53 protein-coding genes, 1 pseudogene and 1 riboswitch (1 of these 55 cut by a window edge) are annotated in these 54,304 nt (G+C 70.9%); of the genes and pseudogenes, 28 read left to right on the top strand and 26 right to left on the bottom strand.

From position 1 onward, the window contains the following. Positions 1 to 1,156: low temperature requirement protein A (locus tag ABT367_RS01740; protein WP_352248463.1), on the bottom strand; the 1,156-nt coding region annotated here is incomplete at its 3' end. A 76-nt stretch (positions 1,157 to 1,232) separates the two neighbouring features. After that, positions 1,233 to 1,604, bottom strand: coding sequence for an STAS domain-containing protein (locus ABT367_RS01745; protein WP_352248465.1), 372 nt, complete (start codon positions 1,602 to 1,604; stop codon positions 1,233 to 1,235). A 254-nt stretch (positions 1,605 to 1,858) separates the two neighbouring features. On the opposite strand from ABT367_RS01745, the gene ABT367_RS01750 reads away from it, so the two are divergent. From ABT367_RS01750 to ABT367_RS01765, 4 genes are all read left to right on the top strand, one after another. After that, positions 1,859 to 2,299 carry a FluC/FEX family fluoride channel gene (locus ABT367_RS01750; RefSeq protein ID WP_352248466.1) on the top strand — a complete coding sequence of 147 codons (441 nt, stop codon included), beginning with the start codon at positions 1,859 to 1,861 and terminating at the stop codon, positions 2,297 to 2,299. After that, the gene (crcB, locus tag ABT367_RS01755; protein WP_352248468.1) at positions 2,296 to 2,658 is read left to right on the top strand and encodes a fluoride efflux transporter CrcB; all 363 of its coding nucleotides are present in this window, start codon (positions 2,296 to 2,298) and stop codon (positions 2,656 to 2,658) included. The genes ABT367_RS01750 and crcB overlap by 4 nt, the downstream gene beginning before the upstream one ends. 789 nt (positions 2,659 to 3,447) lie before the next feature. After that, entirely contained in the window at positions 3,448 to 7,335 is a 3,888-nt protein-coding gene (locus ABT367_RS01760) for a Pls/PosA family non-ribosomal peptide synthetase (RefSeq protein WP_352248470.1), read from the top strand. Between the two features lie 68 nt (positions 7,336 to 7,403). After that, on the top strand, positions 7,404 to 8,726 hold the full coding sequence (locus tag ABT367_RS01765; RefSeq protein ID WP_352248472.1) for a M1 family metallopeptidase: 1,323 nt from the start codon (positions 7,404 to 7,406) through the stop codon (positions 8,724 to 8,726). Here ABT367_RS01765 and ABT367_RS01770 read toward each other — a convergent pair. Continuing rightward, positions 8,693 to 9,592, bottom strand: a complete 900-nt coding sequence (locus ABT367_RS01770) for a hypothetical protein (protein WP_352248474.1) — start codon at positions 9,590 to 9,592, stop codon at positions 8,693 to 8,695. The two genes, ABT367_RS01765 and ABT367_RS01770, sit on opposite strands and share 34 nt — an antisense overlap. Before the next feature lie 213 nt (positions 9,593 to 9,805). On the opposite strand from ABT367_RS01770, the gene ABT367_RS01775 reads away from it, so the two are divergent. Both ABT367_RS01775 and ABT367_RS01780 read left to right on the top strand, forming a co-directional pair. Further along, on the top strand, positions 9,806 to 10,693 hold the full coding sequence (locus tag ABT367_RS01775) for a hypothetical protein (RefSeq protein WP_352248476.1): 888 nt from the start codon (positions 9,806 to 9,808) through the stop codon (positions 10,691 to 10,693). Positions 10,694 to 10,852: 159 nt separating this feature from the next. Beyond that, positions 10,853 to 11,362: a DUF6328 family protein gene (locus tag ABT367_RS01780; RefSeq protein WP_352248478.1), complete on the top strand. Its 510-nt coding sequence runs from the start codon at positions 10,853 to 10,855 to the stop codon at positions 11,360 to 11,362. 39 nt (positions 11,363 to 11,401) lie between these two features. Here the strand turns inward: ABT367_RS01780 and ABT367_RS01785 are convergent, their stop codons facing one another. After that, positions 11,402 to 12,670 carry an RNA polymerase sigma factor gene (locus tag ABT367_RS01785; RefSeq protein WP_352248480.1) on the bottom strand — a complete coding sequence of 423 codons (1,269 nt, stop codon included), beginning with the start codon at positions 12,668 to 12,670 and terminating at the stop codon, positions 11,402 to 11,404. A 1-nt stretch (position 12,671) separates the two neighbouring features. Then, entirely contained in the window at positions 12,672 to 13,016 is a 345-nt protein-coding gene (locus tag ABT367_RS01790) for a YciI family protein (RefSeq protein ID WP_352248482.1), read from the bottom strand. Positions 13,017 to 13,248: 232 nt separating this feature from the next. Here ABT367_RS01790 and ABT367_RS01795 point away from each other — a divergent pair, with 232 nt between their 5' ends. The 3 genes from ABT367_RS01795 to ABT367_RS01805 all read left to right on the top strand — a co-directional run bounded on the left by ABT367_RS01795 (position 13,249) and on the right by ABT367_RS01805 (position 16,558). Next, positions 13,249 to 13,644, top strand: a complete 396-nt coding sequence (locus ABT367_RS01795) for a TOBE domain-containing protein (protein WP_352248484.1) — start codon at positions 13,249 to 13,251, stop codon at positions 13,642 to 13,644. Between the two features lie 94 nt (positions 13,645 to 13,738). Beyond that, positions 13,739 to 14,518 (top strand): molybdate ABC transporter substrate-binding protein, encoded by a 780-nt coding sequence (gene modA, locus ABT367_RS01800; protein ID WP_352248486.1) that lies wholly within the window; start codon positions 13,739 to 13,741, stop codon positions 14,516 to 14,518. Between the two features lie 111 nt (positions 14,519 to 14,629). Continuing rightward, on the top strand, positions 14,630 to 16,558 hold the full coding sequence (locus ABT367_RS01805; protein WP_352248488.1) for an ABC transporter permease: 1,929 nt from the start codon (positions 14,630 to 14,632) through the stop codon (positions 16,556 to 16,558). 84 nt (positions 16,559 to 16,642) lie between these two features. Here the strand turns inward: ABT367_RS01805 and ABT367_RS01810 are convergent, their stop codons facing one another. Further along, positions 16,643 to 17,674, bottom strand: a complete 1,032-nt coding sequence (locus tag ABT367_RS01810) for a hypothetical protein (protein ID WP_352248490.1) — start codon at positions 17,672 to 17,674, stop codon at positions 16,643 to 16,645. A gap of 117 nt (positions 17,675 to 17,791) precedes the next feature. Then, positions 17,792 to 18,745 (bottom strand): esterase/lipase family protein, encoded by a 954-nt coding sequence (locus ABT367_RS01815; protein ID WP_352248492.1) that lies wholly within the window; start codon positions 18,743 to 18,745, stop codon positions 17,792 to 17,794. Between the two features lie 147 nt (positions 18,746 to 18,892). On the opposite strand from ABT367_RS01815, the gene ABT367_RS01820 reads away from it, so the two are divergent. Beyond that, on the top strand, positions 18,893 to 19,453 hold the full coding sequence (locus ABT367_RS01820; protein ID WP_352248494.1) for a CchlQ: 561 nt from the start codon (positions 18,893 to 18,895) through the stop codon (positions 19,451 to 19,453). A 216-nt stretch (positions 19,454 to 19,669) separates the two neighbouring features. Next, positions 19,670 to 19,903, top strand: coding sequence for a hypothetical protein (locus tag ABT367_RS01825; protein ID WP_352248496.1), 234 nt, complete (start codon positions 19,670 to 19,672; stop codon positions 19,901 to 19,903). A 12-nt stretch (positions 19,904 to 19,915) separates the two neighbouring features. Here ABT367_RS01825 and ABT367_RS01830 read toward each other — a convergent pair whose 3' ends face one another. Then, complete coding sequence (locus tag ABT367_RS01830) at positions 19,916 to 20,350, bottom strand: DUF2000 domain-containing protein (RefSeq protein WP_352248498.1); 435 nt, start codon at positions 20,348 to 20,350, stop codon at positions 19,916 to 19,918. 49 nt (positions 20,351 to 20,399) lie between these two features. Here ABT367_RS01830 and ABT367_RS01835 point away from each other — a divergent pair, with 49 nt between their 5' ends. After that, complete coding sequence (locus ABT367_RS01835) at positions 20,400 to 21,257, top strand: AraC family transcriptional regulator (protein WP_352248500.1); 858 nt, start codon at positions 20,400 to 20,402, stop codon at positions 21,255 to 21,257. A gap of 16 nt (positions 21,258 to 21,273) precedes the next feature. On the opposite strand, the gene ABT367_RS01840 is transcribed toward ABT367_RS01835, so the two are convergent. Together ABT367_RS01840 and ABT367_RS01845 are read right to left on the bottom strand one after the other, a co-directional pair. Then, positions 21,274 to 22,113, bottom strand: coding sequence for an SRPBCC family protein (locus tag ABT367_RS01840; RefSeq protein ID WP_352248502.1), 840 nt, complete (start codon positions 22,111 to 22,113; stop codon positions 21,274 to 21,276). Continuing rightward, a complete protein-coding gene (locus ABT367_RS01845; protein ID WP_199547166.1) occupies positions 22,110 to 22,427 on the bottom strand; it encodes an ArsR/SmtB family transcription factor in 318 nt (105 codons plus the stop codon). The genes ABT367_RS01840 and ABT367_RS01845 overlap by 4 nt, the downstream gene beginning before the upstream one ends. 179 nt (positions 22,428 to 22,606) lie before the next feature. On the opposite strand from ABT367_RS01845, the gene ABT367_RS01850 reads away from it, so the two are divergent. Beyond that, entirely contained in the window at positions 22,607 to 23,821 is a 1,215-nt protein-coding gene (locus tag ABT367_RS01850; RefSeq protein WP_352248504.1) for a cytochrome P450, read from the top strand. Positions 23,822 to 23,833: 12 nt separating this feature from the next. Further along, entirely contained in the window at positions 23,834 to 24,322 is a 489-nt protein-coding gene (locus tag ABT367_RS01855) for a nitroreductase family deazaflavin-dependent oxidoreductase (protein ID WP_352248506.1), read from the top strand. A 10-nt stretch (positions 24,323 to 24,332) separates the two neighbouring features. On the opposite strand, the gene ABT367_RS01860 is transcribed toward ABT367_RS01855, so the two are convergent. After that, on the bottom strand, positions 24,333 to 25,196 hold the full coding sequence (locus ABT367_RS01860; protein WP_352248508.1) for a hypothetical protein: 864 nt from the start codon (positions 25,194 to 25,196) through the stop codon (positions 24,333 to 24,335). Positions 25,197 to 25,291: 95 nt separating this feature from the next. Between ABT367_RS01860 and ABT367_RS01865 the strand changes: the two genes are divergently transcribed. Then, the gene (locus ABT367_RS01865) at positions 25,292 to 26,179 is read left to right on the top strand and encodes a helix-turn-helix domain-containing GNAT family N-acetyltransferase (RefSeq protein ID WP_352248510.1); all 888 of its coding nucleotides are present in this window, start codon (positions 25,292 to 25,294) and stop codon (positions 26,177 to 26,179) included. Between the two features lie 94 nt (positions 26,180 to 26,273). Beyond that, the gene (locus ABT367_RS01870) at positions 26,274 to 27,329 is read left to right on the top strand and encodes a hypothetical protein (RefSeq protein ID WP_352248512.1); all 1,056 of its coding nucleotides are present in this window, start codon (positions 26,274 to 26,276) and stop codon (positions 27,327 to 27,329) included. A 67-nt stretch (positions 27,330 to 27,396) separates the two neighbouring features. Here the strand turns inward: ABT367_RS01870 and ABT367_RS01875 are convergent, their stop codons facing one another. From ABT367_RS01875 to ABT367_RS01885, 3 genes are all read right to left on the bottom strand, one after another. Next, entirely contained in the window at positions 27,397 to 29,460 is a 2,064-nt protein-coding gene (locus ABT367_RS01875) for an MDR family MFS transporter (protein ID WP_352248514.1), read from the bottom strand. Positions 29,461 to 29,533: 73 nt separating this feature from the next. Further along, complete coding sequence (locus tag ABT367_RS01880) at positions 29,534 to 30,688, bottom strand: hypothetical protein (protein WP_352248516.1); 1,155 nt, start codon at positions 30,686 to 30,688, stop codon at positions 29,534 to 29,536. Positions 30,689 to 30,884: 196 nt separating this feature from the next. Beyond that, the gene (locus ABT367_RS01885; RefSeq protein WP_352248517.1) at positions 30,885 to 33,128 is read right to left on the bottom strand and encodes an arylsulfatase; all 2,244 of its coding nucleotides are present in this window, start codon (positions 33,126 to 33,128) and stop codon (positions 30,885 to 30,887) included. Positions 33,129 to 33,234: 106 nt separating this feature from the next. Between ABT367_RS01885 and ABT367_RS01890 the strand changes: the two genes are divergently transcribed. Genes ABT367_RS01890 through ABT367_RS01900 form a run of 3 tightly spaced genes read left to right on the top strand, consistent with a single transcriptional unit; the run spans position 33,235 to position 36,082 of the window. Continuing rightward, on the top strand, positions 33,235 to 34,332 hold the full coding sequence (locus ABT367_RS01890; protein ID WP_352248519.1) for a type III polyketide synthase: 1,098 nt from the start codon (positions 33,235 to 33,237) through the stop codon (positions 34,330 to 34,332). Beyond that, entirely contained in the window at positions 34,329 to 35,555 is a 1,227-nt protein-coding gene (locus ABT367_RS01895) for a cytochrome P450 (protein WP_352248521.1), read from the top strand. The genes ABT367_RS01890 and ABT367_RS01895 overlap by 4 nt, the downstream gene beginning before the upstream one ends. Next, complete coding sequence (locus ABT367_RS01900; protein WP_233415096.1) at positions 35,549 to 36,082, top strand: cupin domain-containing protein; 534 nt, start codon at positions 35,549 to 35,551, stop codon at positions 36,080 to 36,082. Before ABT367_RS01895 ends, ABT367_RS01900 begins: the two co-directional genes overlap by 7 nt. A 54-nt stretch (positions 36,083 to 36,136) precedes the next feature. Here the strand turns inward: ABT367_RS01900 and ABT367_RS01905 are convergent, their stop codons facing one another. Next, on the bottom strand, positions 36,137 to 37,105 hold the full coding sequence (locus ABT367_RS01905; RefSeq protein ID WP_352248522.1) for an endonuclease/exonuclease/phosphatase family protein: 969 nt from the start codon (positions 37,103 to 37,105) through the stop codon (positions 36,137 to 36,139). A gap of 63 nt (positions 37,106 to 37,168) precedes the next feature. Continuing rightward, the gene (locus ABT367_RS01910; RefSeq protein WP_352248524.1) at positions 37,169 to 37,600 is read right to left on the bottom strand and encodes a nuclear transport factor 2 family protein; all 432 of its coding nucleotides are present in this window, start codon (positions 37,598 to 37,600) and stop codon (positions 37,169 to 37,171) included. A 100-nt stretch (positions 37,601 to 37,700) separates the two neighbouring features. On the opposite strand from ABT367_RS01910, the gene ABT367_RS01915 reads away from it, so the two are divergent. Then, complete coding sequence (locus ABT367_RS01915; RefSeq protein ID WP_352248526.1) at positions 37,701 to 38,267, top strand: PadR family transcriptional regulator; 567 nt, start codon at positions 37,701 to 37,703, stop codon at positions 38,265 to 38,267. After that, entirely contained in the window at positions 38,264 to 39,031 is a 768-nt protein-coding gene (locus ABT367_RS01920) for an SGNH/GDSL hydrolase family protein (protein WP_352248528.1), read from the top strand. The genes ABT367_RS01915 and ABT367_RS01920 overlap by 4 nt, the downstream gene beginning before the upstream one ends. 72 nt (positions 39,032 to 39,103) lie before the next feature. Here the strand turns inward: ABT367_RS01920 and ABT367_RS01925 are convergent, their stop codons facing one another. Continuing rightward, the gene (locus ABT367_RS01925; RefSeq protein ID WP_352248530.1) at positions 39,104 to 39,532 is read right to left on the bottom strand and encodes an STAS domain-containing protein; all 429 of its coding nucleotides are present in this window, start codon (positions 39,530 to 39,532) and stop codon (positions 39,104 to 39,106) included. 142 nt (positions 39,533 to 39,674) lie between these two features. Here ABT367_RS01925 and ABT367_RS01930 point away from each other — a divergent pair, with 142 nt between their 5' ends. Genes ABT367_RS01930 through ABT367_RS01940 form a run of 3 tightly spaced genes read left to right on the top strand, consistent with a single transcriptional unit; the run spans position 39,675 to position 42,113 of the window. Further along, positions 39,675 to 40,514 carry an alpha/beta fold hydrolase gene (locus ABT367_RS01930; RefSeq protein ID WP_352248532.1) on the top strand — a complete coding sequence of 280 codons (840 nt, stop codon included), beginning with the start codon at positions 39,675 to 39,677 and terminating at the stop codon, positions 40,512 to 40,514. 14 nt (positions 40,515 to 40,528) lie between these two features. Further along, positions 40,529 to 41,350: a nucleotidyltransferase domain-containing protein gene (locus tag ABT367_RS01935; protein ID WP_352248534.1), complete on the top strand. Its 822-nt coding sequence runs from the start codon at positions 40,529 to 40,531 to the stop codon at positions 41,348 to 41,350. Positions 41,351 to 41,369: 19 nt separating this feature from the next. Continuing rightward, complete coding sequence (locus tag ABT367_RS01940; protein WP_352248536.1) at positions 41,370 to 42,113, top strand: maleylpyruvate isomerase family mycothiol-dependent enzyme; 744 nt, start codon at positions 41,370 to 41,372, stop codon at positions 42,111 to 42,113. Between the two features lie 16 nt (positions 42,114 to 42,129). Here ABT367_RS01940 and ABT367_RS01945 read toward each other — a convergent pair whose 3' ends face one another. The 4 genes from ABT367_RS01945 to ABT367_RS01960 all read right to left on the bottom strand — a co-directional run bounded on the left by ABT367_RS01945 (position 42,130) and on the right by ABT367_RS01960 (position 46,767). Further along, the gene (locus ABT367_RS01945; RefSeq protein WP_352248538.1) at positions 42,130 to 42,921 is read right to left on the bottom strand and encodes an ArsR/SmtB family transcription factor; all 792 of its coding nucleotides are present in this window, start codon (positions 42,919 to 42,921) and stop codon (positions 42,130 to 42,132) included. A 170-nt stretch (positions 42,922 to 43,091) separates the two neighbouring features. Next, positions 43,092 to 44,135: an enoyl-CoA hydratase/isomerase family protein gene (locus tag ABT367_RS01950; protein ID WP_352248540.1), complete on the bottom strand. Its 1,044-nt coding sequence runs from the start codon at positions 44,133 to 44,135 to the stop codon at positions 43,092 to 43,094. Between the two features lie 169 nt (positions 44,136 to 44,304). Further along, a complete protein-coding gene (locus ABT367_RS01955) occupies positions 44,305 to 45,951 on the bottom strand; it encodes a GMC oxidoreductase (RefSeq protein ID WP_352248542.1) in 1,647 nt (548 codons plus the stop codon). Positions 45,952 to 46,107: 156 nt separating this feature from the next. Beyond that, positions 46,108 to 46,767 carry a class I SAM-dependent methyltransferase gene (locus ABT367_RS01960; protein WP_352248543.1) on the bottom strand — a complete coding sequence of 220 codons (660 nt, stop codon included), beginning with the start codon at positions 46,765 to 46,767 and terminating at the stop codon, positions 46,108 to 46,110. 246 nt (positions 46,768 to 47,013) lie between these two features. Here ABT367_RS01960 and ABT367_RS01965 point away from each other — a divergent pair, with 246 nt between their 5' ends. Both ABT367_RS01965 and ABT367_RS01970 read left to right on the top strand, forming a co-directional pair. Next, positions 47,014 to 47,205 carry a hypothetical protein gene (locus ABT367_RS01965; RefSeq protein ID WP_352248545.1) on the top strand — a complete coding sequence of 64 codons (192 nt, stop codon included), beginning with the start codon at positions 47,014 to 47,016 and terminating at the stop codon, positions 47,203 to 47,205. A gap of 68 nt (positions 47,206 to 47,273) precedes the next feature. Further along, on the top strand, positions 47,274 to 48,254 hold the full coding sequence (locus tag ABT367_RS01970) for a GNAT family N-acetyltransferase (protein WP_352248547.1): 981 nt from the start codon (positions 47,274 to 47,276) through the stop codon (positions 48,252 to 48,254). A 117-nt stretch (positions 48,255 to 48,371) separates the two neighbouring features. Here ABT367_RS01970 and ABT367_RS01975 read toward each other — a convergent pair whose 3' ends face one another. Next, positions 48,372 to 49,154, bottom strand: coding sequence for an alpha/beta fold hydrolase (locus ABT367_RS01975; RefSeq protein WP_352248549.1), 783 nt, complete (start codon positions 49,152 to 49,154; stop codon positions 48,372 to 48,374). 191 nt (positions 49,155 to 49,345) lie between these two features. Between ABT367_RS01975 and ABT367_RS01980 the strand changes: the two genes are divergently transcribed. Next, positions 49,346 to 49,918, top strand: coding sequence for a dihydrofolate reductase family protein (locus tag ABT367_RS01980; protein ID WP_352248551.1), 573 nt, complete (start codon positions 49,346 to 49,348; stop codon positions 49,916 to 49,918). A 240-nt stretch (positions 49,919 to 50,158) separates the two neighbouring features. On the opposite strand, the pseudogene ABT367_RS01985 reads toward ABT367_RS01980, so the two are convergent. Continuing rightward, a pseudogene (locus ABT367_RS01985) lies at positions 50,159 to 51,055 on the bottom strand (FAD-dependent monooxygenase); the annotation flags it as partial. A 143-nt stretch (positions 51,056 to 51,198) separates the two neighbouring features. Here ABT367_RS01985 and ABT367_RS01990 point away from each other — a divergent pair. Continuing rightward, positions 51,199 to 52,137, top strand: a complete 939-nt coding sequence (locus tag ABT367_RS01990) for a TetR/AcrR family transcriptional regulator C-terminal domain-containing protein (protein WP_352248553.1) — start codon at positions 51,199 to 51,201, stop codon at positions 52,135 to 52,137. A gap of 54 nt (positions 52,138 to 52,191) precedes the next feature. Here ABT367_RS01990 and ABT367_RS01995 read toward each other — a convergent pair whose 3' ends face one another. The 3 genes from ABT367_RS01995 to ABT367_RS02005 all read right to left on the bottom strand — a co-directional run. Next, positions 52,192 to 52,506: a DMT family transporter gene (locus ABT367_RS01995; RefSeq protein ID WP_165331003.1), complete on the bottom strand. Its 315-nt coding sequence runs from the start codon at positions 52,504 to 52,506 to the stop codon at positions 52,192 to 52,194. Positions 52,507 to 52,519: 13 nt separating this feature from the next. After that, a riboswitch (guanidine-III (ykkC-III) riboswitch) is annotated at positions 52,520 to 52,582 on the bottom strand. Between the two features lie 121 nt (positions 52,583 to 52,703). Then, positions 52,704 to 53,708: an NADP-dependent oxidoreductase gene (locus ABT367_RS02000; protein ID WP_352248555.1), complete on the bottom strand. Its 1,005-nt coding sequence runs from the start codon at positions 53,706 to 53,708 to the stop codon at positions 52,704 to 52,706. A gap of 37 nt (positions 53,709 to 53,745) precedes the next feature. After that, positions 53,746 to 54,304: the 3' portion of an SDR family oxidoreductase gene (locus tag ABT367_RS02005; RefSeq protein WP_352248557.1), read on the bottom strand. Its footprint extends 128 nt past the window's final position; only the last 559 of its 687 coding nucleotides appear in the window; the start codon falls outside the window, past its right edge — the gene reads right to left on this strand; its stop codon occupies positions 53,746 to 53,748.

The raw sequence follows: 54,304 nt of genomic DNA on the forward strand, positions 1-54,304 counted from the left end.
CCGCCATCCCCGCGACCGCGGCCCCCAGCAGGGCGAGCGCGGCCAGCGCGGGCACCACGGTCACCAACGGGCCGCCGACCAGGCAGAGTCCACCGCCGATCAGCAGCACCAGCGACCCCCGGCCCGACACCCGGGCCAAGATCGCGGCCGAGGCCAGCAGATACAGCCCCACCCCGCCCGGCAGCGCCCACGCCACGATGCCGTGCAACGGCTCGGCCAGGTCGTAGTGCTTCGTGTCGGCGATCTGGTGCAGCGCGACCTTCATCCCCAGGGCGCAGAGCACGATCCCCGCGATCAGCGGCAGATGGAGATACGTGTACACCTCGCTCGCGAGCTTGGTCCGCTCGGCACCGTCCGCCCGCGCGATGCGGTGTTCGGCCGGCTCGGCGACCTTGCGGAAGTACATCCACCACATGCCCGCCACGACGAGGATTCCGAGCGCCGCCGCGGCGATCACCGGGACGGTCAGCGCATAGTCGCGCATGCCGACGCCCATGGCCACGATGGATTCGCCGAGGGCGATGATGACGATCAGGCCGTGCCGTTCGGCGAAGTGCCCCGGCGAGGCGACCCGCCAGCCCGAGCCCCGGGTCAGGAACACCATCGCGTAGTCGATGACCATCGCCCCGGCCCAGATGAGGATCTGCGTGCGGCCCTCGAACGCCGCACCCACCAGCAGCAGCGCGAACGGCGGCGCCACCGACGTCAGCGCGATCCGGCGCACCGTCGACCGCAGTTCCGGGTCGTTCGGCGCCGAGATCCAGTACGAGACGAGATGCAGCAGGCGTACGACGCCGTAACAGAGCACGAACACCAACGGCGCGTCCACACCGCCCGGTTGATCGGCGTACACCTCGGGCAGCGCGAAGGAGACGACGAGCATCACGCCCATCACCGCCACGAGCACGGCGAACAGCGCGCCCGCATCGGCCCGCACCACATTGCCGAGCCAAGAGAAGCAGCACCAGCACCACCACAGCAGCGCGAGCACCACCAGCGATCCGGCGATGCGGCCCGCGGTCGTATGGTCCGCCATCATCGCGGTGACCTGGGTGATGGCATAGACGAAGACAAGATCGAAGAACAGCTCGGCCGGGGTGACCTTGTGGTCGTCCCCGGTCGGTATCAGATGCGATGAACTCTTGCCCGCCGGCACTGGTCCCCCCAGGTGGCACGTGGCGCGGCACCTCGCCGAGCCGCCTCCCGGGCACCCTACAACTCGCCGCCGGCCCTCAGGCGGGCACGGCCGGGCCCTGTCCGCCGCCGTCGTCCGGCTCCCCGTGCACCAGGTCGAACTCGCGCGCGAGGCCGGTCAGTCGCAGCACCCGGTGCGGCTGGCCGTGGGCGCGGACCAGACGCACCGTGCCCTGACGGTCCGCCACCCGGTGCCGTATCCCGAGGAGCAGTCGCAGCCCGCCCGCGTCGAGGAAGGTCACATGGTGCAGATCGATCACGACCTCGGGTCTGACCGGGCCGATCAACCGGGCCGCGCGCGGGGCCAGTTCCCCGTCGGCCCAGATGTCGATCTCTCCGCTGAGCAGCAGGAAAAGGGTCGTGCCGGCTGTGCGGTGCTCCAGGCCGAACGTGAAGTCCGCGGTCCCCATGGCCACTCCCGAGGCCCCCATCCTGTGACGCGGAGTGACGAACGCCCTCCGCAGGCTGCATCGGTACGGGCGTCGGCCGTCACAAGCGGAAGGTGCGGCGGTGCGGCGCCACTCGTGTCATCCCCGCTCAGGGCGGTCCGTACCCCCAACGGAGGAAGGAATAACGGAGGTTGGGCTGATTCGCGGGTCGCGACGCGGTGGTGACGGTGCGTTAGTTTCCGTGATCTGGCGGAGTGCCCGGATAAGGTGCCGCAGTGCTGCACGATCGAGAAGCGGACGGCGGGCCCCGCTCCAAGCCCCGGCCGGCCCCCGTCCTGGCGGCCGTCGCCCTGGGCGGAGGCCTCGGAGCCACCGCCCGTTACGCCGCCGCCCTGCTCTGGCCGACCGGTCCCGAGGCCTTCCCCTGGACGACGTTGTGGGTCAACGTCATCGGCTGTGCCCTGATCGGCGTCCTGATGGTCGCGGTCACCGAGACCGGCCGGCCGGCCCCCGCCCTGCTCCGCCCCTTCCTCGGCACGGGAGTCCTCGGCGGATTCACCACCTTCTCCACGTACGTGGTCGACATCCAGCGCCTGATCGACCACGACCACTCCGGCACTGCGCTCGCCTACCTGGCCGCCACACTCGCCGCCGCACTCGTGGCCGTCTCGCTCGCGGCCGCCGCCGCCCGCAAGGCCCTTGGAGTCCCCGCGTGAACTGGCTCCTCGTCCTCGCCGGCGGCATGATCGGCGCCCCCTTGCGTTACCTCACCGACCGCGCGGTCCAGTCCCGCCATACGACCGGGTTCCCCTGGGGCACCTTCACCGTCAACATCGCGGGCTCGCTCCTGCTCGGATTCCTCACGGGGGCGGCCCTCAACTCCCACGCCCTGCTGTTCCTCGGCACGGGCCTGTGCGGCGCGCTCACCACGTACTCCACGTTCTCGTACGAGACGCTGACGCTCGCCCGCTCCGGCGCCGCCCTGCACACGGCGGCCAACGCCGTCGGCAGCGTCCTCGCGTGCCTGGGCGCCGCCTACGTGGGCCTCGCCCTGGCCCAGACCCTCTGCACCTGACGCCCACGCCGGCGTGCACGGCATCGCCGCGCCGCTGCTCCGCGGGGTGCGGGTGGGTGGCGCGTGCGGTCTCGTCAGCGGTGCGGGTGGTTGGGGGTGCGGGTGGGCGCCTGCGGCGGGCGCCTTTCCCCTACCCGCCCCTTCCCGAAACTGGGGCTGCGCCCCAGACCCCCTCATCCGAACTTCGTCCGGATCTGCTCAATCGCCGCAGGGGCTGGATGGTTGCCCCAGGCGCTAGTTGATGCGGCAGCTGCGTTGATTGCCGCAGCCGCGTGCCGGCGTGAGGGGACGGGGTGGGGTGCATTGTCATTCGGGCGCCCCGTCGGAGACGGCAGCCCTTCGTGGAGGCGGTGCCATTGCCCGAATGAGCAAGCGCCCCACCCCGGCCCCGACCCCAGACGAAACTGCACGCGCAAGCGAACCGGCGGAAAGCCGCCCACGAAGCAGCAACAACGAATCCGCAGGCGCAAGCCCACCGACAGAAAGCCGCCCACGAAGCAGCAACAACGAATCCGCAGGCGCAAGCCCACCGGCCGAGAGCCGCCCACGAAGCGCCGCCCCGGGCAAAGCGGGGGCCCGGGGGCGGCAGCCCCCGGAGAACCCCACACCCACACCCACCCCCGACGTGGCCGCAATCACGCCCCCAGCCCTCAGCTCCAACAGGCCCGCCCCCAAGCAGCCGACTAGGATAAGCCGGTTGTTCGGACCACCCCCGGACAACCCCGGGCATACCAGGGACCGAGCCGGCACCACCTCCCTGCGAAGCCGAGGCCTCGACGATGGGACCCGATGGAAGCCACCGGTACGAACGCCGAGCTCACCCTGCTCGAAGCGGAGCTGAGCCAACCGTTCGACGACCCGGCCCACTTCACCGCCGGCCCCGCCGCACCACCCCGCACCCTCGTCGACATCCTCGACGCCACCGTCCGCAGCCACCCCGACGAACTCGCACTGGACGACGGCACCCGCCGCCTGACGTACCGCGCCCTGGCCGCCGAGGTGGAGGACCTACGCCGCCGCCTCGACGAGGCGGGCGTGGGCCGGGGCGACCGCGTCGGCGTCCGCGTACCGAGCGGCACCAACGAGCTGTACACCGCCATCCTCGCCGTCATCGCCGCGGGCGCAGCCTACGTACCCGTCGACGCCGAAGACCCGGACGAGCGCGCCGAGTTGGTGTTCGGCGAGGCCGGCGTACGGACCGTCATCGGCGCCGGCCACGCCTTCGCCGTCGACAAGCCCGCCGACGTCCCGGCCGCCCGCCCAGGCCTCGACGACGACGCGTGGATCATCTTCACCTCCGGCTCCACCGGCAAGCCCAAGGGCGTCGCCGTCAGCAACCGCAGCGCCGCCGCCTTCGTGGACGCCGAGGCCGCCCTGTTCCTCACCGACGACCCGATCGGCCCCGGCGACCGCGTCATGGCCGGCCTCTCCGTCGCGTTCGACGCCTCCTGCGAGGAGATGTGGCTCGCCTGGCGCTACGGCGCCTGCCTCGTCCCCGTGCCCCGCTCCCAGGTCCGCAGCGGCGCCGACCTCGGCCCGTGGCTGGTCGAGCAGGAGATCAGCGTCGTCTCCACGGTGCCCACACTCGCCGCCCTGTGGGAGCCCGACACCCTCGACGACGTCCGCCTGCTGATCTTCGGCGGCGAGGCCTGCCCGCCCGAACTCGTCCAGCGCCTGGTCACCGAGGGCCGCGAGGTCTGGAACACCTACGGCCCCACCGAGGCGACCGTCGTCGCCTGCGCCGACCTGATGACCGGTGAGGAGCCCATCCGTATCGGGCTTCCGCTGAACGGCTGGGAACTCGTCGTCGTCGACGACGAGGGCCGACCCGTACCGATGGGGGAGAGCGGTCAGCTCGTCATCGGCGGCGCGGGCCTCGCCCGCTACCTGGACCCCGAGAAGGACGCCGAGAAATACGCCCCGCTCGAATCGATGGGCTGGCAGCGTGCGTACCGCAGCGGTGACCTGGTGAAGGCAGAGCCCGAGGGGCTGATCTTCCTCGGCCGCGGCGACGAGCAGATCAAGCTCGGCGGCCGCCGTATCGAACTCGGCGAGGTCGACACCGCCCTGCAGGCCCTGCCCGGCGTCGCGGGCGCGGCCGCCGCCGTGCGCAGTGCCCGCAGCGGCAACCAGTTGCTCGTCGGCTACATCGTCACCCAGGACGAGTTCGACCACGCGGCCGCCGTCGAGAAGCTGCGGGCCGAACTGCCCGCCGCGCTCGTCCCGTTGCTCGCCCCGGTCGCCGACCTGCCCACCCGCACCTCCGGCAAGGTCGACCGCAACGCCCTGCCGTGGCCGCTGCCCGAGCTGGAAACGGCCGGTCGGGGCGAGCAGTTGTACGGCACGGAGGCCTGGCTCGCCGAGCAGTGGAGCGAGACCCTCGGCATCCCCGTCACGAGCGCATCCGACGACTTCTTCGCGATCGGCGGCAACAGCCTCGCCGCCGCGCAGCTCACCACCCGGCTGCGCGAGCGCTACCCGAGCGCCGCCGTGCTCGACATCTATGAGCGGCCCGTCCTGCGCAAACTGGCCCGGCGCCTGGAGAAGTCCGTCCAGGACGACGGCAAGGCACGCGAGATCAAGCCCGTGCCGATCCGCGCCCAAGTGGCCCAACTGCTGCTGATCCTGCCGCTGTTCACCCTGACGGGACTGCGCTGGACGGTCGCGCTCGCCGCGCTCGGCAACGCGCTGCACTGGTTCGGCGCCTACCCGTGGGCGCCTTCCGCATCCTGGTGGCTGATCGGCGCCGGCTCCCTCGTTCTCTTCACCCCTCCCGGCCGCCTTCTGATCTCGGCCGGCGGAGCCCGGCTCCTGCTCAGGGGCGTCGGGCCCGGCACGTACCCCCGCGGCGGCAGCGTCCATCTGCGGCTGTGGACCGCCGAACGCCTGGCCGAGTACAGCGGCGCGACCTCCCTGACCGGTTCCTGGCTCGAGCGGTACGCACGCGCGCTCGGCGCCAAGGTCGGCTCCGATGTCGATCTGCACTCGCTGCCGCCCGTCACCGGACTGCTCAAGCTCGGTCGCGGCTGCGCCGTGGAGACCGAGGTCGACCTGTCCGGGCACTGGCTGGACGGCGACCGGCTGCACATCGGCACCGTGAGGGTCGGCGCCGGCGCGGTCGTCGGCACGCGCAGCATCCTGTTCCCGGGCGCCCGCATCGGCAAGCGCGCCGAAGTCGCCCCCGGTTCGGCCGTGCGCGGACAGGTGCCCACCGGTCAGCGCTGGGCCGGTTCGCCCGCCGAGAAGCTCGGCAAGGCCAAGCGGGACTGGCCGAAGAACCGGCCGCCGCGGGCCGTGCACTGGCGCGCGATGTACGGCCTGACCGGGATCGCGCTCAGCCTGCTTCCGGTCGCCGCCGCCGTTCCCGCGCTGCTCGTCGCCCAGGCGTTCGTGCCCGCCGACGCCGCACCGGCCGCAGCCGCACGGGGCGCCGCCCTCGCGCTCGTCCCCGCGACGCTCGCGTTCGGTCTCACGTATGCCGCCGTGATCCTCGTCGGCGTACGGGGCCTCAGTCTCGGTCTGCGTACCGGCACCCACCCCACGCACAGCCGCATCGGCTGGCAGGCGTGGACCGTCACACAGCTCATGGACCTCTCCCGGCAGACCCTCTTCCCGCTGTACGCGGGTCTCGTGACGCCCGTGTGGATGCGGCTGCTCGGCATGCGGATCGGCCGGGGCGCGGAGGTCTCCACCGTCCTCGCGCTGCCCAGCCTCACCACGGTCGGCGAGGGCGCGTTCCTCGCCGACGACACCCTGACCGCCCCGTACGAACTCGGCGGCGGCTGGGTGCGGATCGGGCGCGCCGAGATCGGACGGCGGGCCTTCCTCGGCAACTCGGGGATGACCGCACCGGGGCGCAGCGTGCCCGACGACGGACTCGTCGGCGTCCTCTCGGCGACCCCGAAGAAGGCGAAGAAGGGCAGCTCGTACCTGGGCCTGCCGCCGGTGAAACTGCCGCGTTCGGCCGCCGACTCGGACGACAGCCGCACCTACGCGCCGCCGCTCGGGCTGCGCCTGGCCCGTGCGCTGGTCGAACTGTGCCGGATCGTCCCCGTGTTCTGCTCGGCCGCACTGCTCGTCCTCACCGCCGGTCTGCTCGCCTTCCTCGCCTCGTACGGCCTGTGGCTCGCCGCCCTGCTGAGCGGTGCCGTGCTGCTCGCCGCGGGAGCGCTCGCCTGCCTGTTCTCGGTCGTCGCCAAGTGGGCGCTCGTCGGACGCCACCGCACGGGCGAGCACCCGCTGTGGTGCGGATTCGTCTGGCGCAACGAGCTCGCCGACACCTTCGTCGAGATGCTCGCGGTGCCGTGGCTCGCCGGAGCGGTCCCCGGAACGCCCGTCCTGAACCTGTGGCTGCGGGGCCTCGGCGCGCATATCGGGCGGGGCGTGTGGTGCGAGAGTTACTGGCTGCCCGAGACGGACCTGGTCACCCTCGAGTCCGCGACCAGCGTGAACCGGGGCTGTGTCCTGCAGACGCACCTCTTCCACGATCGGATCTTGAGGACGGATACTGTGGTCCTCCGCGAGGGCGCCACCCTGGGCCCGGGCGGAATCGTGCTGCCCGGCAGCGAAGTCGGTGCCCGGAGCACTCTGGGTCCCGCTTCGCTGGTGATGGCCGGTGAGTCGCTGCCGGCGGACACCCGCTGGCTCGGCAACCCGATCGAGGCCTGGCGCCCCTGACGCTGTTCTCCCAGGGGTCCGCCGAGGCGGCACGCCGTACGAGCAACAGGGCAGGGAGCGGACCAGGCGTGAGCGGGCACCAGAAGGCGGCAGCGGACCCCTACTTCCCGGACAACGGCGACCTCCGCTACCGGGTGCACCGCTACGAACTGGACCTCGACTACCGCCCCGGACCCAACCGCCTGGCCGGCACGGCCCGGATCAGCGCCATCGCGGGCCGCGCCCCGCTCGGCGAGTTCCAGCTCAACCTCGCCGACTTCCGGATCGGGCGGATCCGCGTCGACGGCCGCGCCGCCCACTACACGCACCGCGGCGGCCGCCTGCGGGTCAGACCCGCGAAGGCGCTGCCCGCGGGCAAGGCCTTCACCGTCGAGGTGCACTACTCGGGCAACCCCAAGCCCGTGAACAGCCCCTGGGGGAGCCTCGGCTGGGAGGAGCTGACCGACGGCGCACTCGTCGCCAGCCAGCCGGTCGGCGCCCCTTCCTGGTATCCGTGCAACGACCGGCCCGCCGACAAGGCCGCGTACCAGATCTCCGTCACCACGCCGTCCGCGTACCAGGTGGTCGTCGGCGGCAAGCTGCTCACCCGTACCACCAAGTCCTCCACCACGACCTGGCTGTACGAGCAGGCGGCGCCCACACCGAGTTATCTGGTCGGTCTGTCCATCGGCAAGTACCAGACCGCGCTGCTCGGCGACCCGGGCCTCGGCGGCATCCCGCAGACGGGCCACTTCCCCGCCCATCTGCTCACGGACTTCTCCCGGGACTTCGCACGCCAGCCGCAGATGATGACCCTCTTCCAGGACCTCTTCGGGCCGTACCCCTTCGGCGAGTACGCCGTCGTGGTGGCCGACGAGGAACTCGACGTACCGGTCGAGGCGCAGGGCCTGTCGCTCTTCGGCACCAACCACGTGGACGGCGCCCGGGGTTCGGAGCGCCTGGTCGCCCATGAGCTCGCCCATCAGTGGTTCGGCAACAGCGTCACCATCGCCGACTGGCGGCATATCTGGCTCAACGAAGGACTCGCGAAGTACGCGGAGTGGCTCTGGTCGGAGCGTTCGGGCGGACGCATGGCCCATGAACTGGCCGCCGTCGCCCACCGTTCGCTCGCCGGCCGCCCCCAGGACCTGAAACTCGCCGACCCCGGCCGCAAGTTGATGTTCGACGACCGGCTCTACGAACGCGGCGGTCTCGCGGTGCACGCGGTGCGCTGCGCGCTCGGCGACGTGGCCTTCTTCAAGATGCTGCGCGCCTGGGCCACGCTCCACCGCGGCGGCGTGGTGACCACGCAGATGTTCGCGGCCCACGTGGAACGCCACGCGGACCGCCCCCTGGACGAACTCTTCCAGGCATGGCTCTACGAGGGACGGCTGCCGCAGCTGCCCTCGTGACCGGGGATTCGGCGCCCGTCGGGTGCGAGTCCTCTCGGTCCTGAGGCCCCGCCCTCAACCGTCCGCGGAACGCGGTCGCCGTCGGCTCGCAGGTTCGCGACGAGCTTCCCGAGTTCGGCCAGGGCGTCGCCGTCGAGCAGGGAGGGGTTCGCCTCGAGCATCGACGCGACGCACTCCCCGAGGCGCTGAGGCGTCAGACCGGCGGTCGACTCCACCTCCACCGGACCGTCCTGCTCCTCGTCCACGACCCGGGCGTTGCGGAGCAGCCGTAGCTGCTCATCGCTGAAGGCCCTGGCCAACACCGCCGCGACGATCCGGTCCTGGGCCTCCGTACCGCTCATGGTCGTGCGCTGCTCGCCTGCCAGAGCGACGACGGCCTGCACGTCCTGCACGTCCTGCGGGCCCTGCAAGTCCCGTGCGGCCTCGGCCCGGCGGTCACTCCCGCGGCTTCGCGACACGCTGGACCACTTGGCCCGCACGGACGGGAGCGTCTGCTCGCTCCACTTCGCACGCACGGCCGGAAGCGCTTGTTCGGACCACCACTTCCTGACGTGCGGCGCGGCCTTCTTCGTCAATTCGACGACGACCGGGACGAGGATCTCGGCGACAAGCTCCTGGAACTCCCGACGCTCCTGGGCCCGGGCCTGTGACTCCCGCCGGTCGGAGTCGAGCCGATCCTGCGGTTCGGCCCCCACCGGATGCGGCTCGTCCTCCTTGAGGAAGAGCTCGGCCTGCCCCACCTGATGGGTGTCGGGGTCACGTGTCATGCCGCGATGCGCGCCCGCCGTCCTGCTCGACCGTACGAACCGCGCGCCCTTACGGACTCTGACAATGGCCTCGTACTCGTCGTACTCGCTGCTGTCCATGCCCCCGCCTTCGAACCGCGCGCGCCCCGCGCCCCCACGCCCCGGCACCCCTGCTCACGGCACTGTACGTCCGACTGATCGTCACATGTGGCCGGTTGTCGCGACTCGGGTGCCCGTTCTCACGACCCACGGCGAACGTTCCGCCCCGTCCGCACGTCCTAGCGACGACACGGCGCGAGGCCGTGACCGGGTCCTTGCGAGGGGTGCGGAGTCATGCGTACGCGACAACTGCTGGGCACGCTTGCGCTGTTGCTGACCGGGGCGCTGGCCCTCGGAGGCTGCGGCGAAGAGAACTCCGTGGGCACCGCGCCGAGCGGAGGCGGTGATCCGACGAGCCGGGCGCAGCAGGTCGCCGACGCCTGGCGGGGATCCGATGCCGCGCGGCAATGGCACGAAGGCTTCTTCCCACTCGAGGAGTTGGCCTGGCTCCCGCCGGACGCCTGGCACTCCGGAGAGGACAAGACGGCCTATGGCGAAGGGCGGTTCACGCTGGCGGAGGAGCTGCCCGACCAGTCGAGCCGCGGGCAGATCAGCTGGGAGCGCGGTGGTGAGCCGCTCGCGGTCGAGGTGCAGTCGGCGCAGGCCACCTTCGAGCTCTTCGGCCGCACGGAGCAGTCCGGCAAGGAGCCCCGCCTGACGATCACAGGGGCCAAGCTCGACCAGCAGCAGGTCAGGACCAGCCGAGGTCCGGCCCACATCCCCGTCTGGTACTTCACGATCAAGGGGTACGACCAGCCGCTGATCCGTGCGGCCGTGTCGCCCGATGCCATCGCCGAGGCCCCCATCGGCCCGGTGCCCCACCAGTCCGACGACCTGATGCCGCTCCAAGGCCTCAAGTCCGTGGCCAGGGACGGACGTTCCCTGACCGTCTTCGCCGGGCACGGCGCCTGCGACGACGGTCCCGCGGTGCGGGCACTGGAGACCGGCGGCAACGTGGTGCTCACCGCATCGGTGCGCGGCACGGACGACGGACCCTGTACGGCCCAGCTGCTGACCGCGGAGGTCACGGTGAAGCTGAAGCAGCCGCTGGGGGAGCGGGTCCTGTTGGACGCGTTCAGCGGCGCTCCCATGGACCTGAGGGCTCACCGGTCCGCGCGGTGACCGCGAAGGTCCGGTGACATGATCCTCGCCTTGCCGGTCGCCACCTCCGCTGCGAGGCTGGACGGTGCCGTGGCCCGAGCAAGCGGCCCGGAGAAGTCTGACCTGCGCCTCAGCGGGTACCCGTGAGGGTCATCGGCCCGGGCGGAGGGAGTGCACGGCGTGACGACACAGGAGAACGGTGCGGGGACCGGCCTGCGGAACGGCCGGAACGAGACCCCTGAGGAACGGGCCGACCGCCAGTGGGCCGAACTGCTCCAAGAGGTGCGCGTCGCGCAGACCGGTGTCCAGATCCTGTTCGGCTTCCTGTTGACCGTCGCGTTCACGCCGCGCTTCGCCGACCTGGGGGACACCGACCGGGCGATCTACATCGCCACCGTGCTCCTCGGCTCGCTCGCCACCGGCGCCCTGATCGGCCCGGTCTCCTTCCACCGGATCGTCTCCGGCCGCCGCATCAAGCCGCAGACCGTCACCTGGGCGTCCCGGCTCGTCTTCACCGGCCTGATCCTGCTGCTCGGCACGCTTGCCGCCGCCCTTCTGCTGATCCTGCGCGTGGCGCTGCACGACGGCATCGTGCCGTGGCTCGTGACCGGCGTCGTCGGCTGGTACCTCCTGTGCTGGTTCGCCCTTCCGTTCTGGGCCCGGCGCCGCCACACGTCGTCGAAGGACTGAGGGCCGGGGCGTCGCCCCCCGCGACGATCCGTGACCGCGTCAGGGCGCGAGCGGCGCCTGGTCGCCGTCGAGGCCCGCACCGGCATCACCGTTGAGACGTCCCAGGGCCGCGCGCAGGAACTTCTGCTCGGCACGGTTCTCCGCCATCCGCAGCGCCGCCGTATAGGCGGCGGCAGCCTCCTCCCGCCGCTGCAGCCGTTGCAGCAGATCCCCGCGTACGGCGTGGAAATGCCGGTAGCCGACGAGCTGCGGCGCCAGCCGGTCCACGGCCTTCAAGCCCGCCGCGGGCCCCGCCACTTCGGCCACCGCCACCGCCCGGTTGAGTGCCGCGACCGGTGCGGGGGCCAGGGCCAGCAGCTGGTCGTAAAGGCGCAGGATCTGGTGCCAGTCGGTGCGGTCGGCCGTGGGGGCATCGCTGTGGACGGCCTGGATGGCCGCCTGGATCTGGTACGGGCCCGGCCGGTTGCGGCGCAGGCAGCGGCGGACCAGTGCCTGACCCTCGGCGACGAGCGCGCGATCCCAGCGGCCGCGGTCCTGGTCGGGCAGGAGCACGAGATCGCCGTCGGCGTCGGTGCGGGCCGCTCGACGTGACGCGATCAGCAGCATGAGCGCGAGCAGGCCGTGGACTTCGGGCTCGTCCGGCATCAGTGCGGCAAGGAGCCGGGCAAGACGCATGGCTTCGAGGCACAGGTCGTCGCGGACGAGCCGGTCGCCGGAGCCGGCCGCGTACCCCTCGTTGAAGATCAGGTAGAGCACGGCCAGGACCGCCCGCAGCCGGTCCGGGAGGTCCGCCTCGTCCGGGACGCGGTACGGGATGCGGGCGGCGCGGATCTTCCGCTTGGCCCGCACCAGGCGCTGGGCCATGGTCGTTTCCGGCACCAGGAAGGCACGGGCGATCTCGGCCGTTTCGAGTCCGCCCAGGAGGCGCAGCGTGAGGGCCACCTGGGCGTCGGTCGACAGGGCCGGGTGGCAGCAGGTGAAGATCAGCCGGAGCCGGTCGTCGGGCACGGCACCCTCCTCGGCGGGTTCACCGCCCGTGTGCAGCAGCGCCGCCTGGACGTGGCGACCGGTACGTGAGGCCTCCCTGCGCAGGCGGTCGACGGCGCGGTTGCGCGCGGTGGTGATGATCCATCCGGCGGGGCTGGGCGGCAGACCGGTCTCCGGCCACTTCTGCACAGCGGTCGTGAACGCGTCCTGGACGGCTTCCTCGGCGATGTCGAGGTCGCCGAAGAAGCGAGTCAGGGAGGCGACTGCGCGTCCGTACTCCTGCCGGAACACGCGGTCGATCTCCGAGGCGGTCGGCGGCATATCAGCTCTGGAACGGCCGTACTTCGACCGGCAGCGTGGTGGCGCGGGCCAGCTTCTCGCCCCAGCCCAGGGCGGCGTCCAGATCGGGCGCACGCACGATGGTGATGCCGCCGAGCACCTCCTTGGCCTCGGCGAACGGACCGTCGGTCAGCAGGGCGGCGCCGCTGCCGGAGGCCCGTACGACGGTGGCGGCGCCCGGCTCGTGCAGGCCGTCGGCGAAGACCCATGCGCCGGCGGACTTCATCTCGGCGTTCAGCGCTTCAAGAGCGCGGACGACGGGCTCCAGTTCCTCCGGTGACGGGGTGCCCTCCGCGGGCTGGTAGATGCTGAGCAGGTACTGCGGCATGGTGGGCTCCTTGCCGAGGGCGGGCCGGCCCGGCGCCGGCCTCCTCTCCCTCTTCCCCCTCTACACGAACGCGGCCACCGGAATTCGACACCGGGCCGGAACGATTTCGTTCCCGGCTCTTGGGCGATCGTCCACAATGTCGCCGGGTGCCCCTGGAGGAACCTCGCATCTGCGGCTCGTCATCCGCCTCGAGGCTTGCAGATGCGGCCACGGCGGGCCTACTTTGACGCACATGCAGTCCTACACGATCGGGCAGGCGGCCCGTCTCCTCGGCGTCAGCGCCGACACCGTCCGCCGCTGGGCCGACGCCGGACGCGTCGAGACCCATCGCGACGAAGGCGGGCGCCGGCTCATCGAGGGCCGCGCACTTGCCGCCTTCTCGGTCGAGGTCGGCCAGGGAGCCCACGGCGACGAGGAGGCTCCGTACACCTCGGCCCGCAACGCCTTCCCCGGGATCGTCACCGCCGTGAAGCTCGGCGATGTCGCCGCCCAGGTCGAGATCCAGGCCGGGCCCCACCGCCTCGTCTCCCTGCTGACCCGGGAGGCCGTCGAAGAGCTCGGCCTGGAGGTCGGCATGCAGGCCACCGCCCGTGTGAAGTCGACCAACGTGCACATCGACCGCACCTGAGCCGTCGGCTCCGCCGCGCACGCCGTCCGTCCCCGGCGCACCCATCACCACCGCCCGCACCGCACGCCCGGTGCCGTACAAGGAGTGCCACCAGATGACGATCGCCCTCACCCCGCGCCGCGCAGCCGCCTGCGCGCTCACCGCGGCGCTGCTGATCCCGCTCGCCGCATGCGGCGGCGGGACGGAGAACACCGGCGGTGAGGGACAGAAGACCGAGCTGACCGTGCTCGCCGCGGCCTCGCTCACCGATGTGTTCAAGACCGCCGGAGCCGCGTACGAGAAGGCGCATCCGGGCACCACGGTCAAGTTCTCCTTCGCCGGGTCCCAGGATCTCGCCGCCCAGGTGAAGCAGGGCGCGCCCGCCGATGCCCTGGTCACCGCGGACCAGAAGACGATGGACGGCCTGGAGGCCGACACCGGCACCCCGACCGTCATCGCCAAGAACCGGCTGGTCATCGCCGCCGGCAAGGGAAACCCGAAGAACATCAAGGACCTGAAGGACCTCGCGAAGGGCGACCTCAAGGTGGTCCTCGCCGCTCCCGAGGTCCCCGTCGGCCGCTACAGCCGGCAGGTGCTCGACCAGCAGGGCGTCGACGTCAAGCCGGTCTCGCAGGAGCCCAATGTGCGCGCGGTGCTCAGCAAGGTCGAACTCGGCGAAGCCGACGCCGGCCTCGTCTACAGGACCGACATCGCGGCCGCCGACGGCAAGGCCGAGGGCATCGACATCCCGGACGCGCAGAACGCCATCGCCGCCTATCCGGCCGCCACCCTCAAGGTCTCCGAACACAGCGACGCCGCCGCCGCGTTCGTGAAGTGGCTCAGCGGCGCCGAGGCGCAGAAGATCCTCGCGGACGCCGGATTCCAGAAGCCGTAGCCGTAGACCGACCAGTCGTAGACCGACCAGTCGTAGACCGACCAGCCGTAAACCGACCAGCCGTAAACCGACCAGCCGTAGACCGATCAGAACCTCACCCCGGACGACACCATGAGCCGCCAGCGCCCCGCCACCCCCGGCCGCCGCACCCCCGTCGCGCTCGCCGTGCCCGCCCTGCTCGCGATCGCGTTCCTGCTGCTCCCGCTGATCGGCATTCTCGTGCGCACCTCATGGGGCGAACTCGGTACGCACCTGAGCAGCCCGGGAGTCACCGAAGCCCTGCGGCTCTCGCTGGTCGTCTCCCTGTGGTCGCTCGCGCTCTCGCTCGTCCTCGGCGTCCCGCTGGCCTGGCTGCTCGCCCGCGTCGACTTCCGCGGCAAGGCGCTCGTCCGCTCGCTCGTGCTGCTGCCCATGGTGCTGCCGCCGACCGTGGGCGGCGTCGCGCTGCTGCTCGGGTTCGGGCGGCGCGGGCTGCTCGGGCCGTGGCTCGAGGACTGGTTCGGCATCACCCTGCCGTTCCACACCTCGGGCGCCGTCGTCGCGGCCACCTTCGTCTCCATGCCGTTCCTGGTCATCAGTCTGGAGGGCGCGCTCGCCGGGCTGCGTCCTTCGTACGAGGAGACGGCGGCGTCGCTGGGCGCCTCACCGCTGAAGGTGTTCTGGACGGTCACGATGCCGATGGTCGCGCCCGGTCTCGTCGCCGGCGCCGCCCTCACCTGGGCGCGGGCACTGGGCGAGTTCGGCGCCACCATCACCTTCGCAGGCAATCTGCCCGGCACCACCCAGACCCTGCCCCTTCAGGTGTATCTGCTGCTCCAGGACGAACCCGAGGCGGCCACTTCCGTATCGCTGCTCCTCCTCGCGGTCGCCATGGCCGTCCTCGTATCGCTGAGGGGACGCTTCACCGGCACACCGACGGGCCGGCCGAGGAACAGGAACCAGGCGGCACCGGCCGACACGGCCGGTGAGCCCACGCCCCTCGAACCGCCGCCCGTTCCCGTCGCCAAGTGGCCGCTGCACGCCGATGTCACCGGCTTCACCCGGCTCACCCTCGACGCCGAGCCCGGCACCACCATCGCCGTCGTCGGACCCAACGGCGCCGGCAAGACCACGCTCCTGCGGGCCCTGCTGGGCCTCACCCCGCGAGCCCGCGCCGAGCTGCGTCTCGGCGACCTCGACGTCACGAAGCTGCCCCCGCACCAGCGGGGCGTCGCCTGGGTGCCGCAGGACGGTGCGCTCTTCCCGCACCTCAGCGCCCTCGCCAACACGGCGTACGGGCTCAGGGCCCAGGGCGTACGGCGCGGTGAGGCGCGGCGCAGTGCCCAGCAGTGGCTCGACCGGCTCGGCGTGGGCCACCTCGCCCACCGCAAGCCGGGCCAGCTCTCCGGCGGGCAGGCCCAACGGGTGGCGCTGGCCAGGGCGTTGGCGCCGAGCCCGCGTCTGCTGCTGCTCGACGAACCCCTCGCAGCCCTCGACCAGACGACCCGGGCGCATGTCCGGCACACGCTGCGCACACATCTGTCCGGCTTCGGCGGCGTGTGTCTGATCGTCACGCACGACCCGGTCGAGGCCGTCTCGCTGGCCGACCGCGTCCTCGTACTCGAAGAGGGCCGCACCCTCCAGGACGCGCCGCCCGCAGAGGTGTCCCGGCATCCCCGCTCGCCGTGGGTGGCGCGGATGCTGGGCCGCAACGCGCTCGCCGGGACCGTCGCCGAGGACGGCAGCCTCACCCTGGCCGAGGGCGGCCGCCTCGTCCTGGCGGACCCGGCCGAGGCCGGGACCCAGGCCCTCGCGATCATCGCCCCCGAGGCCGTGTCACTGCACCGTGAGCGCCCCGAGGGCAGCCCGCGCAACGTCTGGCGGGGCACCGTGCGCGAGATCACCATCGTCGGCAGCCGGATGCGCGTCCTGGTCGGAGCGGAGGACGCACCGGACCTGGTCGCCGAGATCACGCCCCAGGCGGCGGCCGAACTGCACCTGGCGGACGGGGTGCCGGTCTACACGAGCGTGAAGGCGACGGAGGTCACCCTGGTCATCTAGCGCCTGCGGCACTTGACCTGATCGCCCGCCGCAGGCGCCCACCACCCGCACCCGGTCCGCCCCGCACCCAACCGAACCCGAGCCTCAGCCCGCAGCCTTACGCAAAGCCTCGATGCACACCGCAAGCGCCCCCTGCAGCTCCTCGAGGCGCGCCACCATCTCGTCCTCGTAGAACTCACCGGCGTCGTCGAAGGTCAGCTCCTCGAAGACCTTCGTCGCCTTGCTGAGGCTGGAGTAGAACTTCGTACGCCGCTCGGCCACCCGCAGCTCCGGATCCGCCTCCACGGTCTCCTGGATCAGCGTCTTCACCGTGCCGTACGCCTCGGCCGCCCACTCCCCGGCCTCGTCGCCCTCGTCCAGCTCGTCGAGCAGCGACAGATGGCGCTCGGCCTCCTGCCGGAGCTCGGCCGGAGCCTCGATGACCTGTCCCGCGGGCGTCTTGACCTGACCGCCCTCGGCGACCTGGCGGACGAACTCGATCCGGTCGGACACCTTGGTCTCCCCGGCGACCGCCTTCTTCAGCTCCTCGCGCGCGGCCACATCACGGGCCAGGGCGCTGCGCAGTGCCTCGTCCTCCTCGATCCGGTCGAGCAGCGCCGAGCGGGCGGCCTGCGCCGTACTCGGGTCGGCGAGGATCGCGGCCCGCAGCGCGGTCGGGTTCTCGGCGACCTCGAGGGCCTTGGTCGGACGGATGCCCTCCGCCTCGGCGGCCGCGGTGATCGCGGTGCCGCGTACGGACGTGGCGCTGGAGCGGGAGCTGTAGTAGCTCAACCACACATCCGCTTCCGGGAGTTCCACATCCACGCCCGGCTGGAGCGTCTCGAACTGCGGCACCAGACCGTCGTCGGCGGCGACGTCCCACGCCTTGTAGAACCGCATCACCCGCTCCGGGGAGCACCCCGCGAGCTCGGCGAAACGCTTCGCCGGGACCTTGTCGCTGTCCTCGGCACTCTGCCCGCCGGGACGCACGCTGCGCGCCACCTTCAGGGCGAAGGTCCAGCCGCCGGTCCGCGCATAGGCGCCGAACTCCCGGGCGTCCTGCGCGATCGTCTCGGGTACGGGTGCGGCCTCGACGGTCTGTGCGGGCACTTCGGGGGCAGGAATGGCAAGGGTCACCGGTGCGTCTCCTGAGGGTCGCGGGGTTCGTGCACCCGCCGCCGCGGCGGGCAAACCCGCAGCATATCGGGCGCACGGGGCACGCCGCGCAGCCCGCGCCGCGTGCCCCGCTCCCGCTCAGCAGCCGGGCTTCACCGCGTGCTCCGGATCCAGCGCGTTGAGCGCGAGCCGCAGGGCGAGCGGGTCCTCGTCCAGGTTGCTGTGCGACGCGAAGTTCCACGGACAGACGTCCTGCATCAGGATGTTGGAGACCCCCGGTCCCTTCAGGAACTGGCCGTTGTACGGCGTGACGCCCGTGTCGTAGCGCGAGGCGATCACCGTGTACCTGACGCCCGGCAGCGTGTCCCCGCCGGCGTTGAGCTTCTGCAGGAAGGGTGAACCGGCGATCTGATCGCCGCACGCCGGACAGGTCACATCAGAGACCACACCTCCGATCAGATTGAGCAGCGCCGCCAGCCACGGCTGGTCCCTGAGGAGGCCCTCGACGACCGGCGACTGCGAACCGTGGTTGGACGGTCCGAGCCCGACCAAGGTGTGCACCTTCTGCTGACCGCCCTCGAACTTCATGTACTGGCGCGGCATCATCCCGCCCTGCGAGTGGCCCACGATGTCCACCTGTCGGGCCCCGGTGGCGGCGAGGACGCCGTCCACGAACACCGCGAGCTGCTTCGCGGACTTCGCGACGGGCGCGGTGCCGCCGCCGATGAGCTGGAGAACGCCGCCGCCCTTGCCGTAGTCGAGCGAGAAGACGCAGTAACCGGCCGCCTTGTACTGGGGTGCCGTCTTGGCCCACACATGACCGTTCGCGAGCGTGCCGTGCGCGAGGATCAGCGGCCGCGGGTGCGCCGCCGAGGGCTTGCAGGCCCAGTCGTTGGCGCCGGAGAGACCGGCCGTCGCGAGCTGCTTGGCGTCGGCGACGGGGTCCTGCCGTCCACCGGCCGAGGTTGAGGACGAAAGCGGGAACGAGGTGCCGGCGGCCGGCTCCAGGACCGATGCGGCGGCGGGTGCGGCGGCCGGCAGGGACAGAGCGAGTGAGGTGGCGAGGACGGTGACGATCCGGGGGAGTCGCATCAGAGCTCCAGGGGCAGCGCGGGGACGGACGCGATCAGCCGTGGTCGGCGTGATCACCGCTCATCTATGTCCGCGCCGCTTCCCCGACCCGCACACTCCCCGCCCGGGCTGCTCCGACTGGCGGTAGATTCGCCCCCTGGATCACCGGTGGATCCGGGGTACGCGATCGGGGGACACGTGGACTGGGGCACGCTCATCGCCGCCGTCAGCGGCGGCTCGCTGGCCATGGCCGGCACCGTACTGGCCGACCATCTGCGCCACCGGCACGAGCAGGACAGGGGATTGGGGGAGCGGCGCCGGGCCGTCTACCTGGACTTCATCGCCGCCGCCGAGACCTGCCACTCCGGGCTCCGTGCCCTGCAGGGCACCGCGCGAGAGGAGCGGGCGGGGGAGTCGCGCGCCGCGCTCACCGCTTCGGGGATCTACGAGGCACGCGAACGGCTCTTCATCGACGCGAGCACCCAGGTGGCCAGTGCGGGACAGGCCATGTTCGAGCAACTGCGCCGACTGCAGCGGACGGTGGGCGAGGGAGCCGAACCGGACTCGGCCGCGTACCACGACGCGTACCACTCCTATATCGGCTCCGTCTGGGACTACCGGGTCGCGGTGCGCGGCGAGTTGGACGGCAAGGCGCTGGCCCCGGCCGAGTTCGGCTGGCGGCGCTGGGACGGCCGGGACCGCTGCGAGCTGTGCACCTCGGCCGCGTAGGCCAGGCTGCGCGCTTTGCGCTTTATTGCGCAGATATGCAAGTATGGGGTCATCATCGAGCCCGAGGAAAGGGGGCGGTCATGGACTCCGGCAGTCCGAGTCGGCATCGACTCAGCAGTGTCACCCACACCCCGCTCCCGGCCGGGCAGCTCCCCTGAGCACCAGCACCTCCGTGTGCGCCGGCCGTGAGCCGCACGTACCCATGGAGGTGCCGTCATGGCAGCCGTCTTCCACCACCCCGTACACCTCAACTCCCTGCTGACGCCCCGCACATGGCGGCGCGCCCTGGCCCACGTCATCGCCCGCCTCGCCGACGCGCCGCTGGAGCAGAGCGTCGTCCGGTCGGTGCCCGTCCGCCGCGGCTTCGGCAAGCCGCAGGCCCGCTGGCACACGGTCACCGGAGCCGACGGCCGCCCCCACCTGGTGGCCGAATGGCACCGCCAGGACTGACGGGCCCCGCCCTCAGGGGTGCATCCGGGCACCCTTGAGGGCCTTGTCCACCGCATTGCGCGGCCCGTACACGGCGATCCCCACCAGATCGAGCTGGTCACGCGGCACCGCGCGCACGGCGGCGCGATTGTCGCGGTCGTTGCCGGTGGCGAACAGATCCGAGGTGAAGACCGCGACCTTCAGGCCCCGGGCGAGCGCCTTGCCGTGCGCCGCGGTCATCGTCTCCTTGCCGCCCTCGAAGACCATCACCGGCTGACGGAACATCGGCAGATACGGGGTGGAGTCGGCGTCCTCGTACGGTTCGCCGATCACCTCGCCCGCCTCGCTGCCCAGCCCGCTCACCAGGAACGCGGTCACATTCAGCCGCTGCCAGGTCTCCAGGTCCTCCCGCAGCAGGACGGCGATCTTCGTGTCGAAACGCACGGGTGCGGTGGTGTCGTTGTCCATGCCATGAGACTGCCGACCGGCCCGCTGTCCGGTCTTGTACGTTCCTTGCATGGCGACCGAACCGCAGCCCTCGGCGCCGCCGCAGGCGGGAGTCCCGCACCCGCCCCTGGACGCGGCGTCCGGACAGCACATCACCGCGTGGCGCCCCCAGGTCGCGGGCGTGGTCGAGGTCTTTCACGCACGCTTCACCGAGCACGCGTATCCGATGCATGTGCACGACGCCTGGGCCCTGCTGATCGTCGACGAGGGAGCGGTCCGCTACGACCTGGACCGGCACGAGCACGGCATCCCCAGTGACACCGTCTCGCTGCTGCCCCCGGACGTACCGCACAACGGCTCGGCCGCCACCCCGCAGGGTTTCCGCAAACGCGTCCTCTATCTGGACGAGTCCCATCTGGACCGGTCACTGATCGGTGCCGCGGTGGACAGCCCGGATCTGCGCGACCCCGTGCTGCGCCGCCGTATCGGCCAGTTGCACACCGCGCTCGGCCGCCCCGGCGACGAACTGGAGGCCGCGAGCCGGCTCGCCCTGATCGGCGAACGGCTCCGCGGCCATCTGCGCCCCCGCCTGCTCCCCGCCACCCGGCCCGCCGACCGCACCCTCGCCCACCGACTGCGCGAACTCCTCGACGCGCGGCAGGTGGAGGGCATCGCCCTGGACGAAGCGGCGCGGCAGTTCGGCGTCCATTCCACCCATCTCATACGGGCGTTCAGCGGCGCGTTCGGCATCGCCCCGCACCAGTACCTGATGTCCCGCCGCATCGACCACGCCCGCCGGCTGCTCCTGGCCGGGCACCCTCCGGGCGAGACCGCCGTGGCGGCCGGCTTCTACGACCAGCCCCATCTCACGCGCCATTTCAAGCGCGTGGTGGGGACGACCCCGGGCCGCTACGCAAGGTCGCGCTGAGCCGGCCGAACTCCGTTCAGGAAGCGGCGATGTCCAGCATCCGGGCCGCGAGCCGCTCGATCCGCTCATGCCAGGCGTCCCGTGCGCGCCGCGGATCTCCGGACCCGTCCACGGTGAGGATCAGCCGAGCCCCGTGGCCGGTGCCCGCACCGAACTTCCAGCGGACGAGCTCACCCGACGGCGTCCGATAGGCGAGCACTTCGGGCTCCCGTACCTCGGTCACATGGCCTTGTTCGTACGCGGGCGCAGTGAAGCCCGCCGGAACGGCGGACCCCTCCGACACCGAAGCCCCGCCGGCCAGTTCGGACCAGACGACATCCGCGGGCCGCAGCAGCTGTCGCTCGAAGCGGACCGTCGTGCCCTCGATCTCACCGCGGCCCAGATCGAACTGCTCCAGATAGGCCTCGTGCAGCTCGCCCCGGTCCGGCTCGACGTCCACGGGCACCCCGTCGAGGACCTGGCCGAGCGCCGTGAGGCACAGATGCCAGCCGGAGGCGAAGCTCGCGCCGCCGAAGCGGTCGCCGAAGGTGTGGGTGAGCGTGAGGAGTGAGCCTTCGCCCTCGGGCGTGATCTCCCAGCGCAGATGGTCCTCGCCCCAGGTGAACGCGAACACGTGCGGTTCGTCGGCGTCGGTGACCCGGCCCGTCATCCCGGGGCCGTCCTCGCCGGGGAAGTGGAAGCCCACCGTGCCGCCGGGCTTCAGCTCGACGGAGACCTCGGAGGGAAACCACTGCGCGAGCTGCTTCGGTTCGGTGATCGCCGCCCAGACCGCGGCCGGGGGATGGGCGAGCCTGCGCCGCATCACCAGGGCGTTGCGGCCGTCGGCGGTGGTGAGGGTGTCGGCTTCGGGGTTCATGACGGATCGTCCTTCAGCTGATCGAGATGGCGTTCGAGGCGGTCGAAGCTCGCCGACCACAGGTGCCGGTAGTGCGCGAGCCATGCGTCGAGTTCGGCGAGGGGCTCGGGGCGCAGCTCGTACCAGCGGCGCTGCGCGTCCTGCCGTACGCGCACCAGACCGGCCTCGCGCAGCACCCGCAGGTGCTTGGAGGTGCCGGGCTGGCTCAGGCCGAGCTCGGCGGTCAGCTCGCCGACCAGGCGGGGGCGCTCCAGGAGCAGATCCAGGATGCGTCGGCGCTGAGGCTCGGCGAGCACATCGAACGGTATGGGCATATCTCGAAAATACCTCCTCGGTTATATAACTGCAACGGCATGTATGACCCGGGGCGCTGCGACCGGGGAGTGCTGGGACCAGGGACGCACTGCGAGCCCATCCGGCGTAACTCAGCGCGAGCCGCACCCCGGGCGCGCGGGAGCGTGAGGGGACCACGGATGAACGGACGGAGCCCCACATGATCGACGACGCCCCCGCGGCACCCCCGGTACGCGAGTGGCCGGCGCAGAACCTCACCGGCATGGACTTCGACCCGGTCCTCGGTGAACTCATGGACGCCGGTCCTGTGCATCGCATCAAGCTGCCGCACGGTGAGGGCTGGGCGTGGCTCGTGACCCGGTACGAGGACGTGCGGATGATCACCAACGACGCCCGGTTCGTGCGCGGACCCGTGACCGAGCGTCAGATCACCCGGCTCGCCCCGCACTTCAAACCCAAGCCCGGATCGCTCGCGTTCGCGGACGGCGCCGACCACCACCGGCTGCGGCGTGTCGTGGCCCCCGCGTTCACGGCTGCGGGTGTCGAGCGCGTACGGGTCAAGGCGCAGCCGATGCTCGACGGCCTGATGGATGCGCTCCTCGACGACGGCCCGCCCGCCGACCTCGTGGCGCGGGTGCTCGCACCGTTCCCGGTCGCGGTGGTGTGCGAGGCGATGGGGGTGCCGCCGGCCGACCGGGCCCAACTCACCCAGTGGACCGACCAGATCGTGTTCCCGTCCGCCGACCCGCGTACCACCGGACAGGTCAAGGAGCAGCTCTACGCATGGCTGGCCGAGGCGATTCGTACGCGCGAGGACTCGGACGGCGAGGACATCCTGTCCCTGCTCGGCGCGGCCGTTGCCCGCGGTGAACTCACCGCCGAGGAGGCCGCCGGTGTGGCCGGGCCGCTGCAGATCGGCGGAGAGGCCGTCACCAACAACACCGGCCAGATGCTGTACCTGCTGATGACCCGCCCGTCCCTGCTCGCCCGTCTCGCGGCCGACCCGTCCCTGCGTCCGGGGGCCCTCGACGAACTCCTGCGCTACATCCCGCACCGCAGCGCGGTCGGCCTCGCGCGGATCGCCACCGAGGACCTCGAACTGCGCGGCCACCGCATCAAGGCCGGCGAACCGGTCTACGTCTCCTACCTCGCCGCCAACCGTGACCCCGAGGTCTTCCCCGCCCCTGAGGAGATCGACTTCGACCGCACTCCCAACCCCCACATCTCCTTCGGCTTCGGCACCCACTACTGCACCGGCGGACTGCTCGCCCGCCTGCAGATCGACCTCCTGATGAACACGGTCCTCGACCGGCTGCCCGGGCTCCATCTGGCAGTCGGGCAGGAGGAGGTCACCTGGCGTCGCAACGCCCTGATCCGCGGCCCCGAGGCGCTGCCCGTCGGCTGGCGGGCGTAGGGTCCGGGCGTCATGGAGATCAGCCGACGTCCCGCTCCGCCGACCGGGCTGCGCCGCGCGGTGTTCCGCGCCCCGATCCGCCTCTACCGCATGGGACTTGGCGCCCTGGTGCCCAGCCGTCTGCTCCTGCTCAACCACATCGGCCGCGTATCGGGGCAACCGCGGCAGGTGGTGATCGAGGTGGTCGAGCACGAGCGGTCCACCGGCTCGTACATCGTGTGCTCCGGGTTCGGGCCGAACTCACAGTGGTACCGCAATCTGCTCGCCCGCCCCGAGGTCACCATCCAGGTGGGCGCCCGGCGCCTCGCTGTGCGGGCCGAGCCGCTGAACGCGGAGGAAGGCGGCACGTTCATGGCCGGCTACGCGGCCCGGCATCCGCGAGCAGCGCGCAAGCTCGTCAAGTTCATGGGCTTCACGGTGGACGGCAGCCTCGCCGACTACCGCGCCGCAGGGCGTGAGCTGCCGTTCGTACGCCTGGCGCCGCGGGGTGCGCCCCGATGACGCCGCGCTTTCAGGCGCACGCCATCCCCTTCCGTACCGCGGGCCACTTCTCCACGCCGTCCGAAGTGCGTACATACACGGCAGACTTGCTGTCGGTACGCCACAACTGCCAGTCGTCCAGGCGGTAGCCGCTGTCCTTCGCGCCGGCGGGCAGCTCGATGTCCTTCTCGTACGGAGAGGTCAGCATGGTGTCCGGCAGGACGGAATGCGGGTCGCGGGCGTAGAGGACACGTTCTGTGCCCGACCCCATCTCCAGGAAGTGCGCGCGCTGCCAGTCGCAGTGGCCGGGGCCCTCGCTGCTGGTGATGACCGCCGTCGGTACGCGCCGTCCGTCCAGGTCGTGCCAGATGTCGTCGGACATGTCGTCGGTGAAGCTCTCCGGGAGTTCGGCGACATCGCAGTGCGCCGAGGTGTCGGGGCCCCAACCGGGCCGCCTCGGCTGGTCCTTGGCGACGACCACCGCGACCTTCGTGCGGCCCTTCACGTCGTACGAGAAGAGAACGCGCCCCTTCTCCTTGTGCTCGATCCGATAGCCGGACGTGGGGAGGCCGGGCTGGTAGATCTCGAAGTAGAGGCGGAGCCCGTCCTCGGGTGTGCTGCCGCCGTCGGACTTGCTCCACCGGTCGCCTTTGCCGCCGCTCATGACGTCCCAGTCGCACTCCAGGGCGCGGCCGGCCGACCCGAGGGACTCGATGGGGGTGTACGCGTCGTCCGGGTCCTCGTCCGGGACGTCCTTGACCGGCAGATCCAGCGGCCCGTCGTACGGCGACGCCGGCGGCGACCCCTCGACCGTGAGGTCGCCGGGGCTCTCGCCGCACGAGGTGAGCGCCAGCGTCAGGAGCGTTGCGGCGCCACACAGCAGACGTCGTCCCATTCCCGCCCCGCTTCCCTCGATCCGCTCGGCCAAGTGTGCCCCTGATTCCCGCAATTGGGCTGCGTACCGGAGAAGTCTCTGACTAAAGTCAGAGAATGGATGCTGAATCAATCGCCCAAGTCCGGCGCTTCAACCGCACCGTCGGCGAGCGCATCGGTGTGCTGCACGACCACTTCCTCGGTACGGACCGCCCCGTCGGCGAGGCCCGGCTGCTGTGGGAGATCGGAGTCGAGGGGCGGGACGTGCGACGGCTGCGCGACCGGCTCGGGCTCGACTCCGGGTACGTGAGCCGGCTGCTCCGCTCCCTCGAGCAGGACGGACTGGTGACCGTGGAGCCGCATGAGCACGACCGGCGGGTGCGGACCGTACGGCTCACGGCGGCCGGGCGGAAGGAACGAGCCGTACTCGACGAACGCAGCGACGAACTGGCCGAGTTGATCCTGAGCTCGCTCAACGAGCGGCAGCGCACCCGGCTCACCGCCGCCATGGCCGAGGTCGACCGGCTGCTCACCGCCGGGACGGTGAGTGTGGAGGAGCTGGATCCGGCGCATCCGGATTCCGTGGCCTGCCTGCAGGCGTACTTCGACGAGCTGAGCGAACGTTTCGAGGAAGGCTTCGACGCCGCGCTGAGCGCGGTCCCCGATGCCGGTGTCCTGGGGCCGCCGCACGGGGTGTTCGTGGTCGCGCGCCTGCACGGGGAGCCGGTCGGCTGCGGCGGCATCCACCTCGGCGGGGACGAGCCGCCGTACATCAAACGCATGTGGGTGGCGAAGTCGGCCCGCGGCCTCGGACTCGGACGCCGGCTTCTGGCCGAACTCGAGGCGTACGCGGTGCGTTCCGGTGCACGGTCGGTGCGTCTGGAGACCAACGGTGAGCTCCGCGAGGCGATCGCGCTCTACCGGTCGGCCGGATACGAGGAGGTCCCGGCCTTCAACGACGAGTACTACGCGCACCATTGGTTCGAAAGGCGCCTGGACGGCTAGGACCTGGACATCCGCCGGACAGCACCAAGTGCTCGGGACCGGCGTGGTCCGAGGCCCCGGGGGACTGTCAGTGGCGGGTGGCAAGATCCTCGACATGGCCTTCGTACGCTCCACTCCACCACGGCCGTTGGACGTCGCCACGGTCTTTCCCGAGCTCGCTCCGCTGGCGCGAACGGCGATACGGCTGCACCCGCGCCCCGGGTCGCCCTCGGTACGGGACAGCTCGGTCGGGGGGCCGCTGCTGTGGCCCGCCGATGAGCCCTGGCCGCACTGCGAGAGCACCGGGCACTGGGACAGCTCCTTCCGTCAGTACCCGCCGGCAGTCCGGCTCGAAAGACGCAGACTGGCGCGGCTGCACCGTGATCCCGGCGGCCCCGCGTACACGCCGGAGGAGTCGGCGATCAAGGAGCGCAACGACACGGTGCTCAGGGCGCGACTCGACGCGGGTCCTCCGCCTGCGGAGAGCCCGGTGCCGATGCTCCCCGTGGCTCAGCTGTATGTGCGGGATGTCCCCCTGCTGCGGCCGCCCGGACAGGCTGACGTGCTCCAGGTGTTGTGGTGCCCTTACGACCATGAACCGGAAGCCAAGCCGTCGACCGCGCTGTTCTGGCGGCGCGCTGCCGAGGTCGGCGAGGTCCTCGCTGTGCCGCCGGAACCGTATGAGGCGGACTGGGGAGGCTGCTATGTGCCCGAGCCGTGTCTCCTGGCGCCCGAGCAGATCACGGAGTACCCCAGCACCTTCGATCTGAGCCCGGAGTTGAGGCAGCAGGTCGAGGACTGGAGCAGATGGCAGGCGGCCGGCGCCGGTGCGGACAGTTGGTACGCGGATGACCCGAAGGAGTTCTACGACGCCGAGCTGGCCGACGCGCCAGGCTGGAAGGTCGGCGGCTGGCCCCCGTGGGGACGCACCGACTCGACTCCCCGCTTCTGCACGGTCTGCGAGGCCCGGATGGTCCCTCAACTGGCCATCGCCACCTTCGAATGGGACGGCGAGTCCGGCAGCTGGATCCCCTACGAGGATCAAGCCGGTGGCGACGCCGGCCAGAGCCCCGAGCAGCCGACAGCGATCCAGGTCGGCAGCGCCGACACCATGCAGCTGTACGTCTGCCCGGAATCGCCGGAGCATCCGCACACCGACCTGATCCAGTGAGCAGTCGCCGAGCGGGCCCCGCGAGGCGAGACCGTACGCCCCGCAGCGCTGGACCCGCCGGACAGTCCTAGCGGACCCCCGCCGGCTGCTGCTCCATCAGTCCCTGCTGCAGATCCTCCGCCAGCATCCGCTTGGCGATCGTGTCGACGGCCGCGCGCAGTTCGGGGCCCGCCGGGCGGCCGATGTCGGCCTCGACCTGGTCGCCCAGCCAGTCCGACCAGGCCTTGCCGATGGTCTCCGCCTCGCGCTCGCCGGCCGCGGTGAGCGAGAGGAGGTTGCCGTCGCGCGTCATGAACCCCTCGTCGACCATGCGGTCGTACACCGGCAGGAGCACCTCCGGCGGCACCTTCTTCGACCTGCCGACCAGGCCGAGGCTCGCGTGGCCGACCATCCGGTGCAGCAGCGACACCTGCATGACCGCCCAGGCGCCCGCCATGTCGAGGCGGGTGTCGGAGGAGGCCACCACCTGGCGGGCGTCCGCGAGCCCCTTGGTCTTGAAGACCTTTCCGACGGCGAGTTCGAGCAGCCGGCGGGAGTCCGCGTTGGCGGCCGGCGAGGAGAAGCCCTCGCCCATGTCGGCGGAGGAGGAGCGTGCGGAGTCCCGCAGCCGGACCTCCTTGAGGAACAGGGCCACGATGAAGCTGAGCACCGCGACCGGCACGGTCCACAGGAACACGGTCTGCACGGTGTCCGCGTACGACTCGATGATCGGCGCGGCCTGTTCGGCGGGCAGTCGGTGCAGTCCCTGCGGACTCTGCGCCGCCTGAGCGGCCTGCGCCGGATCGGCGCCGAGCTGTGCGGCGGCCGCGACGCCCTCCTTGAGGTTGGGCTCCAGGGTGTTGGCGTAGATCGTGCCGAACACGGCCGTGCCGAACGCGCTGCCGAGCGTACGGAAGAAGGTCACGCCCGATGTGGCGGTGCCCAGATCCGCGTACTCGACCGTGTTCTGCACGGCGATGGTGAGGACCTGCATGCACAGGCCGATGCCGACGCCGAGCACGAACATGTACAGGGACTCGAGCCAGGCGCTGGTGTCGGCGGACATCCGCGACATCAGGAAGAGGCCGAGCGTCATCACCGCCGAGCCGACGATGGGGAAGATCCGGTACCGGCCGGATTTGCTCACCACGTTGCCGCTGAAGATCGACGCGATCAGCAGGCCGAGGACCAGGGGCAGGGTACGGACGCCCGACACGGTGGCCGAGTCCCCGTCCACGTACTGGAGATAGATCGGCAGGAACGTCATCGCGCCGAGCATCGCGAAGCCCACGATGAAGCTGAGCACCGAGCAGACCGTGAACACGGGATTGCCGAACAGGCGCATGGGCAGCATCGGTTCGGCCGCGCGGGTCTCCACCACGGCGAACGCCGCGAGCGCAAGCGCGCCGCCGACGAACAGGCCGATGATGACGCCCGAGCTCCAGGCGTACTCGTTGCCGCCCCAGCTCGTCGCCAGGATCAGGGCGCTCGCACCGGCCGCGACCAGGGCGATACCGAGATAGTCGATCACCGGTTTCGCGGCCGAGCGGACGCTGGGGATGGTGCGCGCGGCCGCGACGACCACCGCGATGGCGATCGGCACGTTCACGTAGAACGCCCATCGCCACGACAGATGGTCCGTGAACAGACCGCCGAGCAGCGGTCCGATGACCGTCGAGACGCCGAAGACCGCGCCGATCGCGCCCTGGTACTTGCCGCGTTCACGCAGCGGGATCACATCGGCGATCAGGGCCATCGCGGTCACCATCAGACCGCCCGCACCGATGCCCTGGATACCGCGGAAGAGCACCAGCATCAGCATGTTCCCGGCGAGGCCGCACAGGAAAGAGCCGAGGATGAAGACGATCGCCGACACCTGGAAGACGATCTTCCGCCCGAAGAGGTCGCCGAACTTGCCGACCAGAACGGTCGAGACCGTCTCCGCGAGCAGGTACGCCGTGACCACCCACGACATGTGCGCACCGCCGCCTAGATCCGAGACGATCGTCGGCAGTGCGGTGCCGACGATGGTCTGGTCGAGTGCGGCGAGCAGTACGCCCAGCATGATCGTCACGAAGACGATGTTCTTCGTCCGGTTGTCGAGCACCGGGGGCGCGGTCGCCGGAGCTGCGGACTCGGTAGCTGTGGTCACACCTGTCACTGTCGTGGGGGCGGCAGGCGGGTGCATGCGCGGTAGGCCGAACAGGCGACCCGGATGCGGTCGGTCAGTCCTTGGTGCGGCCCCGGCGGAACAGGGTGAAGCCGACGCCCGCGAAACCGGCCGCGCCCATCACACCGCCGGCGACCAGCGCGGCCGCGTCCACGGAGTCGTCCACCTGGGCGCCCGCGTCGACCCCGCCCTTGGGGGTGGTGACGGGCTGCTGCTTCTTGTGGTCCGGGTTCTTCCCGCCGTGGTCGATCCACGACGTGACACGGCCGTCCGGCTGCAGTTCGACGATCAGTCCGTTGAGGTTGCCGCGGGCGCTCCGGCCGGCGGCGTCGAGCGTGTCGTACTGAGTGCCGTCGGCCCAGATCTCGGCCTGGTGGTGGCGGTTCGCCAGCCGGAACACCTTGGCGACGGACCTGCCGTCCGCGAGCTTCACGTCGCGGATGTGCTGACGCGTCGGCCGGGTCTCGTCGGCTTTACGGGTCACCGTGCCGTCGACGGTCAGCGTGAACGTGTTGCCGCCCAGCTCGGCCGTGGCCGTGTCGCCCGCGGCGCTCACTGTGCCCCGCACCGAACCGTTGAGTGCGACAGCGGCCTTGGCCGACCGGGCCGAGGCGTTGACCTGGACGTCCGCGGTCCACCCCGCGCCGAGGTCCTGGGTGCCCTTGGACTCCCAGCCGCCGACGATCGGGTCCTCGTTCTTGACGGCAGTGGCCTCGCCGGTCGGGGACAGGGTGAGGGTGTAGCCGTCGATGACGGTGGAAGCCGGGCTGCCGGAGGCGTCGAGGGTGCCGACGGGGGTGCCGTCGCGGGTGAGGGTCGCGGAGGCCGAATCCGCGGAGGCCTTGACGCGGACGTCGGCCACGAAACCGCCGTCGAGCTGCTGAGGGCCGAGCGCCTGCCATTCGTCGCCGCCCGGTATCGGGTCCTGCGGGTCCTGCCGGTTCTGGTGGTCCTGGTCGTCGGGCGTGCGGCCGTCCTGGTCGTGACCGTCGGGGTTCACGGCGTCGTGGTCCTGGCCGTCGGGCACCGTCTGATCGGCGGGAGAAGTCGAGTCGGCGGGCGTGGTGGCCTCGGGCGCCGGAGCCGTTGCAGCAGGCACGGGCGCCGGGGCGCCGGACACGGCGAACGCCGCCGTGGTGGGGACGGCGAGGCCCGCCGCGAGGGCGGCGGTGAGGACGGTGGCACGGAGCGTGCGGCAGGAGACGCGCATGGTGGCAGGTGACTTTCTCGTAGCAGTGATCCCCAGGGCCGCCTCCGGGGCAGCTCTGCCGACGACGCTACGAGCGGCATATTTACGTAGTCCGGACGTTCTGTAACGAAAAGCGCGATATGCGCCCTCGATTGCTCATCCGGGGCAAAGGCACAGGTCGAAGGTCCCGGTATCGGCGGCTCTGGTAGTCGGGGCCTCAGTCCGCGTGGATCGCCGCCTCGATCTCGTCCCTGAGTGCCCGCCGAGCGGCACGGCGCCCATGAGGCGTCTCGATCAGTACCTGGTGCAGAACCCCTGTCCACGGGTACGGCGGCCGATAGCCGTCCTCCACCGGCAGCCCCCGGTCCCGCCCGACGCACAGCCCCGTACCGCCGTGCTGGAAGGTGAAGGGGAACGGGCCGCCGAGCGCGCAGCTCGCCACCTCCTTCTCGTCCACGAGGAGCGCATACGTGCCCGTGCCGGCGTCGAAGCGCACGCCGAGCGACTGCCGGCCGGGCGTGAGCGGCTCGGGTGCCGCCACCCGGTCCAGGTCCCCGGCGCGTGAGCAGGCGAAGGTGAGCCGCCCCGCGTCGTCGGCGTACAGGACGAAGCCGCCGGTCAGATCACCGAGCGCACAGAGCACCCCGCGCGCACCGGCCGTCGGCACCTCGGCGTCGGCGGTGAGCGTGAACCCCCCGAAGAGCAGCGGCAGCGCCTCGTCGTGCACGGGTGAGCCGCCCGGCAGGTACACCCCTCGGTCGGGCAGCGGCCAGGCAGGGCCGATCATCGCGCTCAGCCGCTCCTGCATCCGGTCGTCAAGGGGAAGCACCTGGTTCGCTGCCGCCTCCGCGTCCCAGCGGGTCGCCAACTCCCGTACAACATCGGGGTGTTGGCCGGCCAAGTCGTGCGCCTCGGCGAAGTCCTCGGCGAAGCGGAAAAGGGACCAGCGGTCGGCCGTGAAGTCCCGGCTGCCCGGCAGCAGCCGCTCCTCGTCCGCCACCCCGTGCGAGACATGGTCGGTGGTGGCCTTCCAGCCGTCGTGCACGATCGAGCGGGATCCCAGCATCTCGAAGTACTGCGTGCCGCGCGGGGCGGGCGCCTCGGGATCGTCGAACACGCCCAGCAGGCTCCGCCCGTCGAACGGCTCCTGCTGCACTCCGTCCACCTGCCCGGGCCGCTCCACCCCGCATGCGTCGAGGATCGTCGGCATCAGATCCACGGCGTGCGCGAACTGCCCCCGCAGCGCGCCCTGTTCGCGAATGCGGCGCGGCCAGTGCGCGATCAGCGGCGCACGGGTGCCGCCCAGCCAGGTGTAGCGCTTCCACAGCCGCAGCGGCGTATTGCCCGCCCAGGCCCAGCCCCATGCGTAGTGCGGATACGTGGCAGGGCCGCCCCAGTCGTCGTACGCGGCGAGGTTGGCCTCCACGGTGTCGCCCGAACGGGCCGTGAAGCGGTGCTCGTTGGGGGTGCCGAGCTGCCCGCCCTCCGCGCTCGCGCCGTTGTCGGAGAGCAGCAGCACCAGGGTGTTGTCCAGGCGTCCGATCCGCTCCAGGAAGTCCAGGAGCCGGCCGATCTGCGCGTCGGTGTGGCTGAGGAACCCCGCGTACACCTCCTGCATACGGGAGAACAACCGCCGCTGATCCACGGGGAGTTCACGCCAGTCGGGGATCCACGGGGGACGCTCGGACAGGGTGGTCCCGGAGGGTACGACGCCCGCCGTCACCTGCCGGGCGAAGGTCTCCTCGCGCCAGCGTTCCCAGCCCTGGTCGAAACGGCCGCGGTAGCGCTCGATCCATTCGGGCGCGACATGGTGCGGGGCGTGCATCGCGCCGAGCGGGAAGTACAGGAAGAACGGCTTGTCGGGGGTCGCCTGGTGCTGGTCGAGGACCATCCGGATCGCGCTGTCCGCCAGGTCCTCGCTGAGGTGGTAGCCCTCGTCGGGGCCGGCGGGCGGCTCGGTGTAGTGGTTGTCGCGGACCAGGTGGGGTGCCCAGTGGTTCGTGTCGCCCTGCAGAAACCCGTAGTACCGCTCGAAGCCGTAGCCCAGCGGCCAGCGGTCGAAGGGCCCCGAGGCCGTGCGCTCCCAGCGCGGGGTCAGATGCCATTTGCCGACGGCCAGCGTCGAGTACCCGGCGTCGCGCAGGACGCGGGGGAGCGGGGCCGCGGATTTCGGCAGCCGGGCCGTGTAGCCGGGATACGCGATCGGCAGGTCGACGAGGAAGCCCATGCCCACGGCATGGTGATTGCGGCCGGTCAGCAGGCTCGCCCGGGTGGGGGAGCACATCGCGGTCACATGGAAACGGTTGAACCGCAGCCCGCCCGAGGCGAGGCGGTCCATGTGCGGGGTCTCCATGTCGGATCCGTAGCAGCCCAGTTGGGCGAACCCGAGGTCGTCGAGGACGATCACCACGACGTCGGGGGAGCCGGGGGCGGGACGCGGGGCGCTCTCAGGCCGGTGCACGGCGGCAGTGTGGGCCGTACAGCCGGACATGACAAGAGCCATGTGCGACCGGGCGCGTCACCGGTTCGGCCCAGTTGAACTGGGGGCCGACCCGGGGCCGGGGGAGATGGTGAGTGCACGCATCTCGCGCACCTCGGCGACACAGAAGGGCCCTCCCATGGCGACGATCTGCAGACCGGCGGTCTCCGTACCCGAGCACGTGATCACCATGGAGCAGACCCTCGATCTGGCGCGCGAACTGCACGCCGACCATCCCCAACTCGACCTGGCCCTGCGCCTGATCGAGAACACCGGGGTCAAGGAGCGGCATATCGTCCAGCCGATCGAGCAGACGCTGCGGCACCCCGGATTCGAGGCCCGCAACGCCGTCTACGAGGCCGAGGCCAAGCGGCGCGTGCCGGAGGTCATACGCAGGGCGCTCGCGGACGCCGAAATCCGCGCCCAGGACGTCGACGTGATCATTTACGTGTCCTGCACCGGCTTCATGATGCCGTCGATGACGGCCTGGCTGATCAACCGCATGGGGTTCCGCAGCGACACCCGCCAGATCCCCATCGCCCAGCTCGGCTGCGCCGCCGGCGGTGCCGCCGTCAACCGGGCCCACGACTTCTGCACGGCCTATCCGAAGGCCAATGCGCTGATCGTCTCCTGCGAGTTCTGCTCGCTGTGCTACCAGCCCGCCGACCTCGGCGTCGGCAATCTGCTCTCCAACGGACTCTTCGGGGACGGCATCGCGGCCGCCGTCGTGCGCGGCACCGGTGGCACCGGCATCTCCCTGGAGCGCAACGCCTCCTACCTGGTGCCCGACACCGAGGACTGGATCTCCTACCAGGTCCGCGCCACCGGATTCCACTTCCAGCTCGACAAACGCGTGCCCGGCACCATGGAGCCGCTCGCCCCGGCGCTCAAGGAGATCGCCGGTCAACACGGCTGGGACGCCGCGCAGTTGGACTTCTACATCATCCACGCCGGCGGTCCGCGCATCCTCGACGACCTCAGCAAGTACCTCGGCGTCGCCCCCGAAGCGTTCCGCTTCAGCCGGGCCACGCTCACCGAGTACGGCAACATCGCCAGCGCCGTCGTCCTGGACGCGCTGCGCCGGCTCTTCGACGAGGGCGGCGCCCACGAGGCGGCCACCGGAATGCTCGCCGGATTCGGCCCCGGAATCACCGCCGAGATGTCCCTGGGGAGGTGGTCGCGGTGACCACGGTCACGGGACTGCCGGCGGCCTCGGACACGGGCGGACTTCCGCCCGTACGGGACTGGCCCGCGCCCGAGCTCAAGGGCACCGAATTCGACCCGGTACTGGCCGAGTTGATGCAGGAGGGTCCGGTCACCCGGATCCGGCTCCCGCACGGCGAGGGCTGGGCCTGGCTGGTGACCCGGCACGAGGACGTCAAGGCGGTCACGAACGACCCGCGGTTCGGCCGGGCCGCCGTCATGGACCGTGATGTCACCCGGCTCGCACCGCACTTCATCCCGAGCAAGGAAGCTGTCGGCGTCCAGGACCCGCCGCACCACACCACCCTGCGCCGCGCGGTCGCCCCGGCGTTCACCAGCAGGGGGGTGGAGCGCCTGCGCGCCCGCGCCCAGGCGATGCTCGACGACCTGATCGAACCGCTGCTCGCCCAGGGCCCGCCGGCGGACCTCACCGAGCGGGTCCTCGCGCCGTTCCCGCTGGCCGTGGTGTGCGAGGTGATGGGCGTCCCCGAGGCCGACCGGCCGAGGATGCACGAGTGGACCGTGCGCATCCTGTCCTCGGCCGAGGGCGCGGAGCGCAGCGAAGAGGCCAAGCGCGCCATGTGCGGGTACTTCGCCGAACGGCTGCGCGCACAGCCCGCGGGCGAGGACGTCACCAGCCTGCTCGCCGCCGCAGTCGCACGCGAAGAGATCAGCGAGTCGGAGGCCGTGGGCCTCGCCCTGCTGATCCAGATCGGCGGCGAAGCGGTCACCAACAACACCGGAAACATGGTCTATCTGCTGCTCAGCCGCCCCGAACTGTGGGACCGGCTGCGCGCGGCCCCCGGCCTGCGTCCGGGCGCCATCGACGAGCTGCTGCGCTACATCCCGCACCGCAACTCCGTGGGCCTTTCCCGTATCGCCCTGGAGGACGTCACGGTCAGCGGCGTGGACATCGCGGCGGGCGACGCGGTCTACGTCTCCTATCTGGCGGCGAACCGGGACCCCGAGGTCTTCCCCGACCCCGACACCATCGACTTCACGCGCTCGCCCAACCCGCACGTGGCCTTCGGGCACGGACCGCACTACTGCGTGGGCGGCATGCTCGCCCGCCTGGAGTCCGAACTGCTCGTCTCCACCCTGCTCGACCGTCTCCCGGACCTGACGCTCGCGGTCCCCGTGGACGAACTGCGCTGGCGCCCCGGCGCGTTGATCCGCGGCCCCGAGGGATTGCCGGTGACCTGGTGACGGCGGCGATCCCGCGCGACGGTCTCCTCGTGCCCGCCGGGCAGGGGCGCACCCTGCAGGTCCCGGCGCACGAAGTCACGTTCAAGGTCACCGGTGAGCACTCCAGCGTCGCGTCCAGCTTCGAGGTGGTCGTGCCGCCCGGGTTCGATGTGGGCGCGCACCGGCACACCCGCAGCGAGGAGCTGTTCTACGTCCTGGAAGGCGAACTGGACATCCTGGCCTTCGAACCCCTCGTCCGTACGCCCGACGACTGGCGCGACTGGCGCTCGCTCAGCGGCGCCGGGACGGTACGGGCCACGCCGGGCACGGTCATCGTCGTTCCGCCGGGCTGCCCGCACGCCTTCGCCAACCGCACGGACACCCCGGCGAAGATGTTCTTCCAGGCGTCGCCGCCGCCCGACCACGAGCGCTACTTCGAGGAGCTCCTCGAACTCCTGCGTTCGGGCGCGCCGGTGGACGACACGGCGATCGCCGAGCTGCGGGCGCGCTACGACATCGAGCAGCTGACACCGCTGCGGCACGCGTGATCCGTGGCCCCGAGTCCGATGCGCGCCCCGAGCCCCGGCATCTGATTCGCTACGTCAGAATCTGACGCGTGCCGCGATCGGCAGATGGTCGCTCCCGGTGTCGGGCAGCGTCCGTACGCCGACCACGCGCAAGCCTTTGCCGAGCACTTGGTCGATCCGGGCCACGGGCAGGGAGCTCGGCCAGCTGAACGCGAACCGCTCGTGGGGGGCGTCGAGCCGCCCGAGCACGGGATCGAGACCGCGGTCGTCCGTGGTGCTGTTGAGGTCCCCGAGCAGCAGCACGCGCTCCAGCGGCTCCCGGTCGAGTGCCTCGCCGAGCAGCCGGGCGCTCGCGTCCCGCAGCTCCGTCCCGAACCCGGTGGCCCGGAACCGTACCGACGGCAGATGCGCGACATACACGGCCGTCTCGCCCTGCGGCAGCCGGGCCGTCGCGCGCAGCCCCCGCTCCCAGCCCTCCGGGATCCCCGGCGGCCGCAGGTCCACCCGGCGCACATCGCTCAGCGGGTGGCGGGAGAAGAGGTCGACGGTGCCGATGTGGGCATGGTGCGGATAGGTGTCTTCCAGGACGTCGACGAAGTCCTCGCGTGCGGCCGGTGTGACTTCCTCCAGTGCGATCAACTCGGCCTGAGCGGCGAGGAGATGACGGGCGAGGCGGGCCGGATCGGCATGGGTGTCGCTCACGTTGTGCTGCACGACTTCCATGTCGTACGACTCCTCGCCCGACCATCCGGCGAAGACCTCCAGCCAGACCAGGACCGGTACGAGGGCCGACGCGGCCACGGCGGGAGAGCGGCGGATCAGGGCGAAGAGCAGCACCGGCAGGACCGCGAGCCCGAGCCACGGGCGGAAGGTCTCGACGAAGCTGCCCAGCCGAAGGCCGGCGTTGGGCAGGACCGAGGGAACGGCGATGACCAGCGCGGTGACCAGGCAGAACAGCGTGAGCAGCAGGGTGATGCGGGCCGGGCGGCGCACTTGGGCGCGCCAGTCGATCCGGCGGGCACGCGCTATGACGCTGGAATCCATCGCGTGATCCTATGCGCGGCGGCCGCCCGGCCCTCAGTCGATTACGCGCGGGGCCGTCCGCGTTCAGCCCTGTGCGGGCGCCGGTGCGAGACCTGCTTCTACCAGGCCCGCGTACACCGCCTGCTGCACGGCCTGCGACGCCGACTGAGGCCGCACCATCACCGTGAACTCCTTGATCTTCCCGTCCTCGTCGAACTGGAGCAGATCCATCCCGTGCACCTGCTTGCCGTCGACGACCGTACGGAACAGCAGAGCCTCGGCCGGGGCGGTCTCGTCGTCGCCGTTCGTACGGGCGGCGCCCTCGAGCTCGCCCACGTAGTGGAAGCCCTCGAAGGTGCGCAGCAGCACACCGAAGAGCCCGAGCACCATCTCCCGGCCCTCGAACGGCCGGAACTTCACCGGGCTGTACAGCCTGACGTCCTCGGTGAACAGCCCTTCCAGAGCGGCGAGATCGCCCGCCTCGACGGCGGCGCGGAACGGGGCCGACTGTGTCATCTGGTCCTCCATGCTCACGTACATACTCACGTATAGGAATAGTCAGATTCTTGAGTATCATGGAGAGCGGTGACAGCGACAGAGGGAGAGAGGGAGCGATATGGCCCTGCGCCATGCGGTGCTCGCGGCGCTGCTCGACGAGGAGCTGAGCGGCTACCAGCTCGCCAAGTCCTTCGACCTGGGCGTGGCCAACTTCTGGCACGCACTGCCGCAGCAGCTCTACGCCGAACTCGCGAAGCTGGAGGCGGACGGGCTCGTGGCCGGCCGGGAAGTGGTGCAGGAATCCCGGCCCAACAAGCGCCTGTTCAAGGTCACCGACGAAGGTCTCGCCGAACTGGAACGCTTCGCCGCGGCGTCCGCCAAGCCGTCGATGCTCCGCGACGACCTCGCGGTCAAGGTGCAGTCCAGTGATCTCGTGGACACGGCGCCGGTGATCGCCCAGCTGCGCGAGCGGGCGGAGTTCGCCCGGGCCAAGATCGAGCTCTTCGAATCGCTGCTGCTCAAGTTCCGCAGAGGGCTCGGCGAGGAGGAGTTCCTGCAAGGCGGCGAGCGCATCGGCCCCTATCTGACCTGTCTCGGCGGTCTGGTCTTCGAGCAGGGCTATCTGGAGTGGTGCGAGCGCATCGCCGGGATTCTCGAGGCACGCAAGGGTGGGGTGGCGGTATGACTGACATCGTGTACGGGCGGTACGTGGCGCTGGGCGACAGCCAGACCGAGGGGGTCGGCGACGGCGACGACACCGCTGGACTGCGGGGCTTCGCGGACCGGCTCGCCGAACAGCTCGCGGCGCTCAACTCCGAGTTCCTGTATGCCAATCTGGCCGTACGAGGGCGGCTGGCCGGACAGGTCCGTGCGCTGCAGCTCGATGCGGCGCTGGCGCTGAAGCCGGATGTCGCGACAGTGGTGGCCGGGGTGAACGACCTGCTGCGGCCGAAGTTCGACGCCGATGAGGTGGCCGGCCATCTCGACGCGATGTTCGCCGCACTCACCGCCCAGGGCGCCCGGGTGGCGACCGTGACCTTCCCGGACATCACCCGGATCGTCCCGCTGGCCAAGCCCCTGGGCGGCCGGGTCGTGGCGCTGAACGCCGGCATACGGGAAGCGGCACGGCGGCACGGCGTGTGCCTCGCCGAGACCAACGTGCACGAGGTGGTCACGGACGCCCGGCTGTGGTGCGCGGACCGGCTGCACGCCAGTCCGCTCGGCCATGAGCGGATCGCCGCGTCGCTCGCCCAGGCGCTCGCGCTCCCCGGCAGCGGCGATGCGTGGACGCGGCCGTTGCCGCCCGCGGTCGGTCCTGCGGGCGGCTGGGGTGCGGAGCTGCGCTGGGCGGGCGGCTTCCTCGGTCCGTGGCTCGGCCGCAGGCTGCGCGGCAGGTCCTCGGGGGACGGCCGGGTGGCCAAGCGGCCGGAGCTGCTGCCGGTGCTCTGAGCGACTGCCTCCACGGCGCTCACTTCCTCGCCGTGGAGTGACCCGCCCTCCGGGTCCGATTCCGAACGTCCTTCAGCCGGCGTCCAGTTGGTGTTCCTCGCCCGGCCGCAGGGGTGGCCAGGGCGGACGGTGGCGCGGCGGCAGCGTCTCCAGTGCGCGGCCCACCGAGGAGTGCACGGGCAGTACCTCGGCGCTGCCCGTGCCGGCGAGCAGCAGGGCGAGACGGCGCCCGACGCCCGCGAGCAGCAGCACTCCCTGGCGGCGCTGCAGCAGCCAGCTGATCGCGAGCAGACAGTTGAGCCCCCGGGAGTCGCAGAACACCAGCGCGGTCACATCGAGCACCACATGCTGGCGCCCGGCCTCGATCACGGAACCGAGGGTGCGCAGGAAGAAGTCCTCGCCGGACTGGTCGAGTTCGCCGCTCACGCGCAGCACGGCGCTGTCCTCGCCCCAGGCGAGTTCGGTGATGGTCAGGTGGGGTGGTTCGGATGATGTCTGCATCGCACCTCGTTCCGGGGCGCGGACCGGGTGAGCTGCGGGTTCCCCGTCCGAAGGGAAGCATTCCCCGCGCAGCGGCGGTGCGTACCGGCGCGCGGGAAAACCCGTTTGCCCGCGCCGATCAAGGTTGAGAGGCTCGGAGCCCATGACTGTCACCTTCGCCGCGTACGACGGCACAAAGCTCGCTTTCCACACCCGGGGAAGCGGCCGTCCGCTGATCTGTCTGCCCGGCGGCATGCAGGCCTCCGCGTATCTGGGCGACCTCGGCGGACTCACCCGGCACCGCGAGGTGATCACCCTGGATCTGCGGGGCACCGGCGACTCGGCGGTGCCGCAGGACCCGGCGACGTACCGCTGCGACCGGCTCGTCGACGACGTCGAGGCGCTGCGCGAACACCTGGGCCTGGAGACGGTCGAGCTGCTCGGCCACTCTGGCGGGGCGAACCTCGCGAGCCTGTACGCGGCGCGTCACCCCGAGCGCGTCGCGCGGCTGCTGCTCATCACTCCGGGCATGTTCGCCGTGGGACTGCCGCCCAGCGGCGATGAACGCCGGGCTTCCGTGCTGCGGCGCCGCGACGAGCCGTGGTTCGCCGAGGCGTACGCGGCCTTCGAGGCCATTGCGGCGGGCAAGGCGGAGCCGGAGCACTGGGAGGCCATCGCACCGTTCCATTACGGGCGTTGGGACGAGGCGGCCCGCGCGCATCACGCCCGCGAAGCCACGCAGCGCAACGCCGAGGCGATGGCCGTCTACGGCAGCGAGGGTGCCTTCCAGCCGGACACCACGCGTGCGGCGCTGAGCACCCTGGACGCACAGGTGCTGCTGCTCGCGGGCGAGGTCGACCCGGGCGCACCGCCGACCGCGGTGCGCGCCTTCGCCGACCTCTTCCCGGCCGCCGCCTATGTGGAGCAGCCCGGAGCCGCCCACTTCCCCTGGCTCGACGATCCGGAGCTGTTCGTCGCCGCCGTATCCGACTTCCTCGCGTAAGGAACCACCCGCTGATGCCCCAGTACGCAGCGCTCGACGAGCGCATCGCCCGTCTCCGTGAGCTCGCCGAGGCCGACGAACGCCTCGAAGGAGTCCTGCTCTACGGGTCGTGGACCCTCGGCGAGGCGGACGAGCACTCGGACATCGAGGCCTATCTGTACGTCCGCGACGAACATCTCGACACCTTCGACGGCGAAGCCTTCCTCGGCCGGCTCGCGCCGCTTGAACTCGCGTACACGAACATGTTCGGCATCCTCGCGGTGGTCTTCGACGACCTGATGCGCGGCGAGTTCCATCTGACAGCGGCGAGCACCGGGATCGACGAGGTCCCCGGCTGGGCGGGCCTGGTCCATCTGCCACGCCCGGAGGCGGCCGTCCTGCTCGACCGCACCGGCCGTCTCACCGAGGCCGCACGTGCCCTGGCCGAACGCCGGGAACCAGAGGCAGCGGCCACCGCGCAGCAGCGGATCGGCGAACTCACCAACTGGACCCTTGCCCTCGCCCACATCCTCGCCCGCGGCGAACTGGCCCGCGCGCACAACCTGTTGACCGCGATGATCGCTCCCCAGCAGCTCCAGCTCCTGCGTGTTCTGCGGGAGAGCACCGCCCATTGGCTCACCCCCAGCCGTGCCCTGGAGCAGGACCTGCCGGCCGAGGACATCGCCCGCTACGCGAAGACGACGGCCCCGCTGGAGGAGGACGCCCTGCGCGACGCGGCCCGCAACAGCTGGACCTGGTCCCGTGAGCTGGCCGCCGAGGCGGCACGGCGATGGGGTTGCCAGGTGCCCGAGCGGCTCCATGGCAAGATCGCTGATCGGCTGAACGTACAGAGTTGATACGAGGGTGGGGGCCGGGATGCCGAGCACCGAGCGGGCGATCGATCTGGCCGAGGACGCGGCCGTACGCTTCGTCGCGGCCGTGAGTCCGCTCGGCGAGCAGGAGTTGCGGGCCCCGGCGTCGCTCCCGGGATGGACGCGGGCCTACGGGATCGCGCATGTGGCACAGGCCCTCGGTGCGTACATCCGCATCCTGAGCGGCGCGGCCCATTCCGACCGGGGTGCGGAGGTTTCCGACCGGACCACCGCCGCGTACCGCCGCCCCGTCGAGGAGACGGCCGCGTTGCCGGGACCCGACCTCGTGCGCGAACTGCACGAGGGCGCCGAGGAGTTCATCGCCCGAGCGCGGTCCCTGAGCGAACAGGACTGGGAGCGCGAGGTCACCTCGGGAGGCGGCTGGCAGCACACGGCCCGCTACACGCTGCTGCGCTGTCTGCGCGAACTGGAGACCCACCACACGGACCTGGGCATCGGCTACGGCAGCGACAAGTGGCCTGTCCCGTATGTGCGGTGGGCGTTGGACGACACCTTGGAAACCCTGCGGTCCCGGCACTTCCCGGTCACGGCCGTCGAGGCCACCGACCTCTCCGTACGCTGGGAGATCTCTCCGCACGGGCCGGTCGTGGCCGGCCCGTCCCGGCTGCTCCTGGGCTGGCTCGCGGGCCGCGTCCCGGCGCGGAACCTGTCCTCGGTGGCACAGGTCCTGTCGTCTGCGCCTCTGCCCGAACCGCCGCCCTGGCCCCAGCCGCCCGTGAAGGGCTAGTACCCGCCCGGTCCGTTCACTGCTCGCGCGGCAGCGTCTCGCCGGTCTCCAGGAGCGTCTTGAGGTCGGAGATCAGATGCGGCCAGCCGCCGGAGATCATCTGCTGCAGGGTGCTGCCCGGCTCGAAACCGTCGTGGACGACGGTCAGTTTGACGATCTCGCCCTGCTGCTCGAGGTCGAAGGCCACCTTCGAGCGCGGCTCGGATGCCAGCTTCCCGTAGGTCTCCTCGTCGACCCCCACCGCCTTGGCCCACTCGGGCGTGAAGGTGTGCCAGGTGTACGAGAGCCGGCGGTACGGATCCGCTTCGAGGACCACCTGGGCCGGGTCCGCGCCGGACAGACCCTCGCCCTCCCAGACGACCGGGGAGCCGGGCGCCCAGTCGGTGCGCAGCGAGATGCCCCAGTAGCGGCTGGTGAACGCCGGGTCGGTCAGACCCTGCCAGAGCTTCTCGGGCGTCGTACGGATGTAGGTCGTGTAGACGAACGCGTTGCTGTCCATGGGGGAGTGCTCCAGTGCTGTCTTGAGGTCGGCGAGTGCCTGCACCCGCGTGCGGTCGTACCGGCTGATCCAGCGGTCGGCGATGGCGTTGATCGGCTCGGCGTTGAGGTAGTGGAGCTTCTCGCGGCCCTGCTTCACCGAGGTGACGAGACGGGCCGCTTCGAGCAGGGCGAGGTGCTTGCTCACCGACTGGCGGGCCATGTCCAGCCCCGCACACAGTTCGCGCAGACTCTGCCCGCCCCGCTCGTTGAGACGGTCGAGCAGACGGCGCCTGCTCGGATCCGCCAGCGCTTTGAAGACCTCGTCCATCGCTCTGCTCCGACCCCCGAGCCAATATGCAGCCATCTGGCTGCCTAAAAGACGATAGGCAGCCAGATGGCTGCATGTCAAGGCGACCGCCGTTCCCGCGTGGGGGACTGCGGGGCTGCGGGGCTCGTGCCAGAGGCCGGGGACAGCAGGCCGGCTCTGGAAGGCCGGCCCTAGAAGGTCAGCTCTTCGTGTACGGGAGCGAAGAACCGCTCCACATCGGCCTCCGTCACCGAGGCCAGATCGGCAGGGGCCCACTTCGGCGACCGGTCCTTGTCGATCACCTGGGCGCGCACCCCCTCCACGAGATCGGGCATCGTCACGGCGGCGCGCGAGACGCGGAACTCCTGGACGAGGACCTCCTCGAGGGAGCTCGACTCGCCTGCCCGCCGGACCGCTTCGAGGGTCACCTTGAGCGAGGTGGGCGACTTCGACTGGAGCGTGACCGCCGCCTGCTTCGCGGCCGGCACGCCACTGTCGAGCAGGCGCTCCAGGATCTCCTCGACGGTGTCCGCGGCGTAGCACGCGTCGATCCACTCGCGGGCCTCGGCCAGTTCACCTTCGGGTGCGGGCCGCGTCCACCGGGCGAGCGCTTCGGGCGCGGGCAGCCGCGCGAGATCCGCCTGCAGGTCCGGCAGTCGCTCGGAGGGGACGAAGTGATCGGCGAGCCCGCATAGCTGGGCGTCCACCGCCCCTACCGCCGCCCCGGTCAGCGCCAGATGCGTGCCGAGCAGGCCGGGAGTGCGGGAGAGCAGATACGTACCGCCCACATCCGGTACGAAGCCGATGGTCGTCTCCGGCATCGCGACCCGTGAGCGCTCCGTGACGACACGGAGCGCCCCATGCGCGGACAGTCCGACACCGCCGCCCATCACGATGCCGTCCATCAGGGCCACGTACGGCTTGGGGAAGCGGGCGATCCGCGCGTTGAGCCGGTACTCGTCGCGCCAGAAGGCGGCCGAGGCGCCGCCACCCGCCTTCGCGTCGTCGTGGATGGCCCGGATGTCCCCGCCCGCGCAGAGCCCGCGCTCGCCGGCTCCGGACAGAACGACGGTCTCGATCGAAGGGTCCGACTCCGCAGCGGTCAGTGCGGCGTCGATGGCGCCGACCATCGCGTGGGTCAGGGCGTTGAGCGCACGCGGCCGGTTGAGCACGATCCGGGCGGCGTGGCCCTCGGTCCGTACCAGAACGTCGTCGGTCACCAGGGTGCCTTTCATACGGTGGAAGATCCGCTTCCACCGTACGCCGGAGGCCCGGCACACCTGCCGGGCCTCCGGATGGATCAGCAGAGCAGAAGAAGCAGGAGAGCAGAGGAACAGGAGAACAGAGGAACAGGAGAGCAGCAGTTCAGCAGTGCGGCAGTTGAGCAGTTCAGCGGTGCAGGCCTCACAGGTCGGTCGCGATGATCCTCTCGATGTTGCGCTCGGCGAGCGCGGTGATCGTGACGAACGGGTTCACGGCGGTGTTGCCGGGTATCAGGGCGCCGTCGATGACGTAGAGGCCCGGATAGCCGTGCAGCCGGCCGTAGTTGTCGGTGGCCTTGTTCAGGACCGCACCGCCCAGCGGGTGGTAGGTGAGATGGTCGCCCCAGACCCTGTTGGACCCGAACAGATCGCTTCGGTAGATCGTCCCTTCCTTGCTGTTGATCTTGTCGAAGATGGTCTTCGCCATGTTGATCGAGTCCTGCTTCCAGGCGCGCTGCCAGGACAGGTCGACCTTCTGCGTGGACGGGTTGTACGTGAACTCGGCCCGCCGTGTGTTCTTCGTGATCGACAGGTAGAACGAGGCGAAGGTCTCGATGCCTGTCGGCAGCGGCGCGACCTCGGCGAAGGCGCCTCCCGCGTCCCAGTTGTCGATGCCCGAGCACGGGATCGTCGACTGCACGTCGCCGGTCGGATCCCACAGGTGGTTCGCGCGCCCGACCATGACGTTGCCGTTCTCGCCCCAGCCCTTGCCGACCTCGGCGTTGAGCTGGGGGAGCGCACCGGTGGCCTTCAGCTTCACCAGGAGCTTGCTGGTGCCGACGCTGCCGGCCGCGAAGAACACCTTGCCCGCCTTCACCGTCTTGGTGGCCACGGTGGCGCCGCTGGTGTTGATCTGCCGGATGGTGACCGCGTAGTCCCCGCCCGTCGCCGGCGTGACCGAAGTGACCTCGTGCAGCGGGGAGATGGTGACCTTCCCGGTGGCCTTGGCCTGGGCGAGATAGGTCTTCGGCAGGGTCCGCTTGCCGTAGTTGTTGCCGTAGAGGATCTCCTGCCCGAGCGCGGACTTGGGTACCGAGCCGTTGTCCTCCGCCTCCATGTACGCCCAGTCGTATACGTCCGGCACGAACGTCCAGGCGAAACCGGAGCGTTGAGCATGCTTGCGGCCTACACGCGAGTACTGGTAGTACGACGTCCGCTCGAACCAGTCGGGATTGATCAGGCCCACGCCGAGACCGGAGTTGGCCCTCGGGTAGTAGGTCGCGTACATCTCGTCGGCGTTCACCGACGGCAGCACCGAGGCGAAGTGCTGGCGGCGCGGGGTCACGGCCATACCTCCGTTGACCAGCGAGCCGCCGCCGACTCCGCGGCCCTGGTAGACGGAGATCCCGGCGAAGTCCTCGGCGTCCAGGATGCCGGCGAACTTCGGCACGTCCTTGTCGATCGGGAAGCCGAGGAAGTTGCTGATCGGCGCTTTGGTCCTGGTGCGCATCCAGAACGAGCGGTAGTCGGGGCTGGTGACCTTCGGATGGATCTTCCCGTCCGGGCCGGCGGGAGCGGCTCCCCAGTCCTGACCCATCTCGACCATGTGTACGTCGATGCCGGCCTGGGCCAGGCGCAGTGCCGCGACCGAACCGCCGTATCCGGTACCGATCACCAGGACCGGAACCCGTCCTCCGTCGGGTATGTCCGCTGCCGCCATGGGACGGGCGTGCGCAGCGGTCACCTGGGAGGTCAGAGCCGCGGCGCCAAGAATAGAACCTGTTCCAGCGAGGAGTCTTCGACGGGAAATCCCGTCAGAACCGTTGGCACGCTTGGGAGTTGAGTGCATGTGATCTTCCTCACCTTCTGTGGGGTGAGGACAGGTTCTACTGTTACCGGGCCGTAAAGTCACGCTAAACCGATAGGTAACTTCTGCCCGATCTTGTTACAGGGGCGGTCCGCTGTCCCGTACGCCCGGTACAAACCGGAACGCCCCTGCCGCCTGTCAGGCGCTCAGCCGGCGCACCTTGAGGATGTTGTTGGCCCGGGTCATCGCCCGTCCGTCGACCAGCGTCACCTCGTGCTCGTAGAGCCGTTCGGTGCGCACCTCCCACTGGCAGAGGTTCAACTGCAGCCCCGCAAGGACCTCTTGCGTGCTCGGGAAGTGCACGTCGGGGTGCGGCCCCGGCTCCCAGGAGGGGAAGCCGGCGTGATCGACGACGAGCAGCGTGCCACCGGGGGCGACGGCCGCGGCGGCGGTGCGCAGGATCGCGTCACGGGGCAGCGCGATGAGCGACTGCAGGAAATGCGCGGAGATCAGATCGAACGAGCCGGACGGGAAACTGCTCGCGAGGTCGTGGCGCTGGAAATCGATCCGCTCCGCAACACCCGCCTCCTCGGCGTGCCGTGCGGCACGCTCGAGCGCCACGGCGGAGACATCGCTCGCCGTCACCCGCCAGCCCTGCTTTGCCAGCCAGATCGCGTCGCCGCCTTCGCCGCAGCCCAGATCCAGGGCGCGGCCCGGCGTGAGGCTTTCGGTCTCCTCGACCAGTTCGAGATTGGGCCGGCCGCTGAAGAGCTTCTCGCTCTGTCGGTAGCGCCCGTCCCAGAACTCCTGGGCGCTCGGCGACTCCTCGCCGGTCGTGGTGCTCCGTGTCTCGGTCATCGTGTGGGCCCTTCCGCTCGCGGTGCACGGAGGGCCAGCGTGTGCCCGCTCGGCACGCAGGGGCAAAGTCTGTTGCCGAAGCGGCAAATCTCACCCGCTCGCGCCACCTGCGGTACGGGACTTTGGGCCCTGCCGGTGCGGGACCTTTGCGGGCCCGAAGGACCCGGTTGCCTCCATAACCTGGCGACACGAGGGGCGTCCCGTTTCCGGGGCGCCACAGAGCATGCGAAGGGGGAGAAGGCGCCCGTGCGTTTTCATTTCGGGCTGCGCGTCGTGAGCTACCGGCCCGACGAGGAGGGCCCGCTGTGCGGTGAGCGCATCGACACCGTCCCGAACGGCCCGTACTACTGCGGCGAACGCAAGATGGCCGTCCGCTGCCCGGCCCATACGGGCCAGAGCGCGCGCAGGCCCGCACGCCGGGCGCACGCGTCCCACTGAACGCCGCATGGAACGGGGAAGGCCGGGCTGCAGGGGCGAGATCCGGCCATCCGTATGACGATGGTCCAGTGAACGAAGCGCACACGGGCGCCCGCACCGAGCGCCCCCTGGACAAGAGTGATGTCCCCGCCTGGCTGAGCCTGCGCGACGCCATCGAGGCGGTCGACCGCACCGGTCACCACCGGGACGCCGACGATCTCGCCGAGGAGCTGGCCGACCCCAAGCTCGACCTGGCCACGGACACCCTGGCCGTTTTCGACGACGAACAGCTCATCGCGTACGCCATCCTCCACACGCCCGAGGGGGCCGTGGACGCGGCCCGTTTCGACGGCGACGCGGGTGTGCATCCGGCATGGCGGCGCGAGGGCGTCGGCGCCCGGCTCGTGGACTTCCTCGACCAGCGGGCCAAGGCCCTGCACGCCGAACGATTCGCGCCACTGGAAGGCCGGTTGATGATCACCGGCAAGTCCGGTGACGAGAACCTCGAGGCGCTGACCGCGGCGCTCGGCTTCGAGCCCGAGCGCTACTGGTTCGAGATGGCCCACCCGCTGCAGCACGGCCGGCCCGCACGGGTTCCCGCTCCCGAGGGCCTCGAGATCGTCCCGTACGACAAGAGCCTGGAGGAGGCGACGAGGCTCGCGCACAACGACGCCTTCCGCGACCACTGGAACTTCACGGTCATGGATGAGACGGACTGGCGCACCTGGGTCACCGGCTCCCGCTCCTTCCGGCCGGAGATGACACGGCTCCTCGTCGACGGCGACGAGGTGGCGGCCTATCTCATCGCCGAGGAGTCGGAGGCCGACACGGAGGCCTTCGGCGTCCGCGACTGCCACGTCGGCTATCTGGCCACGCGCCGCGCCTACCGGGGCCGGGGTGCGGCGCCCGCGCTGATGGCGGCCACTCTCGAGGCCGCGTACGAGGCCGGGTACGACACGGCATCGCTCACCGTGGACACGGTGAATCCGTCCGGTGCGCTCGGGCTGTACGAGCGGCTCGGGTACACGGTGGCGCGGGAGTTCGTGACGTATGGGCGGGCGCTGGGCTGAGTTGGTGGTGTATGAGCCGGCGCTCGGCTGACGTCATGAGGTGTAGACGGGCCCGGGGCTGATTGCTCGCGCCCATGTCGGCAGGGCCCGGCCAAGTGCCGGGCCCTGCCGGTGTGTTCAGGACGCCGCGACCAGGCGATGTCCTTCACCGGCTGCGGCCCGGACCAGTACCTCGGCCAGCTCGCCGGGCGCCGACAGCATCGGCCAGTGGCCGGTCGGCAGGTCGTACAGGGTGACCTGCGGGTCCAGGAGGCGCCGGGCACGAGGGTCACCGGCCGCCACGACGGCCTCGACCAGGGCGATGCTCATCCCGTTCGCGGTGCAGAAGACACCGGACGCGGGCAGTCCCAGGGCTTTGCCCGTCAGCCGCAGCGGCTGGGTCAGGGTGCCGATGGGCTGCGGTGCGGCGAGTCGGACGAGACGTTCGAGACCCGCCTCGTCGATCCCTTCCAGGCTGCCCCACGTCATCGTGTCCGTGAGCGGCGGCGGCTCGAGCGTATGACCGTCCTCGCTGTGGGCGATGCGCCCGGTGACATGGTCGGACGCGTCGTCGGGCGCGACATCGAGCACCGATTCGCCGTCCTCGGGCATCCCGGTGTCCACGTACACGATCCGCTCGACGCGTTCGGGCCTGCGGTCCGCGGCGCCGAGCACCGGGAAGATGCCGTAGCAGTGACCGACGAGGACGAGCTTCGGGGCGTCCGCATGGTCGATCAGCTGCACCACGTCCTCGACATGGGTCTCCAAGTCGGTGGCCGGACCGGCGAGATGGCGGCGGTCCCCGTAGCCCGTGAGGGTCGCCGGATGGACCTCCGCACCCCCGCCGCGCAGCTGCGCCGCCACGTCCCGCCAGATCCAGCCGCCCGTGTAACCGCCCGAGACCAGGACGTATCCCGTCATGACCGTGCTCCTTTCCCGCGGCGCCCGGTCCGTCGGGCCGGCCGCGCTCGTCCGAACCGTAGGAACTCCACCTGGGGGAGGTTCAAGGCCGCGCGCCGAGAGAGCGCGCTGCCGTGTGGGTGCCGGACGTTGTCATAGGCGGCGGGTAGCGTCGAGCGCGACGATCTGCCCCCTGCGACGAGGAGTCCGCGATGCGGAGGATCATCCTGTCCCTGTCGGTGTCCCTCGACGGCTACTTCGAGGGGCCGGACGGAAGTCTGGACTGGCATCTGGTCGACGAGGAGCTGCACCAGCACTTCAACGACGAGCTGCGCACCATGAGCGCCTTCCTCGACGGCCGGGTCTCCCACGAGCTGATGTCCGCGTACTGGCCGACGGCCGACGCCAATCCCGAAGCGTCGCCCGCCGAGGCCGAGTTCGCGGGAATCTGGCGCGACATGCCCAAGTACGTGTTCTCGCGCACCCTCACGGAGGCCGACTGGAACACGACGATCCTGCGCGAGGTCGACCCGGACGAGATCAACGCACTCAAGGCACAGCCGGGCGGCGACATGGTCATCGGCGGCGCGACCATCGCCGACGAGTTCCGCCGCCTGGGCCTCATCGACGCCTACCGCCTCTACGTCATGCCCGTGATCCTCGGCGCCGGCCGCCCCCTGTTCCCGCCCACCGGCGTGCGCAGCGATCTGCGCCTGGTGGAGACACGGAGGTTCTCGAACGGGGTGGCGCTGCTCGGCTATGAGGCGGGGCACGCCGGGGAGTAGTCCCGGAGGCGGACGGGGGAAGAACCGCGCTCCGCCTGCGATGCGCCCGCCGCGAGCATGTCCAGCATCTCCTGGGTCGGTGTCCCCATGAAGAAGTACTGTGCGCCGTCCCGCCCCGCCTGCTGGTGTTCGGCGACAAAGCCGCGCATCTCTCGTTCGTACGCCGCGAACGCCGCCCGATGGTCGCCGCGAGCCGCCGCGAGCCGCCGCGAGCTCACCCGCGAGGAGGTAGGCGCCGATCAGCGCCTGAGAGGTGCCGCGGCCCGATGTGGGTGCCGCGCAGTAGCCGGCGTCGCCGAGCAGCGTCACGCGCCCCTTGGACCAGGTGTCCATCTCGATCTGCGCGTTGGCGTCGAAGTACAGGTCGTCGCAGGTCTCCAACTCCCGCAGCAGCCGGGGCACTTCCCACCCTTCGCCCGCGAAGCGCTCGGCAAGGATCCGCCGGTGCTCCGGGCGGTCCCGGCCGTCGTGGGCGAGCGGCTCCGAAGCGAAGTGCAGGGCGGCGCGGGCCTCGGTGTTGCCGCGGGCGCTGAAGATGTTCGCCGCCTTGCCGGGCACGCTGTACAGAAGTCCGGTGTTCTCCAGGCCCAGGTAGTTGTCCAGGCTGAAGACGGCCGAGTAGATCCCGAGGTGGCGGATGAACTGCTCCTCGGGCCCGAACACAAGACTCCGGGTCCGTGAGTGCAGCCCGTCCGCGCCCACGACGAGGTCGAACGTGCGCGGCAGACCGCGCTCGAACTCGACCCGGACACCGTCGGCTCGCTCCTCCAGGCCCGTGATGGAGTCGCCGAAGACATACTCCGTGAAGCCCCGGGTCGCCTCGTACAGCAGTCGGGTGAGATCGCCCTTGAGGATCTCGAGATCGCCCGCGTAGACGACCGCCGGCAGTGTGGCGTACGGCCGGCCGTGCTCGTCCACGAGTGTGGCGTCGCCCATCTTCGTGTCCAGGGCGCGGACTTGACCGAGCAGGCCCATGCGATCGAGCACGTCGAGGGCCTCACCGCGGAAGTCGACGGCGTATCCGCCGTCACGCAGCTGCCCGGCACGTTCGACGACGGTGGCGGTGAATCCGTGGTGGTGCAGCCAGTAGGCGAGGGCCGGGCCTGCGACGCCTGCGCCGGAGATCAGGATGTTCATGGCGGGCTCCTTCGTGTACGGGGTCTCTATGCGTACAACGTATGGAGCAAGTCTCCCTATGAACAAGGGAAGTTGAGCGCCAGGAGCCCTAGTGCACTAGCCTAGGTGTACTAGGGCGGTGAGGGCAGGTCGAGGGAGTGGGCATGGGGGAGCGGCCGCCGTATCTGCGGATCGCGGATGCCATCGAGGGGCGTATCGCGTCGGGGGAACTGCGCCCGGGGGACCGGGTACCGTCCACGCGGCAGATCTGTCTGCGCTGGGGCGTGGCGATCGCCACCGCGACCAAGGCATTGTCCGCGCTGCGGCAACGAGGGCTGGTGCGCGCGGTCCCCGGTGTCGGCACGGTGGTCGGCGACGAGGCGCCCGCACCGCTGCCCCGGCAGACAAGGCGACAGGGCCGGACCAGCCCGCCGGGGGAGGCGGACAGCGGCCCGCGGGCCGAGATCGTCGGCGCCGCGCTCAGGATCGCGGATGCGGAGGGTTTGCAGGCGCTGACGATGCGCCGGATCGCCACCGCACTCGACGTCGCGACCATGACGCTCTACCGGCACGTCCGCACCAAGGACGAGCTGATCGCCCTCATGGCCGACGCCGCCTTCGCCTCCCGACCACTGCCCCCGACGTACGAGGGCTGGCGCGAGCGGCTCGAACAGTGCGCCCGCACCCAGTGGGAGCTGTACCAGGAACACCCCTGGCTGGCCCGCGCCATGAGCATGAGCAGACCGCTTCTCGTGCCGCACGGCATGGTGCACATCGACGGGATGCTGCGCGCGCTCGACGGCCTCGGCCTCGACGACAACGCCCGGATGCACACTGCGATCACGCTGTTCGGCTACGTACGTGGCGCCGCCGCCGACCTGGAAGCGGAAGCGGCGGCGGCACGTGACACCGGACTCGACAGCGAGCAGTGGCTGCGCGACCGGGAAGCCGAACTGAGCAGGCTGCTCGCCGACGGCTCCCTGGCCGCGTTCGCCGAGCTGCGGCGCGCGCCGGGCGTCGAGATCGGGGTCGACTCACTCTTCGCGTACGGACTGGGGCGCTTCCTCGACGGGGTGGCTCAGCTGATCGAGGGCCGGCGGTGAGGTGCCTGGGTGGCGCTCAGCGCAGTGCCCTGTCCTCAATGCAGTGCCCTGCGCTCAGTGCAGCGCCTTGAGGCCGATCACACAGCCCACGATGCCGGCCAGGAACAGCAGCTTCAGGGCCGATACGGGCTCGCCGTCGAAGATCATCGCGTAGGTGACGGTGAGGACCGCGCCGATGCCGACCCAGACCGCATAGCCCGTGCCCACCGGCAACGTGCGCAGAGCGAAGGCCAGACCGGCCATGCTCGCCACGAGGCCGACGCCGAAGACGACGGTGGGAAGGACGCGGGAGAACCCCTCGGATTTACCCAGTGCGGTGGCCCAGACGGCCTCGAGCATCCCGGAAACGATCAGAACGATCCATGCCATGACGACGACTCCCTCAGCACCGTCGTCGAAAATCCGGGTACGGCGCGCCTCGTCCGGGAGCCGGTTGGGGCTCTGACCTCATGATCGCACAAACGGTCGTACGGGAGCCGGGCGGAAGCCGGTGACCTTTGCCACCAGTGCCCGGTCCGCACAAGGGGTGTCACACCGAACGAGGGGTCTCCCGTCGGACAAGGGCCTCACGCCATCGAGACGACCACCTTTCCCGCCTTGGCGCGGCCCTGCTCGGCGTACTCGAGAGCCTCGCGGGTCCGGTCGAACGGGAATACGCGGTCGACGACAGGCCGGATCTCGCCGGCGTCGATCAGCCGGGTCAGCGCGCGCAACTGGTCGCCGCTGGCCTTCATGAACAGGAAGGAGTACGTGACGCCCCGGCGCTTGGCGTGGCGCCGGATCGTGAAGCTCAGCGCGTTCATCACCTGGCGAAGGACCGGGTTGGCGCCCAGCTCGCGGGCGAACTCCGCGTCGGGAGGCCCGGCGATGCTGATGGCCTTGCCACCGGGCCGGAGGACCCGCAGGGACTTCTCGAGGGTCTCGCCGCCGAGGGTGTCGAGGACGAGGTCGTAGCCGTCCAGGAGTTCCTCGAAGTCCTGGGTGCGGTAGTCGATCACGACGTCCGCACCGAGCTCCTTGACCAGGTCCGCGTTGGCCGCGCTCGCCGTGGTGGCCACGTGAGCGCCCAGGTGCCGGGCCAGCTGGACGGCGATGGTGCCCACTCCGCCGGAGCCCGCGTGGATCAGGACCTTCTGGCCCGGCCGGACCTCACCGCGCTCGACCAGCGCCTGCCAGGCGGTGAGGGCGACCAGCGGGAGCGAGGCGGCCTGTTCCATGGTGAGACCGGCGGGCTTGGGGGCCAGGTCGTTCTCGTGGACGGCGATCAGCTCGGCGAAGGTGCCGATGCGGTCCTTGTCGGGGCGGGCGTAGACCTCGTCGCCCACCGCGAACCGGGTGACGGCCGAGCCGACTTGGACCACGACACCCGCGAGGTCGTTGCCCAGGATGAGCGGGAGGCGGTACGGCAGGATCCTCTTGAACGCGCCGTCGCGGATCTTGAAGTCCAGCGGGTTGACGCTCGCGGCGCGGATCTCGACCAGGACGTCCTCGGGGCCCGGTCGCGGATCGGGCGAGTGTGCGGCGCGTACCGCGGACCGGTCACCGTACTTCTCGATCAGGAAGGTCTTCATCGCGCACTCCGTGTCTCGTCCGTGGGCGGCGGGGGGTTCACGCCACGCTCGGCGCAGCGGCGAGCTGCTGCTTCACATACCGAGTGGTGTCGTCGGCGAGGATCTCGGGCAGACCCGCCTCGATGCCGGACAGGGCCTGGGCGGCGACATCGGCCGGGTCGGCCTTCTGGTCGGCGGGCACGGCGGCAGCCATGTCGGTGTCCATGTATCCGACGTGCAGGGCCGATACGGAGATGCCGCGGGGCGCCAGTTCCTCCCGGGTCGCGCCGGTCAGCGCCCAGGCCGCGGCCTTCGCCGCGGAGTAGGCCCCGAGGTGCGCCGGGTGCAGCCAGGACAGGACCGACAGCACGTTGAGCACGGAGCCGCCGCCGTTGGACTCGATGACCGGGGCGAACGCGCGCGTCACGGTGAGCGGGCCGAAGAAGTTCACCTCCATCTCCTGGCGCACCGCGTCCGGGCTGCCGGCGAGCAGCCGCGTCCCCGTGGAGATGCCCGCGTTGTTGACCACGAGTGTCACGTCGGAGGCGGTACGGGCCGCGGCCTCGATGGACTCCGGGTCCGTCACGTCGAGCTGCAGCGGGATGGCGCCGGGAAGG

The organism is Streptomyces mesophilus (genome assembly GCF_040300965.1).
In the GTDB taxonomy this organism is placed as follows: Bacteria; Actinomycetota; Actinomycetes; order Streptomycetales; family Streptomycetaceae; genus Streptomyces; species Streptomyces mesophilus_A.

What these genes read in the sequence shown, in the direction of transcription:
- ABT367_RS01745 (WP_352248465.1), bottom strand. Translation starts at nt 1,604, where the DNA reads ATGGGGACCGCGGACTTCACGTTCGGCCTGGAGCACCGCACAGCCGGC.
- ABT367_RS01760 (WP_352248470.1), top strand. Translation starts at nt 3,448, where the DNA reads ATGGAAGCCACCGGTACGAACGCCGAGCTCACCCTGCTCGAAGCGGAG.
- ABT367_RS01770 (WP_352248474.1), bottom strand. Translation starts at nt 9,592, where the DNA reads ATGGACAGCAGCGAGTACGACGAGTACGAGGCCATTGTCAGAGTCCGT.
- ABT367_RS01775 (WP_352248476.1), top strand. Translation starts at nt 9,806, where the DNA reads ATGCGTACGCGACAACTGCTGGGCACGCTTGCGCTGTTGCTGACCGGG.
- ABT367_RS01785 (WP_352248480.1), bottom strand. Translation starts at nt 12,670, where the DNA reads ATGCCGCCGACCGCCTCGGAGATCGACCGCGTGTTCCGGCAGGAGTAC.
- ABT367_RS01790 (WP_352248482.1), bottom strand. Translation starts at nt 13,016, where the DNA reads ATGCCGCAGTACCTGCTCAGCATCTACCAGCCCGCGGAGGGCACCCCG.
- ABT367_RS01795 (WP_352248484.1), top strand. Translation starts at nt 13,249, where the DNA reads ATGCAGTCCTACACGATCGGGCAGGCGGCCCGTCTCCTCGGCGTCAGC.
- modA (WP_352248486.1), top strand. Translation starts at nt 13,739, where the DNA reads ATGACGATCGCCCTCACCCCGCGCCGCGCAGCCGCCTGCGCGCTCACC.
- ABT367_RS01805 (WP_352248488.1), top strand. Translation starts at nt 14,630, where the DNA reads ATGAGCCGCCAGCGCCCCGCCACCCCCGGCCGCCGCACCCCCGTCGCG.
- ABT367_RS01815 (WP_352248492.1), bottom strand. Translation starts at nt 18,745, where the DNA reads ATGCGACTCCCCCGGATCGTCACCGTCCTCGCCACCTCACTCGCTCTG.
- ABT367_RS01825 (WP_352248496.1), top strand. Translation starts at nt 19,670, where the DNA reads ATGGCAGCCGTCTTCCACCACCCCGTACACCTCAACTCCCTGCTGACG.
- ABT367_RS01830 (WP_352248498.1), bottom strand. Translation starts at nt 20,350, where the DNA reads ATGGACAACGACACCACCGCACCCGTGCGTTTCGACACGAAGATCGCC.
- ABT367_RS01835 (WP_352248500.1), top strand. Translation starts at nt 20,400, where the DNA reads ATGGCGACCGAACCGCAGCCCTCGGCGCCGCCGCAGGCGGGAGTCCCG.
- ABT367_RS01840 (WP_352248502.1), bottom strand. Translation starts at nt 22,113, where the DNA reads ATGAACCCCGAAGCCGACACCCTCACCACCGCCGACGGCCGCAACGCC.
- ABT367_RS01845 (WP_199547166.1), bottom strand. Translation starts at nt 22,427, where the DNA reads ATGCCCATACCGTTCGATGTGCTCGCCGAGCCTCAGCGCCGACGCATC.
- ABT367_RS01850 (WP_352248504.1), top strand. Translation starts at nt 22,607, where the DNA reads ATGATCGACGACGCCCCCGCGGCACCCCCGGTACGCGAGTGGCCGGCG.
- ABT367_RS01855 (WP_352248506.1), top strand. Translation starts at nt 23,834, where the DNA reads ATGGAGATCAGCCGACGTCCCGCTCCGCCGACCGGGCTGCGCCGCGCG.
- ABT367_RS01860 (WP_352248508.1), bottom strand. Translation starts at nt 25,196, where the DNA reads ATGGGACGACGTCTGCTGTGTGGCGCCGCAACGCTCCTGACGCTGGCG.
- ABT367_RS01865 (WP_352248510.1), top strand. Translation starts at nt 25,292, where the DNA reads ATGGATGCTGAATCAATCGCCCAAGTCCGGCGCTTCAACCGCACCGTC.
- ABT367_RS01870 (WP_352248512.1), top strand. Translation starts at nt 26,274, where the DNA reads ATGGCCTTCGTACGCTCCACTCCACCACGGCCGTTGGACGTCGCCACG.
- ABT367_RS01880 (WP_352248516.1), bottom strand. Translation starts at nt 30,688, where the DNA reads ATGCGCGTCTCCTGCCGCACGCTCCGTGCCACCGTCCTCACCGCCGCC.
- ABT367_RS01890 (WP_352248519.1), top strand. Translation starts at nt 33,235, where the DNA reads ATGGTGAGTGCACGCATCTCGCGCACCTCGGCGACACAGAAGGGCCCT.
- ABT367_RS01905 (WP_352248522.1), bottom strand. Translation starts at nt 37,105, where the DNA reads ATGGATTCCAGCGTCATAGCGCGTGCCCGCCGGATCGACTGGCGCGCC.
- ABT367_RS01910 (WP_352248524.1), bottom strand. Translation starts at nt 37,600, where the DNA reads ATGACACAGTCGGCCCCGTTCCGCGCCGCCGTCGAGGCGGGCGATCTC.
- ABT367_RS01915 (WP_352248526.1), top strand. Translation starts at nt 37,701, where the DNA reads ATGGCCCTGCGCCATGCGGTGCTCGCGGCGCTGCTCGACGAGGAGCTG.
- ABT367_RS01920 (WP_352248528.1), top strand. Translation starts at nt 38,264, where the DNA reads ATGACTGACATCGTGTACGGGCGGTACGTGGCGCTGGGCGACAGCCAG.
- ABT367_RS01925 (WP_352248530.1), bottom strand. Translation starts at nt 39,532, where the DNA reads ATGCAGACATCATCCGAACCACCCCACCTGACCATCACCGAACTCGCC.
- ABT367_RS01930 (WP_352248532.1), top strand. Translation starts at nt 39,675, where the DNA reads ATGACTGTCACCTTCGCCGCGTACGACGGCACAAAGCTCGCTTTCCAC.
- ABT367_RS01935 (WP_352248534.1), top strand. Translation starts at nt 40,529, where the DNA reads ATGCCCCAGTACGCAGCGCTCGACGAGCGCATCGCCCGTCTCCGTGAG.
- ABT367_RS01940 (WP_352248536.1), top strand. Translation starts at nt 41,370, where the DNA reads ATGCCGAGCACCGAGCGGGCGATCGATCTGGCCGAGGACGCGGCCGTA.
- ABT367_RS01945 (WP_352248538.1), bottom strand. Translation starts at nt 42,921, where the DNA reads ATGGACGAGGTCTTCAAAGCGCTGGCGGATCCGAGCAGGCGCCGTCTG.
- ABT367_RS01950 (WP_352248540.1), bottom strand. Translation starts at nt 44,135, where the DNA reads ATGAAAGGCACCCTGGTGACCGACGACGTTCTGGTACGGACCGAGGGC.
- ABT367_RS01955 (WP_352248542.1), bottom strand. Translation starts at nt 45,951, where the DNA reads ATGCACTCAACTCCCAAGCGTGCCAACGGTTCTGACGGGATTTCCCGT.
- ABT367_RS01960 (WP_352248543.1), bottom strand. Translation starts at nt 46,767, where the DNA reads ATGACCGAGACACGGAGCACCACGACCGGCGAGGAGTCGCCGAGCGCC.
- ABT367_RS01975 (WP_352248549.1), bottom strand. Translation starts at nt 49,154, where the DNA reads ATGACGGGATACGTCCTGGTCTCGGGCGGTTACACGGGCGGCTGGATC.
- ABT367_RS01980 (WP_352248551.1), top strand. Translation starts at nt 49,346, where the DNA reads ATGCGGAGGATCATCCTGTCCCTGTCGGTGTCCCTCGACGGCTACTTC.
- ABT367_RS01990 (WP_352248553.1), top strand. Translation starts at nt 51,199, where the DNA reads ATGGGGGAGCGGCCGCCGTATCTGCGGATCGCGGATGCCATCGAGGGG.
- ABT367_RS01995 (WP_165331003.1), bottom strand. Translation starts at nt 52,506, where the DNA reads ATGGCATGGATCGTTCTGATCGTTTCCGGGATGCTCGAGGCCGTCTGG.
- ABT367_RS02000 (WP_352248555.1), bottom strand. Translation starts at nt 53,708, where the DNA reads ATGAAGACCTTCCTGATCGAGAAGTACGGTGACCGGTCCGCGGTACGC.